Below are 57,671 nucleotides of genomic sequence, written 5' to 3'. Positions count from 1 at the left end.
CCGTATTCTGGGCGGATGACCGAGACTCTCGACGCGACCGACTGGGCGATCCTGACGGAGGTCCGGAAGGACGGCCGGATCGCGTACACGGAGTTGGCGCGCCGGGTGAACCTGAGCGCGTCCGCGACCAAGGAGCGGATCCGGCGCCTGGAGGCCGCCGAGGTGATCACGGGGTTCCGGGCGGAGGTCGACCTGGAGCGGACCGGCTACCCGGTGCTCGCGGTGGTCCGGCTGAAGTACCCGGGGACCCGGCACGAGCCGCTGCGCCGGCTGCTCGGTGAGCGCTCGGAGTACCTGGAGTGCCTGCGGACCACCGGGGACGACTGCTACGTGCTGAAGGTGGCGGCCACGTCGATGTCCCATCTGGAGGAGCTCGTCGACGCGCTGGCGCAGTTCGGGAGCACGACCACGAGCCTCGTCCTCAGCGAGACGCTGCCGCTCCGCGGCCCGGGCGAGCCGCGCACGCCCGCGCGCCCGGCTCGCTGAGGGATCCTCCACCCACTCGCCGAGACTCCCGCCCATCCACAGGGGGGCGCGCGACCCGCCCATGTGCGCCCTCCGATTCCGACCGCGCGCTCCGCCGAACAGGGCGATCGGCGCTGGGGCCCCGCTCACCAAGATCAATAGCCTGACGTCCGGCGCGTGACCTCGCGTCTGTCGGACACGACGAGAACCTCGGCGGCTTCGTACGGACCGAGTCCTCCTGCGGCACCTGAGCACGGCCGTCGAGGTCCGCGCGCCCCACCCGAGCGGAGCGGAGGGGCGCGCGGATCGGGCGAATCGCAGGGGTACGCAGATCACGGAGATCACGGGGATCACGGGGATCACGGAGAGACCGTGGCGGCCGGGGGCGTCCACCGCCGTGTGCGGGACGGTCCGGTGGACAGGCCGTAGTCCTTCCTGAGGTGTTCGGGGACGGCGTAGTGCATGACGCGTCCGCGCGTGAGGGACGACAGTTCGAGGACCGTGGTGAGGTGGCCGAGGCGGTCCAGGGCCCACGCGCCGAGCGGGGAGCGGTCCTCGATGGTCTCCAGGACGCCGAGGAGGTGGGGGACGGCCTTCACGAGGGTGTCCCAGCGCGTGCGGGGGACGTCCAGCCAGTCGGCGCTGGTGTCGCCCACGAGGTAGCGGATGAGGGCGGAGACGACCGGATCGAAGAGGGTGCCGGGCACCACCTCCTCGTAGAGGTCGATGAGTTGGCGGGTCAGATGGACACCCTCCGGGGAGGGGCCCATGTGGCGGATCATGTACCGGTCGAGGAAGTCGCGAGCCTCGTCGAGGGACGTGGGCACGGCGTCCTGGTCGACGCCCAGCATGGCGCCGACCACGCGCCAGGCGTAGTAGTAGGCGTCCGCCCCTTCGGAGGTCATGTGGATGCCGAGGCGGTGCAGGCTGTCGAGGACGAGCAGCGAGAAGAACATCTGCCCGCCGATCATGTCCTCCTGGCAGATCGGCACCCCCGCCGTCTTACTGTCCCAGCGGTCCTCGCGCCCGAGGTGATGGCGGATCGAGGCATGCAGAAGGCGGACCTTCTGCGCGGCCGGGATGAAGCGGCTGCCCGCCTCGAAGGCGTCCGGCCGCATCAGGTAGACGGTGAACTGGCCGGTCTCCGCCATGCGTTTCGAGGGGTAGTGCAGCCCGTGGGTCGTCGACAGGAGCTTCGCGACGTGCGGGACGAGATAGCAGGCGGGCATGGAGGCGAAGGACAGCGCGGTGGAGATGTGCACGCTGTTGCCGATGAAGAACAACCGGGCCTTCTCCATCTCGCCCCAGTCGACCCGCGACGGCGGGGCGCTGGTGGCCCGGAGGTACTCCCGGGCGACGTCGGGCAGCCCGTCGTCAGCGACCGCCGCCTCCAGCTGCTCGGCGACCGGACCCAGCGCGGGGTCGACCGCCGTCAGCAGGTCGGCCTCCTGGGCGACGTACCCCCGGAGCACCGCGTCGACGCGCGACTTGAACGCGGCCGGCTCCCACCGCTCAGACGTCATCGTCGGCCGCCCGCCGTGCCAGGACGTGCCGGGCGAGTACCTCCAGGTGGGCCGGGGGCGGGGCCGTGTACCTGTCGAGCACGAGGCGTCCGCGCGCCTCCAGGTCCCGTTCGGCCTCCGCCGCCATCTCGGCGGCGTCCGATCGCCGCAACAGGCCCCGTACGGCCCCGAGTCCCGCACTCAGCGTGCTCACCGCCAGGTCCGCGACACCTGCCGCCAGCAACACCGCCCGCTGGTCGAGACCCCCGTGGGATCCCGTTTCCCGCGTCATGCCGTTCCCCCGCCCGCGGCACGTCCCGGCCGCACTCTCCCCGTCACTCCTCCCCCACCCTTACTCCGCCCGGGGGACCGGGACGGGCAAACTCACCAACGAGTGATCACCTCGCTGGGACGTACGAGAGCCCCGACCCCGCCCCCGACGAGCACGGACCCATGAACCGACGAACCGACAGCCGGTTATCACTCGATCGGCCCCAAAGCCGATCGGAGGTCGTCTCGGATCCCCCCGACGCGACCTCCGGCCTCCGGCCGCCCGCCCCTACTGTTGCCGTGATCACCATCAGGACGACGACACACGGAGGCAAGGATGACCATTCACCGTCCGGGACTGCCTGAGGACCTCCCCTCCGGCGAGGCGCTGTGGGCCCGCTGGGCACTGCTGGCCTCGATCGCCGCGACCGCCGAGGAAGAGGGGCGCCCGAGCGGCTGCCGCACCGGCCGCTGGATCGACGAGGAGGGCCTGCATCACGACGACGCCGGCTGCACCTGGTGGACCATGTCCCGGATGGGCGAGGGCCGGTTCGTGCTCTACGGCGAGGACGAGTCGAGCGGGGTCAAGTGGCACAAGCCGCCGATCGACATGCTGGCGGGCGGCCCGGACTGGCTCCCGTACGAGGAGCTGCGCGACCGGCTCGAGGGCTACGAGCTGGGCTGCGTCTACTGGTACGAGAACGGGGCCTGGGCCCGCGCGCCGTACCCCGACGACCTCGGCGACGACGGCCTGGACTGCGGCATGAGTGACGTCGCCGACCGGGACCGAGCGCTGCGCGCGCTGGCGGACCACGTCGACGTCGCCTCCGGCGGGCCGAGCGCGGACACTCTGCTGGCCGCGGCCGAGGCGCACCGGCTGGAGCCGGGTCAGCTCCTGGAGCGGCTGCGCCCCCTCACCACGGACCACGAGCCGCGGGACCTCCCGGCCGTCCTCAGGGCTCTCGCCCTGGCGGGCCTCACCGGCCAGGCTGCACCGGTCAGGGGAATCCTCGGGGGACACCGGCCGGCGACGGGCCTATCGTCGGAATCATCGCCGTACTGACGATCCGAACGATCCGAACCCAGGGCGTCAGCCCTGCAGAGACCCCTCGGAGCCACTCAGCATGTCCAAGATCCTTTTTGTGATGACCGGCGCCGACCACTGGACGCTCGCCGACGGAACCGAGCACCCCACCGGCTTCTGGGCCGAGGAGGCCGTGGCACCGTACGAGGCGTTCCGGGCGGCCGGCCACGAGGTCGTGGTCGCCACCCCGGGCGGCGTCGTCCCGACGGTCGACCGGGGCAGCCTCGCACCCGAGGTCAACGGCGGTCAGGAGGGCGCCGACAAGGTCGCCGCGGCCCTCGACTCCCTCACCGAGTTGCGGCACCCGATCGCGCTGGAGGACGTGGCCCTCGACGACTACGCGGCCGTCTTCTACCCCGGCGGCCACGGCCCGATGGAGGACCTCGCCGTCGACGCGACCTCGGGCCGGCTCCTCGTCGACGCCCTCGACTCGGGCAAGCCCCTCGCCGTCGTCTGCCACGGCCCCGCCGCCCTGCTCGCCGCCACGAGGACCGACGGCACCAACGCCTTCGCCGGCTACAAGGTCGCGGCCTTCACCAATGACGAGGAGACCCAGGGCGGCCTCGCCGACAAGGCGAAGTGGCTCCTGGAGACCCGACTGGTCGAGGCCGGCGTCGACGTCCAGGTCGGCGAACCCTGGGTCCCGAACATCGTCGTCGACCGCAACCTCGTCACCGGCCAGAACCCGTCCTCCTCCGCCCCGCTCGCCACCGAGGTCCTCAAGAAGATGCCCTGACGCTCCCGGCCTTGAGCCCGCCGAGCGGTCGAGGCGAGTGGACCCCTCATCGCTCCCGATCCCAGCCTCGGTCCCGCTCCCGGTGGCCAGTCCCCGGAAACGAATCAGGGGCCGCTTCAGATTCCTCTGAAGCGGCCCCTGATCTGCGACTCTTTCGAGTCGGGACGACAGGATTTCAACCTGCGACCCCTTGCAGCCTGCGGAGACGGGTCGACCAGCGGGAGTCGAGGACCCTGCCGACACGTCCCCTGCCCGCCGCGCGGCAGGCGGTCCGACCGCTCCCGGAGCCGTCGGACCGCCCGCGCCCCCCGCACGCCTACGAGGTACGCTCCTCCGCCCGGTCGAAGACCAGGCCCGAGGACGTCTCACCGCGCCCCGGGCGGGCGCGCCGCGCGGTCCACAGCACGCCCCGCCCGTCGCGGGTTCGCGCGTACTGGTGGGAGCGGGTGAGCCGCACGCCCTCACGCGGCACCTCCTCCGCGTACAGGTCGTATGCGTTGGGCAGGCCCGGCGCGAGCAGCCGCCCGAGCGGGAGCCGCGGCGTGCCGTCGGGTCCGTCGAGGTGGCCGAGCCTCAGGAGGTACGTGCCGGGGCGCGGTTCCCGCGGAAGCAGCGGGAACCAGTGGTCCGGCACATCGGTCATCAGCCGGTAGACGGCGGTGCTGCCCGCCACGGCCGGCGCCGGATGCTGTACCGGAGCCGTACGGGAGCGGTCGAGGGAGCCGCCCACCGGTGTCGGCACTCGGCGCTCCACCGCCCAGGCCTGATTGGCGCCCTCGTCACGAGCGAGCAGCACCTCCTCGACGGGCTCGCCCTCCAGGCCGCCGACGGTCACCGGCGGCACGAAGAGCCCCGCGCGCCGACCGCCGTCCTCGGTGCTCAGCCGGTGCACCGACCAGTGGGCGTCCCCGTTGCCGGTGCCGGGGGCGGGCAGCAGTGTCGGGCCGCCGAGCTCCGAGCTGAACGTGTCCCCGACGACCACCGAGGTGAGGGTCGTGAGGGAGCCGACCGGCACCTCCAGCGGCACCAGGTACCAGTCGTTGCCGTACACCGTGGCGAACTCGGCGACCAGCATCCGCGCCAGGTCCGACGGTGCCGCCTCGACCCCCCCGAGGTCCACCCGGGCGTCCTCGAACTCCCAGTACCGGCGCGCCGGCATGCCCGGGAAACGCACCGGCGCGGGGAACGTGGTGCTCAGCAGTGTCTCCCGCGCGGCGGGAGACTCCAGCCCGGTGTCCCCGCCCGCCGTGAAGTCGATCCAGTCGAGGCTGCCGCCCTGGTAGGCGGAGCCGGTGAGCGTCGTCTCCCGGCCGGCCTCGGACAGGCCGACCGAGAAGCGGTGTTCGAGCCGCTGGGCGTCCCACGCGGGCTCTCCCTCGGCGGCGGTGAGGTGCCGCTCGTCGTACCAGGCGAGCCAGGCGCGGAACACGTCGTACGCGGCCGGGGGCAGCCCCCAGCCCGGCTCCTCCGGCGTGGGCGCGGAGGCGTGGAGGCTGAACGCGAGGGCGTGTCCGTCCGGGACCCGGCCGCGTAGCACCGACAGGAAGCGGTCCGTGGCCGCGTCGACCGCGCCTTCCTCCCCGGTGAGACCGAGCGGGAAGTCGTCCAGGATCATCGCGACGGCCTCGGCGAGGGGTTCGGCCGGCAGCCCGGCCGAACGCAGCAGCCGCAGCAGGTGCTGACCGGCCTCCGCGCCCGACCGCAGGTCGGCGGAGGTGGCTCGGCGCCCCGGGGGCTCCGCCTCCACCAGCGCCTCCAGGGGCGTGGCGCCGTCGTAGTCGGTGCCGGCGCCTGCCGCGGGGCCGGGCCGGAAGCGGGTGATCCGGTCGGCGTGGCCACGGACCCGCACCCATACGGGGGTTCCGGCGTCGTCGCCGAGGAATTCGCCCAACTGCCATTGCCGGGCCAGCATCCAGGCGGGGTCGTGCACCTGGCCCTCCAGTGAGGGCCGCAGGTCGCCGGTGCGGGCACGGGGTTCGAGCCGGGTCCAGCTGGTGATCGAAGACATGGTGCCTACCTCGGGAGGCCGCGGGTGAAGTCGGTGGCGACCGCGTCCTCGACGCGGGTGTTCATGGCGAGGAGCGTGGCCGGGGCGAGCTGGCCGATGTCGGCGACGGCCGTCGGACTGTCCGGGTGCAGGGCCTCGTGGTCGACGGCCCGCAGGCGCGCCAGGTCCAGGGCCGCCTCGACGGTCGCGCCGAGCAGTTCGGGCGACCAGGTCGGGGACGCGTCCGGCGGGACGGCGAGCAGCACCGTCTGCGGCGGCGCTGCATCCGGCGCGTCGATGTGCAGGGCGACGCCCGTCGTCTGGCGGTCGCGCGGGACGACCTCCGTCCACTCGTCGACGACGAGCCCCCGGAGGCGCCCCGACAGGACTGCCTCCGGGTCGGCGGGGACGCTGTCCGGGGCGCCCGGCGCGTGCAGGACCAGGGACAGGCGCGGGCCCTGGCCAAGACCGGTCGGGGAGGGCAGGGCCGCCCAGCGCTCGGCGCGTTCCGGGTCGTCCGACACGGTGTACGGGGCCTGGGCGACGACCGCGGTGAGCGCGTCGCCGCTCTCCAGCGCCTCCGCGTAGCCCAGCGACGTGACGAGCCGCTCCACCCCCCGCCGCACCCGGCCGAGCCGGGTCAGCCAGCCCGCCGGGGCGTGCGGATCACCGGCGAGCAGTGTGTCGGCGTGTGCCAGGGATTCGGTGAGCGGCCCCGGCGGCGGCGCCGCGAAGCCGGGCAGCAGCACGAGCTCGGTGCCCAGCAGCGCCGTCAGGGCTTCACGCGCCCATGCGCCCGGCGGCATCGCGCCCTCGGCACGAGCCGCGTCGAGTGCGGACAACAGGCCGAGCCGGCGGCTCAGTTCGGGCGTCACCGCCGCCGCGAGAGCGTCGAGGAGCGCCGCGTGCTCGGCGAGCCGCTCCGGCGTGGCGCCCGGCCGCGGCCGCAGCGGCGGGGCGGCCGCCGGGATGCCCACCAGGTTGGCCGTGACCAGGCCCCGGTGCAGCAGCTCGACCCTGGTCGCGACCGGCGTGTCGGCCGGCGCCGCGAGATCGGCCACGGCGCGCCGCACGACCTCGCGCACCGCGACGGCACGCGGTTCCAGAGCCGGATCGTCCGGCACCGCCTCGGGCCCCTCCGGGGCCCCTTCGGGCAGCACCAGATCGCCCGGACGCAAGGGCCGGGCGCTACGGATCAGTTCGCGCGCCGCGCGGGCCGTCTCCAGGAGCGGCCCGATCCCCTCTTCGCCGGCGGGCACGGCGACGGGCCGCGGCGCGTCCGGCTCGATCGCGGCCAGCACGTCGTCGGCGTGCTGCAGCAGGTGCCGCTCCAGATCGGACCCTGGGAGCGCCTCGGGGTCCAGGCCGAGTGCCGGCCAGTCCAGCGGGGACAACCGGATCCCGGCGAGCGGTACGGGCCGGGTCGTTCCGTCCGCGAGCCGGACGGTATACGTGACGGTGGCGGGCGCCGGCAGCAGCGCGGTCAGCCAGGCGGCGAGCGCGGGTTCGGCGAGGGCCCGCGTCTGCGTGAACGCGTCGTTCGCCCAACCGCCGCTCCCCGCCCCCCACTCGGAGCCGTCGTCCGTCCCCGTACCGGAACCGTCGCCGGCGCCGTCGTCCGGGAGGTCCCCGCTGTCGGGGGGCCCACCCGGCCCGTCGCCCGAGTTGTCGCCGGAGCCGTCGTCCGCCGGTGGCAGGACGACGATCGGCGGTGTGTCCCCGGCGCCGCCGTCACCGGGGTCGACGGCCGCGAGCGTCAGGGCCGTGGTGGGGGCCGTGGCCGTCGCTTCGGGGAGCAGGACGATCACGCGGTGGGTGATCGCGTCGCCCGCGCGCGGGGTGCGGAGGGATTCGAGCTCCGGCGGCGGGGCCTCGCCGTTGCCCATGGCATCCAGGGTGGCTCCGGCGCGCAGGGGGTTGCCCTGGGCGGCCTGGTGGACGCCCTCCACGAGGAGTGCGTCGGCGACCGCGTCGACCGCGTCGTCGAGGCCGTCGAGAACGGCCTTCAGCGCGGCAAGCTCCGCCGTGGCGTCCGCCGGGACGCCGACGTCGCGGACCAGGTCGAGGCGGCCCGCGGCGCGACGCCGGTGCAGCCGCAGGCCGTCGACCACGTCGTGCGCGGCAATCGTCTCGCTGACGGTGCCGTCGTGGTGGACGTGGGTCGCCGTCGTCGGGGCAAGCTCACGGAACCGGTCCGTCCAGGACGGCAGGGTCCCGATCGGATCGTCCTGGAGGGCCCGCTCGAAGCGGTAGCCGAGGAGCGCGCCGAGCGGTTGGCCCTGTCGGACACCGTCGAGGATCCACGCGGCCGTGCGGGCACGCTCCGACGGCAGGTCGATCGCGGTGGGCGCGTCGGGCACGTCGCCGTGGGCCCGCTGAGCGGCACGCAGCACCGCGGCCGTGGTGGCCTGGGCGAGCGACGGCGCGTGGATCGGGCCGGCCATGTCCGCCGCCTCGTACAGGGTCCACGGCTTCGAGGTGCCGGGGACGGCCAACGGGTCGGTCCGCTCGCCCTCGGGGCGACGCTCCGGCGGCACCGTGGCCGGCTGCGCGGTGCGCGGTCTCACGTCGAGCAGCCAGCCGTATCCGCCGAGGTGGCAGCCGTACGGGTACGGGGAGCCGGGCCTGCGCAGCCAGGCGAGCCGCCGGGTGGCGAGCGAGGTGATCCACGCGTCGAGGCGGTGCGAGGTGGCGTCCAGGTTCTGCGCGAGCAGCCGTTCCAGGTCTTCGACGGGCAGCGGCGCCAACGCCTTGAGGGCGTCCATCGTCTGGTAAAGGGGCTGGAGTTCGGGCCGGTTCCTCGCCTCCGGGGCCCACAGGTACGCGTCGACGGTGCCGCCGCCGCCCGGCCGGATCCGCTTGGCACGCCGCCACACGGTCGCCGTACGGTCCTCCGCGTCGGTGTCGATCAGCTCGGGCTCACGGCGCTCCGTCGGGCCGGTGCCGAGCACGAGGTCCACGGCGCGCCCGTACTCGGCGAGCAGCGAGTGGCGGGCGAGCCGGTAGAGCAGCGGCGTCGCGAGCGCCTGGGCTGCCGCGTCACCGCCCGCCGCGCCGAGGTCGTGCCACCAACGGGACCAGGGCAGGTTCTCCCGCTCGGCGGTCCCCGGCACCCGTGCCCACGCGGGCGGGGTGAGCGGGTCGGCCAGCGCCGCCAGGTACTGGGCGGGGGTGCCGCCGGGCGTTCCCACGGGGGCGTCCGTCCACGGATGGTCCAGGGGCCAGGCCTTGTTGGCGTACACGACCCGCCCGGGGCCGAACTCCCAGGCGGGCAGCCTGAGCCGGGCCGTGAGGTCCCGGACGTGACCGGTGAGCCCGGTCCGCCACTCGTCGTTGAGGCTGAGCGGGCCGAACCGCCACAGCGCGGCCACGTAGTCGGTCCCGACGGCGCTGCGGGCGTGCAGCCGGCGGGCGGTCGGGGCCATGCCCAGGATCTCGGCGACCGTGCGTTGCCCGGCGGCGCCGCGGGTGATCCTCGGCACGGCGTTCGGGTCGGCGGCCGACGGCGCCCAGATCCGGTCGCGCAGCGTCCGCAGGAAGCCGGGGACGGCCGGGTCGAGGCGCAGCGTTCCCAGGCCGGTGCCTTCCAGGTCGGCCCAGCGGTCCAGCGGCAGCACCGGCAGGATGCCGTACGGCTGGCTGCCGACGCGCAGGGCGGGCAGCGGCCCGCCCGGCCGCAGGTGGCGGCGGGCGTGTTCGCGGGCACCGCGCACCGTGTCCTCGGGGAAGCGGTCCTCGCCGAACTGGCTCAGGTAGTAGCCCCATGTCGCCCCCCACAGAGCGGTGGCCATGTCCCGTGCGGCGGCCTGGTCGCGGCGGCGCGCGTCCCGGGCGCGGGCCAGCGGCGCCGGGCCGCCGGTCGCCCCGGTCAGCGGCAGACCGAAGGCCTTGGAGAGGACCACCGCGTTGGCGTCCGCGTCGGTCGGCGCGCTGTCGGCGTGCCGCACCTGGTACGCCTCGCGGTGGGCGGGGTCGCGGCGGCTGTACCGGGACGTGGCCGTGGCCGTGTTGTTGGAGGGTGCGCCCGGCGGCACGTAGCCGAGGCCGCGCGTGTAGTAGTGCGCCTCGATGAGGGCGCTCAGCTCGGCGGTGGCGGCGGTCGGCTCGTCCTCCAGGACTCCGTACGCGAACAGCGCGGCGTAGCCGGTGCCACGGGGCAGTCGCACGGCCATGCCGACCGCCTCGGCGGCGGCGAAGTCGACGAGCCAGCGGGTGGCCTCGTCGGTGGGCGGGGCCGCCGGGTCGAGTTCCTCAAGGTCGGCCGTGGGCGCCGGGCCGACCGGCAGCGGACCGCCCGCGACGCCGCCCACCCTGGCGGTGACGCGCGTGACGGCCGGCGCCGCCGCGTCCTGGGGGTGACCGACCACGTACCAGCGGCTGGGCAGGGCACGGGCGACCGGTCGGCGCGTCCAGCTCGCCTCGCGGTGCTCGCCGGGCGCCGGGAACTCGGGTTGCGCGTCCGCGTCGCCCATCCCCGGCTGGTCCATCGGGTTGAGGGGTTCCATGGTGCGGGCGATCCACGCGGCCCGCTCGTCGCCGAACCGGTCGGCGACCTCGCCCCATGCGGCCTTCTCACCCGGCGCGTCGCCGCGCGCGGCCCAGATGCCGCGCCAGTAGCGGCGCCCGTACTCCTCCTCGTCGGCGGTGAGCAGCGCCTCGTGCGTGTCGATGTGGATCTCGTCCGGGTAGATGCGGACGAGCAGTTCGGTGGCGGTGAACCGGGTCTCCAGCCGGACGGGCAGCAGAACCACGGGCAACGCGGTGGGCAGGGTCCAGGCGGGAGGTGGAGGCGTGGTCATCTGGGTCCGTCCAGGTGGCGTGCGAAGGTGGGCGGCTGAGCCGCGCGGTACGAGTGGGGGCACGGGACATGACGGGTGGGGCCGGTCTCCGCGCGGAGGCATCCGGCCGCCCCCGCCCCCGCGACCGGGACGCCCCGCCCGGCCACGGCCGGGGCCAGGACGGGGCCCCGCCCCCCGGTGACCGGGGCGACCCGGAGCGTGGAGGGCGCCGGCGGGTGAAGCGCCGGCGGCGTCACGAGGACCCGCCCGAGGTCGGGGCCAGGGGCTGGGACGGGTACGCGACCGGGGGCTGATACGCCTCCGCCGGGATCGTCGGGAGGGCCGACAGGTTGTCCCCCGGATCGTCGTTGGACACGGTCCGCAGGTAGCGGTCGCCGCTGCCGTCGGGCGTGGCGACGACCGCGGCCCGTACGCCGGGCGTGTGCTCCACGTACAGCGCCTGCCGGGCGTCCAGCGCCGCCAGGGCCTCCGCGAGGGACATGCGCCACCAGCGGCCGTCCGGGTGCCGGCCCGCGATCTCGCGTACGAAGACGCGGTCGCTGCCCGGCACCCGCATACGGACGTGGGTGACCCGCAGACCTGGACCGTGCAGCGGGAGCAGCGCTGCGGCGTGGTGGGCCACCCGCACCGGCCGCTGGAGGGTGATGTGGGCCAGGGTCGCCGCGTTGCGGCCCCACGACAGCATCGGCGCCCCGGGGCCGGGGTGCAGCGGGCGCGGGTCGGCGCCGAACGCCGGGCGGGTGCCCACGTGCGTCAGGGCGGCCAGCTCCTCCGCGCTGCGGACGGTCGCCGCCCAGTCCACGTCCCGCCACGTGAAGGGCCTCGGGCCGTACACAGCGTCCCTCGGTGGTTCGTCCAGACCGAAGGACGGCGCGGTCGGGTGCTCCTCGAACACGAAGAACCAGCCCGGTTCCGTCTCGGAGCCGAGCGCGTCCGCGACGGTCAGCGGGAAGCCGACGAAGAGCACGTCCGCGCCGATCTCCCCGGAGAACACCGGCTCGATCCGCTCGTCGGCGAGCCGGCGCGGCCCGCCCGGGACCAGCGGCGGCAGCGCGCGGCGCGCGTGCAGACCGAGCGACGGGAACCGCCGGACGACCTCGCCGCGCACGAGCAGCACCACCGCGTCCCCGCCGCCCGCCGGCCCGCGCACGTGCCCGCCGAGTCCGGTAGTCCTCCCCCAGTCCCGCATCGGCGGGACATCGGGCTGTTCCTGCCCCGGCTCCACGGTGCCCCGCGCGTCCCAGAAGTGCCGGAAGGCGGTGGCCCGCCGGTCCGTCGGGAACTCGCGCCACAGCAGCTCGCGGCCCAGCTCGTGGTTGGCGCCCGCGAGGAACGACTCCACGAACTTCCCGTTGGCGCAGAGCAGTGTCACCGAGTCCGGCGGCACGTTCTGCACCCCCGGAAGCAGGTGGTCGCTGCCCAGCTCCGTGAGCAGCTCCGCCATGGGCTGCGCGAAGGACGGCGGGGCCAGCAGGGGCCCGAGCGGGTCCGGCAGGCCCGAGCCCGCCAGGTCCGCGCCGTCGACGCGGGCCGCCACGCGGGCGGTCACCGCCGCCTCCGGCTCCGTGGCACCCCGTACCGCCTGCGCCAGCTGCCGGAGCGGCACCTCCGGTTCGACCTCCTGGAGAGCGCGGTCCTGCGCCGCGAGCAGGGCGTTCTGGTGGGCCCTGGCCGCGTCCCGGAAGTCGGAGGTGATCTTGCGGCGCCGTGTCGCGACCGTGCCGGGCAGATCGGCGAGGGCCACGCCCGCGCCCTGGTTGACCCAGCCGTACCAGGCGCCCGCGTCGGCCGCGATCGGCGCGGACCAGGAGCGCGGCGCGCCGCTGCCGCCGTCGACGTCCCACCCGATGTGGTACGAGGCCGAGTTGGCGGTCGGGCCGTCCTCCAGGACCAGGACGACGAGGTCCGGTTTCTCGCTTCCGCTGAAGTCGGCGACGGTGATCGCGGCACCGGCCGCCTTCGGAACGGTGCCGGGCACCTGCACGACCGGGCCCCATGTGGTGATCCGCCCGCGGGCGTTGATGTTCCAGCCGACCCGGTACGAGGTCGTGGCCCCCGCGGCCGTCTGTTCGGTGAGCATCACGATCAGCTCGGGCCGCAGGTCGTGGTTGAGGTCGGCGACCGCCACGCCCAGGCCGGCGACGGCGGGCGCGTAGTCGTCCGGCCGCCCCGGCCAGGGCAGTTCGACGGAGTCCGACCAGCCGCCGCGCGCCACACCGTTCTCCGGCGAGATGTTCCAGCCGATCCGCATGAAGAGCCTCTTGTTGCCCTTCAGGCCGCCCAGGTAGACGACGATCATCTCCTGGTTGCCGTCCCCGTCGAGGTCGGCGAGGGTGGCGCTGCCCGCCTGCACGTACGCGGCCTCGGTCAGCCCGCCGGAGGAGGTGGTGGGCGTCGACATGGGGGTCGGCAGGGCCACCGGCCCCACCCAGGACGACGCGTTGGCCTCGCCGTCGAGGTCCCGGGCGATCATGTAGCGGCCGAAGTTCCCGACGTGGCCGTTGTTGTTGAACTCCTCGATCCAGAACACCAGCGCGTCCGGGCGGCCCGAGTTGTCCAGGTCGGCGGTGGCGATGCCGAAGCCCTGCGTGAGTTCGGCGCTCAGCCGCTCGGTGATCCCGGGCTTGAGCTGCCAGCCGCCGCGCACCGAACCGTCGAAGTCCGTGGCCCGGCCCACCCGGAGATAAGGGACGTTGATCCCCGGCGGCGCGTCGACGTGGCCGACGAGCAGGTGGGAGAGGAAGCCGAGCCGCGGCCGCCAGCGGATGTGGGCGGGCGGGGCGGCCGCCGGGTTGCCCTTGCCGCCGAACTCGGGCCGGCCCAGCTGGTGCCAGACGTTGTCGTTCGCGCGGTCGACGACGACGAGCTGCCCGTCCACGACGACATGGACGAGGGAGCCGTACGTGGCCCCCTGGACGCCCTGATCGGGGCCGGAGGGAACGCGTCCGCCGCCCGGCACGGCGCCGGAGGACTGGTACACGAACACCGTGGAGGTGGTGGACGAGAACACGGCGTTGCCGTCGTGGCCGAGCCCGATCATCCGGGAGAGCGACGGCAGGCCGCTGACCGGCAACCACAGGGTCATCGTGCCGAAGAACCAGCTCAGATAGAGCACACCGTCGTTGCCGACACCGTAGTAGCGCCCGTCCTGGGCCCGCACGGGCACACCGCGGTCGGCGCCGAAGCCCTGCGGCGTCGACTGTGGGCCGGCCAGGTCCTGATGGACCCAGTCCGTGCCGTTGTGGGTGAGACGGATGAGGCTGCCGACCCGGTTGACCAGCAGCAGCTCCCATGTGTCCTGCGAGCGCACGCCCGTGATCCAGAAACCGCCGGGCATGCCGAGCCGCTTCCAGCCCCAGGACGCCTCGCGGCCGTGCAGCTCCCACAGGACGCCCCAGTCGTCCACGACGTACGCCGCCTGATGGAGGTAGTTCGAGGTGGTGGTCCCGTCCGGACGCCGGTAGCGGACGGCGGTGGTGAGCCGTCCCTCGCCGGTCACCAGCGGGCGGGTGTAGGCGGAGGAGCTGTCGTACGGCATGCCGTGGTGCTGCCACACCCACTGCTCGCCGTCCCAGCGCAGCTGGTACAGGTTCCCGTTGGCACCGATCACGAAGACGTGCAGGTCGCGGACGGCCGAGGGCGGCGAGGCGCAGGTGGTGCCGGGCGGGTAGCCGTGGTCCACCCATCCGGGCACGTTCTGCTGGGTGACCCGGGACATCAGGCGGCCGTCGTCGGTCACGACGAACACCCGGTTCGGCATGGCCGCGCCGACCCAGCGGACGGCCGGCACGGCCGGCGCCACGTCCTCCCTCGGCTCGGTCGGGTCCTGCTCCCACCAGCGGGTGGTGAGCCGGTCTGCGGACAGGTCGTCGAAGGTCTCGCTGCCGGACAGGTCGTTCACCCCGGTCAGACCGGCGGGCGTCGGCAGCGGCGGCACCGCGGCCTCGGTACGGCGCGCCAGCGAGGCGGCGAGACCGGCCGCGGCCGTGTCGCCGGCCGACGGGGACGTCCCGGCCGCAGCAGCCCGGCGCGCGACCGGGCCGCCCGGCCGCAGCAGCCGCCGGAACGCCGGGTCCATCGCGGCGGTGGCCTCCTTGTTGCGGCCCAGCTCGCCGGCCGCCGTGCCGCCGCCGTAGTCGACGGCGTCCCGTACGGCCGAGGTCATCTGGAGCATGCGGGCGGCGAGCCGGTCGTCCCCGGTCCCGGACCCGGTGCCGCCGGCGGGCAGCCTTCGGTGCAGGCTGTCGGCGACAGTGCGGGCCAACTGGCCCTGCCGTAGGACCTCGTTGACGCGGCGTAGCTCCGCCGCCTGGTCCCAGGCCGCGGCCACCAGCTCCTCCTGGTTGCGCCGCACCACCTCGGCGCCCAGCGCGGCCGCCACCCGGTGGCGGGGGTCCAGGTTCAGCTCGCGCAGCCAGAGCGGCCCCGCCTGCGGAGAGGGCAGGCCGACGGTGCCGGCCTGCGCCGAGCCGTACACGGGCGGGGTCAGGGCGGTGTTGAGCGGCCCGGGGTCGAGTGCGGCCTTGTAAGCGGTACGGAACGCGGTGGCCGTCTCGCCGTGCCACGCGCGCGGCTCCGTGCCCGCAGAGCGCAACGCCCCCTCCAGGTCGAGAAGCCGCCCCGGGTGGCCGACGGCGAGCTCGGGCAGCCCGGTGCCGGCCGTGCCGACGTCCATCGGCCGGGTGCCGACGTCACCGGGCAGCGCCCGCGGGGTGAGGGCGCGTACGAGGGACTCGAAGTCGCCGTCGAGCCCGGTCGCGAACCGCCAGTGGTGGTAGACGGGAAGGACCCACTCCGTCTCCTCCGGCTGCTCGTCGGCCGCCGGCCACGCCGGGTGCAACGCACCGTCAGGCACCGGCAGTCCGAGGCCCGCGAGGCGCCCGGCGTCGAAGGCGGGCACGACGGCGGCGAGGTAGCGGGTACTCGGGCGCAGGCGGCGCGGGCACAACAGCCGGGACAGGGTGCGGTCCGGCTCCTCGGCCAGGATCCGGTCCACCTCCGCCTCGCCCGCCTCCTCGTCGGCCGCCACCTGGGCGTGGGCCCACGCCCAGGACTCGGCGAGGTCCGGCAGCTCCGACCTGCGGCAGCGCAGACGCGGCAGCCCGCCGTCCGAGGGCAGCACCTCGGCGTGGTCCTGCTCCACCACGACCAGGACCAGCCAGGGCCGCAGCCTGCCCAGTTCGGTGGCGGCGGCCGGGGTGAACAGCCAAGGCAGGTCCGGCCGGTCGAACTCGACGGCCGGGAACAGGCGCGGCTCGGCGTCCGGCGTACCGGCGGCCGGGAACACGCGCAGCACCTGCCCCGCGTCGATCCCGGTGACGTCTCCGGGTCCGAGCAGCCGGGCCGGCACGGTGACGGAGTCCCGCCCGGTCAACCGGGGCCGCAGCGTCACGTGCGTACGCGCGGCCATGGGCCCGGACGTGGTGTCGACGGCACCCCCGGCGGCGGCGAGTCCCTCACGGACCCAGGACAGGAAGGTCAGGCCGCTCAACGGGTCCCTCCGCGGGTGAAGTGATCGGTCGAAGACAGGGAAGCGGGCGCGCAGCGCGACCCGGGCGCGGTCGCACCTCGGCCGCGGCGGGCCGCGGGTCCGGGCCCGGACGGGAGGTGCTCCGCGGGCAGCCCGGGCGGACCCGGGAGCCGCCCGGGCGCGGGGGTTCGGGGGATCAACGGACGCCTCCCGCGGCGGTCTCCGGGGTGACGCGCAGACCGGCCGTGGCCAGGTCGCGGCGGTGCTCCGCGGCCTCCGTCCAGGTGGTGCCGGTCGCGACCGGGCCCTCCGGCGCCGCGCTGTCGCCTGCGAAGGTGCGCCGCAGGGCGGCCGTCTGCGACCCCGTGACGCGCCAGCGGGTGTCCCGGACGCCGAGGCCGCGGGGAGCCGTGGCGAAGCGCCGGCGGCCCGTGCGGCGGGCGGTCGCGCGGGCGGCGGGTCCAGCTGCGGTGCGCAGACCCGCCGGACCGAGGCCGAGGGGCTGCGGCTCCCCGGCACTGCCGGGCTCGGTGACACGGTGGGGGCCGTCCTGGAGGATCTCCTCGTAGTCGGTGACGGACGCGAACACCCCGTCCCGCTCCCTCCGGCGCGCCACCGCGCCCTCCGCCGTGGCGCCCGCCGTCAGCAGGTCGAAGGAGGGGGCGGCGAGCTTCTGCTCGTCCGTGAGGTCGAGGAACTGCGCGGGTGCGAAGTGCTCGCGTGTGGGCGTGAGGCGCACGGTCAGCGTCTCCGTCGCCGGGTCGGTGTCGTCCACCGTCAGCTCGGGTTCCAGGTCGAGCCGGTGGTCGCCCGCGATCGGCGAGGAGCCGAAGCGGGTCAGGGTGACGCCGAGCGGGGCGACGCGCTGCGTGAACGACAGCCCGCCCAGCGGGTGGACGACCAGCTGTCCTTCCGCGTCCGGGAGTTCGCGCAGGGTGACGACGGTCCGGCCCGCTCCGGTGAGCTGCGCGGTCCAGTTGCGGGGGTCGGCGAGGGCCTGCTCCACCCGGGCCGCGACGTCCACGGCCGCCGGCAGGGCGGCCGGGGCTGCGCGCCCGCCGAAGGTGCGGTCGAAGCTGATCTCGCCGCTGAAGAAGAGGAGTTCGAAGCGCGCCCGGCCGCGTACGTGCCAGGGGGCCGGTCCGGACAGGGCGACCTCTACCGCGACGCCCATGAGAGTGCGGCTGCCCCGCTTGAGGGACACGTGTCCGGCCATGTCCACCTCGAACCCGAAGGGTTCGAACCGGACCAGGGCGTCGAAGGCGAGCAGCCCCTCCACGCTGAAGCCGAGCGCCGCCGCGTACAGCTCCAGACGGGCACCGAACTGCACCGTGTTGGAGGTGAGCGCGAAGTACGCCTCAAGACGGACGCGCGGGTTGTCCCCCTGGAGCAGCGACAGGTTGAGCCGCCGTAGTTCGGGGAATCCCTCGGGCCGCTGGAAGCGGGGGTGGAAGCCGCCCGCCGACAGCGCGAACTGTGGGGTGCCCTTCCAGCGGGCCCGCATCGCCATGTCGCCGGTCAGGGCGAAGGCCGCGATCCTGGAGTCGTACAGGGTCGCGTCCACCGACGCCTCGCCGCGCTCGAAGTCGATGACTCCCAGCACGTCCATGTTGACCACGACGAGCGCGGCCTCCTCGCGCGGCAGGGCCATCCGCAGTCGTCCGAGGAGCACCAGCCGTACGGGGGTGGGCAGTTCGAGCAGCAGGCCGAGGTCGAGGGTGAGCAGGGTGGGGGTGCCCCAGCCGATCCGGGCCATCGGGCCGACGACGTGGCGCCCGGGTGTCGGGGGGAAGACGGCGCCGAGGGTGGCGACGATCTCGGGGGCGCGGGCCAGCGGGTCGCGCGGGAACAGCACCGAGTCCAGGGCCTTGCTGCGGATTCCCGCACGCAGGGTGTCGACGGAGACGGACCGGTTGACGCCGATGAGCCCGCCGACTCCGGACAGGGTGAATCCGAAGCCGAGCTGGACGGGGGTGAACTCCGCCGAGACGAGGACGAGGAGGGAGAAGCCCTCCGACCCGTCGGGCATCGTGGTCGTGAGCAGGCCGACGGCCTTGAGGGCGATGCTCTCCAACTGGAGTGCGAGCACGCCCGCGTACTCGCCCTTGTCCCGGTCGAAGAAGAGGTAGCCCCCGCCGGTCACGGGCCCGGCCGACACCTCCAGGGCCGCGCCCTTGGGCGGAGCGAAGCCGGCGCCGAGGCCGACCGGCCCGAGGTTGCCGTCGGACGTGGCGAGCCGGGCCTCCAGGCCGATGCGCTCCACCGTGGCCCGTACGGGTCCCAGGTCGATCCGGGCCGTGGCGGACACCGAGGCCCGCAGCTCGCCCTCGACCGCGTCGGCGGCCAGCCCCAGGTGGACGGCCTGGAGTTCGATCGGGCCGAGACGGGCGTTGACCGGCAGGGTGGCGTCGAGGCCGGCGGAGCCGGTGAAGCTCAGGCCCTTGCGGCGTGACCACTGGAGCCCGAGCGCGAACTCGGTGCGCAGCCCCTCCGGGGGCAGCACCTGCGCGAGGAACCCGTCGCCGTCACCGCCCGCGACGACGACGGCGGCCTGGTCGGCGGCGATGCCGATCTCCAGGTCGTCGTGGCTCTCGGCGCCGTCCGGGACCTCTTCGAGGAGGGCTTTGACCCAGGCGCGGAACCGGCCGATCTCCAGGCGGGTGCCGCCGGCGCTGCCGAGGAGCAGGGCGGGTGCCCCGTCCTCGGCGCCGGACTTGGCCAGTTCCAGGCCGAGTTCGACGCGTCCGGCGGTGTCGGTGGTGAAGGACACCCCTCTCGGTCCGATCGCGACGGCGGGTCCGGCGCCGGAGAGGTCGGCGCCGAGCGCCCAGCCTCCGTCGAGGAGCTGGTGCACGGAGGCCTGGCCGCGCGGGACGACGACGACGCCGAGGTCGCCGGAGGCGGGGGGACGAGATCGCCAGGGTCGCGCCGATCTCGCCGCTGATCCCGGGCGTGACGGCGATCGGTATGCCGAGGGTGAGCATCCGCCGCCCGAGGGCCAGCGAGGCCTCGTCCAGGCCGGTGCCCTCGGTCTCGCCGAGTCCGACGAGGACCCGGACGCCCAGCTCGTGCAGGAGTCCGCCGAGCCGGGGCAGCAGCTTCGCGGCGAGCGCGTCGGCGGCGGCCTCGTCGACGAGGCCGCCCGGCAGGTAGTCGGCGCTCAGCGCGGCGACGGGGTCGGTGACAAGGTCGACCAGGCGCTGGGGGCGCAGGCGGGCGCGGGCGACCGAGGTCCGCACCTCCTCGCCGTCCTGGTTGACGACGGGCGTCCGTGCCCCAGCCTCCTCGGGCAGGACGAGCACACCCAGGAGCACCAGGACGTGGTAGAGCACGGCGTGGTGGCGCAGCAGCCAGTCGGTGACCAGGAAGTGGACGACGTCTTCGGCGAACGCGGCGGCGTCGACGTCGGCGAGGGCCGGCGGCACGTCCCGTACGAGGTCCACGGCGTCTCCGACGACGTCGAGGAGCAGGCCGAGCCCTTCGAGGTCCTGCGGCGGGTTCTCGACGAGCTGCTGGAGTCCGCCGACCGCGCCGGCGGCGGTGGTCAGCCAGTCGGCGACGTCGGCGGCGCCCTGCTCGCCCGCGGCGGCCGGGTTCCACCCGATGCGGGCGAGCAGCCGGGCGAGGTGCAGCGGATTGGCGACGGCCACGGTGAGCGGCTCGACGATCCGCAGGATCTCGGTGACGAGGGCGCTCTGACCGTCGGCGGGGCCCTGGGGCGCGTCGGGGCCGGCCGGCTCGCCCTCGGTGGGCAGTTCGGTCATGACGGCAGTCCTTGGGTGTCGAGCGTGAAGTCACGTGCGGTGCGCAGGGTGCGCTGGTCGGCGGGGAGGTCGGCGAGCGGCAGGGTGTAGTGCCGCGGGTTGGTTCCGCCGAACCAGTCGGGCCAGTCGTTCACGACGCGCAGGGTGTGACCGGGGTCCTTGTAGCCCGCGTGGTACCCGTGGTTCGCCGGATGCGGTTCGACGACGTCCGTCGACGAGGTCGGCGTCCGGGGGCAGGGGTTCTTGGCGAGGATGGCGGCTGCCAGGGCGGCTTCGTGGGCAGCCGTCCAGGCGGCGGGGTCGGGCCCGAAGGTGAGTCCGGAGTCGGCCGCGGCCCGCTGGGCCACTTCCTGGAGCCTGACCGACGCGTGGGCGGGAGTGCCCCGCAGAAGGACGGCGGGGGAGAAGACGTGCCAGCGGTGCAGCAGGGCGGCGGTCTTCTCGGAACGGAAGACGTCCCCGATGGTGGTGCCCGCCTGGAGCGGGAAGGGATTGGTCGCGGTGGGGTGGTTCCAGGGCACGGACCGCAGGTCGCGCAGCCGCATGCGGGCCATGTCCCACATCGCACGGCGGAAGCCGTCGTCGGTGCGGCCGGCCATGACGAAGCGGTAGTACCAGTGCCAGGTCTTGAAGTACTCGTGCTCGGCGTACTGGCCGTAGACCTGGGTGACGCCGGGTCCGGGCGCGGGGAAACCGTGCAGCGGCGCGGTGCTGCCGTCCTGGCGGGTGAGGACGCCGCGGGCCGCGTACTTCCGCTGGCCGGGCACCCATGGGGCCGGGGTGCCCGCCTGGCCGTCGCCGACCCAGGCCCGGTCGGGTCGCACGCCGAAGAGTCCGGCGACCTTCTGGAACGAGGCCTCGCTGCGGGTGCGCAGGTAGGCGAGGAAGGCCCACAGTTCGCCGTCGTCGACCCTCCACAGGGCTCGCGCGGGCCGTCCGGGCTGGTTCGCGGGGACGTAGACGCGGGCCCCGAAGGTCCAGTGGCACAGGCCGAGCGAGGCGAAGGCGTGGTCGTAGCAGTTGACGGCGTCGAAGTACCCGAGCGCCTCGACCTCGGCGACCGCCCGGATCACCTTGTACGTGGCGAGGGTGTCGGCGTCCAGGTCGCGCAGCGGTGTGCCGATGAGGGCCTCGGGAGTCATCTCGGCCTCGGGCGCCCAGGTGTGCCCGCGCTCGGGGTAGCCGACCGGGCCGGACATGGGGCGGTACGGGTCGCCGGCGGCCAGCGACGGGTCGTCGTACGGCACCCGCTGGCCGATCGGCGTCCTGCGGTCCGGCTCCCAGCTGTCGGCGGGCCGGGTGGCGGGGCGCGTCCAGTGGTCGGAGAAGTCGCGCGCGAACATCTTCGGGGAGGTCACCGAGTTGTTGGCGGTCTCGTCCCAGCGCCAGACGTTGTCGGCCAGCCGGGCCGGGCGGGTGCCGGTCGTGGCGATGACGGACACGGCGGACGGGGTGGAGCCGCTGGCGTTGCGCCATGCCTCGATGACGACGGGGCAGCGCAGGCCGTCCGCCTTCCAGCGGGCGATGACCTGGCGGGTGGCGGTGTCGACGACGCCGGAGACCTCGCCGGTGAAGCGGCGGGCGGCCGGCACCTCGACGCTCTCCAGGGCCGACGCCCAGCGGTGGTCACGCAGGACGGTGATGGCGTCGCCCGCGGGGTGGGCGGCGGCGCCGGTGCCGTCGGAGCCACGGGTGACCGTCCACGTGGTGCCGGAGACGGCGGTGACGGTGAGGTTCTCGTCGCCGACGCGGGCCTTGAACGGCAGCTCCGGAAGGCTGCCGCCGGCCGGGACGGTGAGCGTTGCCGTGGTCGCGGCGTCGGTGAGCGGCTGGGCGAGGCGCACGACGGCGGTGGCGACCCGGGCGACCCGGGCCATTTTCGCGTACGCCTGCAACTCCCGGACGGCCCAGCGCACCTCGCGTCCGAAGGAGCCGTCCCGGGCGCCGACCACGCCGAAGCCGAGCTCCTGGAGGTCGCGCTGGAGGTCGGTGACATGGGTGGCGGTGGCGAGTCCTGCGGTGCCGCCACCGGTGGTGGCGTTGGTGTCGCCCTCGCGCAGGGTCGTGCCGCCGTACAGGTCGGGCAGTGCCGACGGCGGGGCGCCGGTGGTCTGGCCGACGTCCAGCGGGACGGCGAGCCGGGTCAGCGGGGCGCCGCCCTGGTTGCCGGGCAGGTGCCACCAGAGGGTCTGGACCACCGACTTGGCGTCCTGGCCGTCCCAGGCGAACTGGATCTCGCCGATGTTGTTGCGGCCCACGATCTCACGGCCGCTGCCGGTGACCCGCAGGTAGTCCAGGTGGTTGTCGGCCGCCTGCACGTACTGGGCGAGGGCGGCCCTGCGGTCGCCGGTCGCCGGGAAGGAGACGGGCGCGGGTCCACCGGGGCGCGGCGCGGTGCCGTCCGGGTCGTCGTGCCGGAAGTAGCTGAGCTCGTACTCCCATTCGGGCTCGGGGTGGTACACGGTGACGCCCTCGCCGAGTTCGAGGATCGCCGGGCTCTCGTGGACGTAGGCGAGCCCGAAGGGCTCCCCGGCCCGGTCGTAGGTGCGTACGCGGAGTGCGCCCCCCGACGGGTTGGCCCAGCCCGCCCGGCGGGCGGACGGCAGGTCGATCCTGCCGAGGTTGAACCCCATGTGGTGCAGCAGCATCGTGCCGGTCGCCTCGTTCTTCAGCGAACTGGACGTCAACTGGGCGAGGACCGCCCGGACCTGGCCGGGTGTCGAGCCGTAGGGGGCGGTCGCCCGGTACGCCATGCGCGCGGCGAAGCCGTAGTGGACGTCGCCGCCGAGCGAGACCACGCGCCGGCGCCGGACCCCGTCCGCGCCGGGTGCGGTGTGGCCGAGCACCCGGGCGATGAACTTCTCGAAGGCGCGCGGGTCGTGGCCCCACGCCTCGTAGTCCTGGTCGAGCTGGCCCGCGTAGCCCTGGATGCGCCGCACCGCGGGCTGCGCGAACTCCTCGATCACCGGGTCCCCGAGGACCGGGCACGGCGAAAGGAGCACGGTCACCTTCTCCAGGCCCTGGTCCGCGGGCGCCTCGATCATCGAGGCGAAGGCCGCGTCGGAGTAGACGAGGGACGGCGGATCGGTGAAGCCGCCGCGGAAGACCCGCTGCGTGCGGGTGTCCAGGCAGACGAGCTGATGGGCGGGCCAGGTGATCGCGTAGTGCCAGGCGAGGGAGCCGTCCTGGCGGACGATCCGGCCGGCGGAGTCGACGCCGGAAGGCACCCCGGTCCGCCGGGCGATCACCGCTGCCGGGCCGGCCGCAGTGTGGTCGGGAGCCGCGAGGGCGGCCAGGAGCTCCCGGCCCGCCTCGCCGCGCGGCCCGTCCGCGAACTCCTCGGGCGTGTTCCCCCACCCCTGGCAGACCGCGTACGCGGCCATTCCGTTGCCGAGGAACTGGCGCCCGTGCACGGTGCCGCAGACCTCGTGGACCCACTTCCTGGAGATGAACCAGTCGTCGGTGATCTCGTGGTCGTCGAACATCATGTACGTGGCGGTGTTCGCGAGCGCCCTGCGGACCATGCCCAGGGTGCCTCGGAAGCCGTCCACGCGGTCGCACTCGGCGACGTACTCCATGAGGCGCTCGTGCGCCTTCTTGTACTGCGGCTTGTCGCGCAGCCCGAAGAACTCGGTGTGGTCGGGGTCGCCGAGGGCGGCGGACTCCTTCGGGAACAGCTCGGCGAAGAACCTGACCGGGGAGACCGCCGGCCACAGCGCGGGGGACCAGACGAAGAGGTACATGGCGAGGAACTCGGAGAAGCGCAGCAGATGACTGCGTGCCATGGTGCTCGTCATATGGAAGTCGGTGAGGATCATCTCCTGTCGCCAGCCGGGCCGGAACGACCACTTCTGGTAGGCGGGGTGGACCGTGGGGAAGGTCTCGTCGCGGCCGAGCAGCGCCTTGCCGTACTCCGTGCACATGTGCAGGAGGCCGTCGGCCACGTCGTCCGCGTAGATCTGATCACCCGTCAGGATCAGTTGCTGAGGTCTCCGCTCCGCCGAGCCGACGTCCGCCCTCAGTACCTCGTCGAGGATCGAGAGGGCATCCGTACCCTCGGCGTGCGGCTTTCGGCACGACGCGTGGAAGAGCCGGAGCGCGCCGGGGCGGTCCGGCGGCGTGACGAAGCTCGGCAGCGCGGGAGCACCCGAGGTTTCCCGGTACAGAAGGGCCGCGCGGGCCGCGTCCTCGGTCGCCGCGATCACCTGGGGGGTGAAGAGCCCCGGAGCCCCGGCGGCCACCGGAGCGTTGGGCGCGGACAGGTCCTCGCCGAACCGGAGCGCGTACCGGTGGATCGCGCCCGGTCTGAGAGTCCCCCCGGAGGGGACCGTGGCGGTGACCGCGACGATGTGCAGGTGCTCGCCGATCCGCGCGCTGACCCGGGTGCCCGTGAGCGTGGGCGTCGTGGGCAGCGGTCCCGAGGCCCCTTCGTACACGTCGAGCGTCACCTTGCGCGGCGCCTTCAGAGCCAGCCACACGGTGGCGCTGCTCTGGTCCACCCGTCGCACGATCGGCCCGGCCAGCACCAGCGGCAGCCCCGCGACGTCCAACGACGGCAGTTCGGACACAGCCCCTCCCCGCTCCCCCACCCACGTCCCCGAACGGGCGACATGCCTCGTCACCGACGCCACCGACCGCACCGCGCCGGCGCCACCGGCGTGGTGCGCGGGGCATGGAGCGGGCGCGACGGAAGGGCGGGCGATTCGGCGCCCGCACACATGCCCCCGGCACGTCACCACTGTGCCGGACCGTTCGCCGGGGTTCTACACGCGTTCCGCTGGGTGGAACAGCGCCACGGAGGTCGTCGGAGGGACTCCCGCCGCCAAGGCGCGTGTGACGGCTGCGGCGGCCTCGGCGACCGATTCCGCGAGAGGTTCGAGGCGCCGCCCCGACGGCACCACGGCGGCGAGTGACGCCACCGTCCTGCCGTCCGGCGTGCGTATGGGCAGCGCCGCGCAGGACACCCCGGCGACCACGCCCTCCCGGTCGAGGACGGCCCCCGGGCGCACCGGGCCGCGCAGGGCCTTGCCGGCCGCCGTGTCCAGGTCGAACGCGATCCCGTCGCGTACCGGGAGGACCGGTTCCACCTGGCCGGGCACCGAGCCGATGATCAGGGCCCGCTCCTCCCGCATGACGGTCAGGACCGTTGTGGCTCCCGTCATGGCACGCAGGCGGTGCAGGGGCAGCCGGGCCGCGGCCCGCAGGCCGGGGTACGGTTCCCAGGCCTGGCCCAGCCAGTAGAGCTGCGCGCCGACCCGGTAACGCCTCTCGTGCCGCTCGACGGCTCCGGCGGCCACGAGTTGGTCCAGCAAGCGGTGCGCGGTGCCCTTGGGAACCCCGGCTGACCGCGCCAGTTCGGTGACCCCGGCACCGTCCGCGTACGACCGCAGGCACTCCAGCAGGGCGAAGGCCCCCTCCAGCACCCCCCGGCCCCGTCCACCCGCGCCGCCGGCTCTGTGTACGTCCACATCCCCCCTGCGATCCCACCCGCGCCAGAACGGCCCCGAATGCAGGGTAACGATGCGTCAGACCTGATGTCTCGACAAATCGCTCCACGGGAGGATGTACCGGTCGCGCCTCGGGGCAGTCCGTGTCTGGCCTCCTTGCGGCCGTGGGCGACGAGGTCGTGTGCGAGCGCGGAGCGATCCGGCCGCAGTCGTCCATCACGCGGCCGCGGACATCGTGCCCAGGGGCGGTCCGCGGCGTCCTGCGCTGCACACCCGCCGACGAATTCGAGGACACCAATCCCGCGAAAGGCGGCGCATTCCCGCATGCATCCCGCCATGCGGCGTCGCATCACCGGAGGGGCTGTACCGCCGCCGTCAGTCCCGGCCGGCTGCGGAGCGCGCGTTGACCGGGTCAAGGTGCGCTCCGGCCGGTCAAGTGCGCTGGTCCCCAACTGGTCCCCAAAAACGAGTCAGAGGCCGTTTCAGATCTCTCTGAAACGGCCCCTGATCTGCGACTCTTTCGAGTCGGGACGACAGGATTTGAACCTGCGACCCCTTGACCCCCAGTCAAGTGCGCTACCAAGCTGCGCCACGTCCCGATGCCCGTCTGACCTGGGGTTTCCCCTGGCTGGACGCGCACCAGAACAATACCGCACTTTGCGCGGTGGTCACGAACCCTTTCCGGCGCCCGGGCGAGGGCGCACGCCGGGGGCGTGACGCTCACTCTCCGTAACGCCTCCGTACGCCCTCCCGTGCGCCCGTACGCCTGTGGCGGGGCCCCCTGGAGTAGGGAGGGCGGGGGCGAGGCCCGTGTTCTCGGGGCGGGGGCGGTGTCGGTCAGGTTCCGGAATGCCGCTCCTATGGTGACGAAGGGGCTCATGTGGTGACCTCGGGAGGCTCATCGCCATATGCCCCCGGATCCGATGCCTTTGGCATGTGGCAGAAACATGACCACGGGGAATGGACTCCGGATCGGCGTAAGGGGGCCAACACCACACGAAACACAGTCACATCCAATCGTCAACAGCTCCTGTTTCGGACAAAAGTCGTGGCGATATTGCTCCGTCCCGGAAAGATCAACACCATGAAGAGGTCGGCCTGTTCGGGACGGGACCACTGCCGATGCACCACCTGCCCGGTCGACCAGGCCGGCAGGCGTTTCGCAGGGGAGGACTCGAATGGACGGCTACTTCAGCAGTCGACTGCATCATCAGCTCAGGGAGACGGTCCGGGACTTCGCAGAGCGTGAGGTTCGGCCACGGATAGCCGAGATGGAAGCATCCCGGACGGTGCACCACGAGCTCTCCCGGCTCATCGCCGAGCAGGGCTGGCTGGGCGCGACAATCAGCCAGGAGTACGGCGGCATGGGCGCCGGCCACCTGGCCAAAACCATCATCATCGAGGAGCTCTCCCGGGTCAGCGGGGCCATGGGCGCCATGGTCCAGGCGTCGCAGCTGGGCACCGCCAAGATCGTGCACTTCGGCAGCGACGAGCAGCGCAAGACCTGGCTTCCGGCCGTCGCAGCGGGTGAGTGCCTGCCGACCATCGCGGTCACCGAACCGGAGTCCGGCGGTCACGTCCTCGGCATGAGCGCCAGCGCGGTCCGGGACGGCGACGACTACATCCTCAACGGCAGCAAGGTCTACGTCGGCAACAGCCACGTCGGCGACCTGCACGGCGTCGTGGTCAGGACCGGTCCCGGCTCGAAGGGACTCACCGCCTTCCTGGTCGAATCCGATCGCCCAGGGTTCAGGACCGGTCCGCAACAGCCTGCGATGGGACTCCACGGCTTCAGTTTCGGCGAGCTGATCTTCGAGAACTGCCGCGTCCCGGCCGCCAACCGCCTCGGCGACGAGGGCGACGGCCTCTCCGTCGCGTACTCCTCCAGCGTCCTGTACGGGCGGGCCAACCTCACCGCCGTGTCGCTCGGCATCCACCAGGCGATCCTGGAGGAGACGACCCGGTTCGCCTCCGAGCGCATCCGCTACGGCAAGCCGCTCCACGACCTGCCCACGGTGAAGCTGAAGCTGGGGCAGATGCAGTCCCGGCTGATGACGGCCCGGCTCTCCGCTTACCACGCCGTGCACCTGCTCGACCAAGGCATGTCCTGCGACGCCGAGCTGATGAACGCGAAGCTCGTCAACGTCGAGTCGGCGATCGACTCCGGCCGCAACGCCATGGAGATCCACGCCGCCGCCGGTCTGTTCACGGACCGGGCCATCGAGCGGTACCTCCGGGACGCGCACCACATCTTCGCCCCGGCCGGCACGTCCGACGTCCAGCTCCTGCGGCTGGCCGAGGTCGCCCTCGGCCAGGACAAGGGAAGTTGGTCGGAGCGGCTCTCCGATCTGGTCCGCACCCCGGAGCTCGAACCGGCGCACGCCTGACCGCACAACCCCGACCGCACCCGCCCGACCCAACACGCCTGACCGAACACGCCTGACCCAGCACGGATACGGCCGGGGCCCCGGTACGGCGACACACGCCGTACCGGGGCCCCGGCCGTCCTCCCGGCGGTGCCGGTCAGAACATGCCGCCCTCGCGGCGGTGGATCTGCTCCATCAGCTCCGCCGCCATGGCCTTGATGGTCTCCAGGCCGGCGCGCCCCCACGGCCGGACGTCGGTGTCGACCACGCAGATGGTGCCCAGCGCGACACCGGTACGGTCGATCAGCGGCGCTCCCATGTAGGAGCGGATCCCGATCTCGTCCACGACGGGGTTCCCCGCGAAGCGCGGGTAGTCGCAGACGTCCTCCAGGACGAGCGCCTTGCGCCGCACGACGACGTGCGGGCAGTAGCCGTGGTCCCGGTCCATGTAACGGCCGACGCCACCGGAGCCCGCGGCGGCCGCGCCCAGGTCGCTGCCCGAGTGGGTGCCCTCCGGGGTGTGCAGCCCCGCGAAGAACTGCCGGTTCTCGTCGATGAAGTTGACCATGGAGAACGGAGCCCCGGTCACGTCCGCGAGCCGGTGGGCGAACTCGTCGAACGCCGGGTCCGGACGCTCCCCGAGCCCGAGTTCGCGGAGCCGCTGCACGCGCGCGGGCGCGTCCTTGTCGATGGGTGTCAGCAGGAGATGACCGGTCGGGTCGTAGGTCATGGCGTGGCTCCGAAGCTCGGCACGGCGGCCGGGATGGTGGTGAGCAGATGCTGGACGAGGGTCAGCAGGGTACGGATGCCGGAGCTGGAGATCCGGGCGTCGCACACGACGACCGGCACCTCCGGCTTGAGGTCGAGCGCGGCCCGTACCTCGTCCGGCTCGTAGCGGTAGGCGCCGTCGAACTCGTTGACCGCCACGACGAACTGGATGCCCCGCCGCTCGAAGAAGTCCACGGCGGAGAAACACTCCTGGAGCCTGCGGGTGTCGGCGAGGACGACCGCACCGAGCGCTCCCTCGGAGAGCTCGTCCCACATGAACCAGAAGCGCTCCTGCCCGGGGGTGCCGAACAGATAGAGCACATGGCGGTCGTCGAGCGTCATGCGTCCGAAGTCCATGGCCACGGTGGTCGTGGTCTTGGACTCCACGCCCTCCAGGCTGTCGGTGGCCGCGCTGACCGAGGTCAGCAGCTCCTCGGTGCTGAGCGGTTCGATCTCGCTGACCGCGCCCACGAAGGTCGTCTTGCCCACGCCGAACCCACCCGCCACGAGGATCTTGAGCGCGGTGGGGAAGGGGTCGGTCGCGGAACTCTCGTGGCGCTCAGAGCCGTTGTCGTAGGCCATCGAGCACTGCCTCCAGCAAGGAACGGTCGGTTGGGGTGGCGTGGAACCGGGGGGCCCTGGCGGTGAGCGCCCCACAGTCCACGAGGTCGGAGAGCAGGACCTTGGTGACGACGGCCGGCAGCCGTAAGTGCGCCGCGATCTCGGCCACCGAGGTGGGCCCGTCGCACAGCCCGAGGGCCAGGCTGTGCTCGGGGCCCATGTGGGCCTGCGGGATCGAACCGGTCGCCATCACCATCGAAAGCAGGTCCAGCGTGGTGCTGGGCTTGGTCCGGCCGCCGCTCACGGTGTACGGCCGGATCAGCCGGCCTGCCGCGTCGTCGAGCCAGGGCCCTTCCTGATGGGACGTCATGTTCACTGCCCGATGCCACCGGCCGCGCCGGCCGTCTGACGGGCCGGCGTGATCAGGTACGGCCGGACGCTCTTGACGAGCATCGCCATCTCGTAGCCGAGGACGGCGGCGTCGGCCTCGCGCCCGGCGAGGACGGCCAGGCAGGTGCCCGAGCCCGCGGTGGAGACGAACAGGAGGGTGGAGTCGAGCTCCACGACCACCTGGCGGACCTCGCCGCCGTCCCCGAAGCGCGCGCCCGCGCTCCGGCCGAGCGAGTACAGACCTGAGGCCAGGGCCGCCATGTGGTCGGCGGCGTCGGGGTCGAGGCCGTGGACGGATTTCACGAGGCCGTCGGAGGAGAGCAGAACGGCGTTGCGGGTGTACGGGACCCGCTGGACCAGTCCGCTCAGCAGCCAGTCGAGATCCGAGGAATGGCCGTTCGGCACATTGCTCGCCATGGTGCATCTACTCCTTGTGCGCGTCGCCTGGACGCAGCGGTTCGTGGGGGGCGGGCTGGGATTCGGCGAGGCCGATTCCGCGCTGGAACGCGGCCATCAGACCGGGGTCGTGCAGGGCGTGCTCCTCGGGCTTGCGGGCCGCCGGCTCGTCGCGCAGCTGCGGGACGAGGTGCTCCTGGGCGCGCCGCTTCGGGAGGAGGGGCCGGCCGGTGGGCTCGGCCCTGGAGGACGTGGGCGCGGGGGGCAGCAGGGGGGCCTGGTGCCCGGCGCCGGCCGACTGTGCCGGTATCGCGGGGGTGGGACCGGCGTCCGGGTGGCCGTTGAGGTGGCCGCCCGGATGCGTGCTCGTACGGGAGTACGCGAGCGGGTCGGACAGCGAGGTCTCCTCGTGGCGGGCGGCGGCCCGCTCCGGGGAAGGCGCGGACACGGCCGTCGGCGCGGAGGCCTGGGCGTGCGCCGGCATCCGGTCGGTGGCCGGGACCGAGTGGCGGCCCTCGTAGTGGCCTTCGTGCCGGTCGGAGTGGTGGACGGCGGCGTGGGCCGGGACCTCGGTGTGGGCCGGGACCTGGACCGGCGCCGGAGCGTGCACCGGCTCGGGGGCGTGGACCGGCTCCTGCGTCGGGGGCTGGGGCTGGATCTGCACCTGGTTGGGCGGGACCGCCGGGGAGCCGACGGCCGCGGCGGCCTGGCGCTCGTGCTGTGCCAGGCCCTCGGGGTCGGCGCCGAGGAGGCCCTGCGGCAGCACGAGGACGGCCTGGACGCCGCCGTAGATGTTCGACTGGAGCCGTACGGCGATGCCGTGCCGGCGCGCGAGCGCCGAGACGACGAAGAGGCCGATGCGGCCGTCCTGGAGCAGATGCGCGACGTTGACCTGATCGGGATCGGAGAGCAGGGCGTTCATCTTGTTCTGCTCGGTGACGGGCATGCCCAGTCCGCGGTCCTCGACCTCGATCGCCAGGCCGGCCGTGACGTACTGGGCGCGCAGCAGCACCGTGGTGTGCGGGGCGGAGAACAGCGTCGCGTTCTCGACGAGTTCGGCGAGGAGGTGGATGACGTCGGCCACGGCATGGCCCCGGAGCGTACCGTCGATCGGCGGGACGAGCTTCACCCGCGGGTACTGCTCGACCTCGGCGATCGAGGAGCGGAGCACCTCGGTCATGGTGACCGGGTTCGACCACTGGCGGCGGGAGATAGCGCCACCGAGCACGGCGAGGTTCTCGGCGTGCCGGCGGATGCGGGTCGCCAGGTGGTCGACGTGGAACAGGCCCTTGAGCAGCTCCGGGTCCTCGACCTCGTTCTCCAGCTCGTCGAGGAGCTGGATCTCGCGGTGGACGAGGGACTGCAGGCGCCGGGCGAGGTTGACGAAGACCTCGACCTTCTGTTCGTTGCCGACGCTGCTGGAGAGTCGGGACGCCTGTACGACGGCTGCCACGGCGGCCTCGTGCGAGCGGTTCAACTCCTGGGACAGCAGGTCGAACTCGTCACCGGTCGCGGGGCCGGACGGCATCGCGGGGCGGGGCGGGAGCCCCTCTCCCCTGCGCAGCTGCTCGACGACCGTACGCAGTTCGCTCTGACCGCGGGCGCTGGAGCGGCGCAGGGCGTTGCAGCGGTCCAGGACCGCCTTGGCGGCCCGGTCGGCACCGAGCGCCGCGGCGGTCACGGAGGCGACGGTGAGGGCGGCCGCGCCGGTCAGCGCGGCCCAGAGGCCGGGCGTGGGGCTGGCTCCCGTGGAGCGGATGGTGAAGAGGACGGCCGCCGCGCCGCCCAGTGCCACCGCGACGGCGGGGAGCACGGAGGTGCGCAGGAGTTGGGGGCGTATGCGGGCTTCCGTCGGGAGCGGCGCGGACGGCTGCGCCGGGGGGGTACTGGGGGTGCCGGGGGTGCCGGGGGCTGAGCGGGCGCCCGACCGGCCGTGCCGCCCGCCCTCGCGTCGATCGGACCGCGAGGCGGGTGCGCGAAGTTGAGACATGAGTGTCCTTGGTACGTGCCCAGGAATCGGCGTACTGCGGGGAACAGGGGGACTGGAAGGGTGGGCTGAGGGGGTGCTTCAGACGGTCGTACAGGGGTGGTGCGGAGGTGTCGGGCAGGGGTGTCGTGCCGGGGGTGTCGAACAGGGGGTACTGCGAGGTGCGATGAGCCTACCGATGATCACCAACCACACACTGTAGTCGTCAACCGTTCATGTGCGGTGCGCAGTTGGCAAACTTACCCGTAGAGCGGCCCGGTCTGGTATCGCCCTTCGCACGACAGGCCGAGAACCACATGGCCGAAAGTCGACGCCTCACCGCCGTCGGGCCGTGGCGCGGCGGGAACGGAAGAGGGCGGAGGCGCTCGCACGCCCCCCGCCCTCTGCGAAAATCGTTCCCCACCGGAATCCCCCGGAGGAGGCGGGGACCGGCCGGTCCGCTCACGCACCACGTCACGGACGCGCCCTCCGGCGCCCCTCGGCCGGCGCCCGCGCCGGAGTCCCCAGGCGCCCGACCGGTACCCGGATTCACGTTCGCACCGCATACCGGGAAGCTCCACCCGTGACCGTCGGTAAGACCGGAACCTTCCCAGCCACCCACCAGGGGCGGGCGACAGGCTGCGCGGCCGGGGGGCGTCAGCTCGGCTCGTCGTAGACCACGGACCAGGGCCGGGGTGGCCCGTCCGGTGGGCGGGGGCCGTCGTCGCGGCGCAGGATCGCCGTGCGGTCGCGGGCGAACACGGCGGCCGCGAGCTCCGCGAAGTGAGGAGCCGCGGGGTGGGCGGACCGGCCGGCGGGCCAGGCCCCCGTCGTCCGCTGGACCAGGGGCCGGCCCGCCAGCGGCCGCCAGACGACACGGGGCTCCTTGCGGGCGACCGGCCCCTGGTCGAAGGCGACGCCGTGACCCGCGTGGACGAGGGCCAGCAGGAACTCGGGGTTGGAGGCATGCCGGAGCCGGCCGGGCACGAAGCCCTCGGCGCGGCAGGTGTCGAGGACCCGGTCGTACCAGCCGGGGGCCTGGGCGCGGGGGAAGAGCACGAGGTCGTGGCCGGACAGATCGGCGAGCGCGACCTCGGGGAGCCGGGCCAGCGGTGAGGTACGGGGCAGGACGACGCCGAGTTCCGCGCACACCTCCGGGCCGAGGTGGAGTCCGGTGTCGTCCACGGGCTGGTGGACGAGGCCGACGTCGAGTCCACCCGAGGCGAGCAGTCGCAGCTGTTCCTCGGTGGTGATCTCCTGGAGATCGACGGTCAGGCCCGGGGAGTGCTCCGCGCAGGCCGAGAGCAGCGTGGACAGCATGGCGACCGTCGTGTCGGGCGGAACGCCCGCGCGCAGGGCGCCCAGGCCGCCGTCCCCGGCCCGGCGGGCCAGCGTTCGTAACCGCTCCTCACGGGCCAGGAGTTCGCGGGCCTCGTCCAGCAGCACCATGCCTGCGGCGGTCAGCCTGACCTGGCGGTGCGATCGGTCGAACAGTTCGGCGCCGAGCTCCTTCTCCAGTCTGCGTACCGCCTGACTGAGGGGTGGCTGGGCCATGCCAAGCTGGTCGGCGGCCCGGCTGAAGTGCAGCTCGTCGGCGACGACGACGAAGATGCGCAGGTGGCGGAGGAGATCCACAGCCAGGGACCTTACGTGAGGGGTGAACCGATGGTCGAGGAGCGGATCCGCGAGGTCTTCGCGGGGGCGGGTGCGGAGGGGTTGCTGCACGCCGTCCCGGTGGACGGAGGGCCGGAGGCCGAGGAGACGGCCGTCGGCGCGGGGGCGGGCAAGGCGGACGTGGCCGGCGCCGCTTGGGCAGACAACGCGGACGTGGCCGTCGGCCCCGGAACGGGCAACGCCGAGGTGGCCGTCGGTGCGGACGAGCCCGTCGTGATCGCCTCGGTCTTCAAGGTGCTGCTGGTCCTGGAGTTCGCCCGGCAGGTGGCCGCCGGTCAGCTCGATCCCCGTGAGCGGGTGCGGGTCACGGCGGCCGACCGGCTCGGCGGCTGGGGCACCGCCGGCTGCGCGGACGACGTCGATCTGTCGCTGCGCGATCTGGCGTTCTTCGCGATGTCGGTGAGTGACAACTCGGCCGCGGATCTGCTCCTCGCCCGGGTCGGCCTGGACACGGTGCGTCTCCTCGCCGGGGAGCTCGGGCTGGCCCGTACCCGGATCATGGGTGGTCCCCGCGATGTACTGGACTCGATGCTCGCCGAGGTCGGCGCACGGGACGAGGCGGAGTTCGCGCGCCGGTACCCGGCTCTGCCGGACGATCGCAAGAGACGGCTGAGCGTGCTGGATCCGCGACGGACCAACGCCTCCACGCCCCGTGAGATCACCCGGCTGCTGCGCATGGTCTGGCGTGACGAGGCGGGTCCGCCGGAAGCCTGTGCTCAGGTGCGGGAACTGATGGGCCGCCAGATCTTCCGCCACCGGCTGGTGTCGGGGTTCCCCGACGAGGTGACGGTCGCGGCGAAGACCGGAACCCTGCCCGGGCTGCACATGGAGGCGGGTGTCGTCCGGTATCCCGACGGCGGTCGCTACGCGGTGTCCGTCTTCGCCACTACGCGGGAGCTGACCGCCTCGCGTACGGCGGTGGACTCGGCGATCGGCGCAGCGGCCAGGATCGCCGTGGACTTTCTCCGCGGTAGAGGCCTCTGACGTGCACTCATACGCATCCGCATATGAGGATTCCCTGATTTTGATCTTGGACGGCGGAGGTCGCGTCCTGATCTCCTGACGCCATGAACGACGACACAGACGCACAGCGCCCGAAGCGGCGCGTCCAGGGATTCGGCCGGCGTACGGTGCTGCGCGGCGCCGTGCTCGGCGCGGCCACCCCCTTGCTCCCCGCCACCGCCTCCGCGGCCACCGCATCCGACACGGTCACCACCGGGTCCTCGACGGCCGCTTCGGCCTCCTTCCGCTGGCTGGGCACCTCCGGCTGGCGCATCGACGTCGACGGCCGGACGGTGCTCTTCGACCCGTACGTCACCCGGTTCAAGACCGGTCTGTTCGACGGGGGCTTCAGGCCGGACACACAGCTGGAGTCCGACCCCGATCTCGTACGGGAGCACATAGGGAACCCCGAGATCGTTCTGGTCAGCCACTCCCACTGGGATCACATCGCGGATGTGCCCCACATCGCCAGGTCCACCGGCGCCCGGGTCGTCGGCACGGAGACCACGTTCCATCTCCTGGTCGGGTTCGGCGTCGACCCGGGACAGATCTCGGTGGTGAAGGGCGGCGAGGTACTGGACTTCGGCGGGATCACCGTCGAGGTCGTGTCGAGCCTGCACAGCCGGAACAAGCGGCACTCCTACTTCGCCCCGGGCACGCTGAACGCGCCGCCCGCGGCGGCCCCGAGCACCATCTCCGACCTGCCGGAGGGCGACACCCTCGCCTTCCAGGTGACGGCGGGGAGCGGCGGCCCTTCGGCGTTCCTGATGGGCGCCAGCGACTTCTCCGAGCGGGCCGTGCGGGGGCTGAGCCCCGACCTCGCGATGGTCGCGGTGCCGTCCAGCGCCGCCACCTCCCGCTACGTGCCCCGGCTGCTGCGGGCACTGGACCATCCCGGCGTCGTCGTGCCCGTCCACTGGGACAACTTCGAGGAGCCGCTGAGCGAGCCCCCGCGCCGCGACCCGGCGATGGACCTGGACGGATTCGTCACCCAGGTCCACCAGGAGTCCCCGACGAGCCGGATCGTCGTCCCGGACTACCGCACCACGTACGGCGGCGACATGCGGCCGAGACTCTGACCGAGGGGTCCGGGGACGTCCCGACGCCGCGCGCGGTGGTGGCGTAGTGCGGACCCGTCGCCGTCCGGGCCGCTCCGGACGGCGCGGGGACCGCGTAGGCGCATGCGGAGCTTCGCCGTGTCCGAGGCGATGCGGAAATCCGCGGTCAGGGCGCTCTCCAGGCCCAGGCCGATCGCGTATCCGTCGATCGCGGCGACCAGCGGTTTGTTCACACCGAGACAGGAGACGAAGAGGTCAGCCGGAGAATTCCCGTGTCAGAGCTGAACCCCATCGGATTCCGCACTTTCGTCGCGAATCTCGGCGTCAAGGACGATTCCAGGGACTTCTCGGTGGTGGCGTCCGAGCACCCGTGTACCGCTGCGGCGGTGTTCACCCAGTCCCGGTTCGCCGGGCCGAGCGTGCTGCTCAGCCGCGAGCACGTGGCCGAGGGCGCGGCCCGCGCCGTCGTCACCGTCTCGGAGAACGCCAACGTGGCCAACGGCGAGCGCGGGCGGCGGGACGCCGAGGAGGTGGTCGCGGAGGACTTGACCAGGCAGGTGGCCCGGGACGGTGAGGGTGCCACCAAGCTGATCGAGGTGGTGGTCGACGAGGCACGGGACGAGGCCCAGGCCCGCCGGGTCGCCAAGGCGATCGTCAACTCGCCGCTGGTGAAGACCGCCGTGCACGGCTCCGACCCGAGCTGGGGCCGGATCGCGATGGCCGTCGGCAAGTGCAAGGACGGCACCGGCATCGACCCGGACCAGGTGGTGATCCACTTCGGTGATCTGGAGGTCTACCCCGAGGCCGCGCCGGACCTGGAGCGGCTGACCGGGATCATGGCCGCCGACGAGGTGCTCATCCACGTCTCGCTGGTCACCGGCACCGCACGGGCCAGGGTCTGGGGCTGCGACCTGAGCGACGGCTACGTCCGGATCAACGCCGACTACACCACCTGACGGCCCGTTCAACGCCGACCACCCCCCTCACGGCCCGTCGACGCCTGACCGCCCCGGCTCCGGCACGCCGGAGCCGGGGCGGTGCGCGGTAGCCGCCCGCAGCACACGATCACGCCCTTCAGCGGGAAGACGCTCCGGCATCCGGACGGCCTCGGCGAGTCACCCCCCGGCCGACGTCACCGCTCGCCCGCGAGGTCGAGGTCGTCGCTCCGCGTCTCGGCCGCGATCTCGGTACGCGGGGGGCGGCGCCACGGACGTGCGATCGGTCCGGACACGGACCGCCACCACGGCTCCCCGGGCACCTTCCCCGCAGGCTCGAACGGCTCACCGGGCCTGGGGAACGCCACCGCCTGGCCGGCCTCCGCGGCCGCGTCGCCCGTCCACTCCCCCGGCTCGGCCCACGCGTGCGGGGCGAGGTTGAACGTGCCCCAGTGGATCGGCAGCATCACACCGGCCGCCGCGCCCCCCTGGAGGTCCAGATGGGCCCGCATGCCCTCCTCCGGAGTCATGTGGATGTCGGTCCAGAACTCCGAGTAGGCGCCGATCTGGATCATGGTGGCGTCGAAGGGGCCGTGCGCGGCGCCGATCTCCTTGAATCCGGAGAAGTAGCCGGTGTCCCCGCTGTGGAAGATCCGGTGTTCGGGGCCCTGGACGGCCCAGGACGCCCAGAGCGTGTGCTGGCGGTTGCGGATGCCCCGGCCGCAGAAGTGGCGGGCCGGGGTGGCCGTGAGCCGCAGCCCGCCGATCTCGGCGGACTCGGTCCAGTCCAGCTCGCGGAGGCGGGACGGGGCCACACCCCAGCGCTCCAGGTGCGCGCCGACGCCGAGCGGCACCGCGAAGACGGTCTCGGTGGCGGCGAGCGCCTTGATCGTCGGCAGGTCGAGGTGGTCGTAGTGGTCGTGCGAGATCACGACGACGTCGACCGGCCCGAGCGCGGCGAGGGGCGCGGGCACGGGGTGGAGCCGCTTGGGACCGGCGAAGGGGAACGGCGAGCAGCGGTCTCCCCAGACCGGGTCGAAGAGGACCCGGCACCCGTCGATCTCGGCGAGGACGCCGGAGTGCCCCATCCAGGTGAGGCGCAGGCCGGTGACCGGCGCCTTGGCCAGGTCCGCGACGGTGGTGGGATGGACGGGGATCGTGCCGGTGGGGGCTCGGCGCGCGCGCCCTTCCTTCTCGAAGTAGATCTTGGCGAACTCCAGCGTGGAGCCCGAGGGCCCGCGGCGGGCCGGTTCGGGGTTCTGGAAGATCCCGTCCGCGAAGTTCGGCGAACGGCGGATACGGGCGAGGCGCTCGCCCGCGGGGTCCGCGCCGAAGGACTCGGGGCGCAGCGCGCGCAGCCGGGTGCGTGGCGAACGGTCGGAGCCGGTACCGGTCACAGGACCTCCTGATCTCTGGGGGTCGTTCCATTATGGGCGGCCCGCGCCGCGGACGGTCGGGGAGACCGGTCATACTGAACCGTTGTTCAGTAAAAAACCCTCCTGAGGAGACCCCCGCGATGAGCCCCACCCCCTTGCTGTCCGTCGACTGGACCGATCACGTGACCGGCCGCCGCGGCCATCTGGTCGTCGACAGGCTGGTGCGCGGGGTGGCCAGCGGCGGGCTGCGGATGCGCGAGGGGTGCACGGTCGCCGAGGTCACCGGGCTCGCCCGCGGCATGACCATGAAGGAGGCCCTGCACTACGACCCCGAGGCCCGGTACGTCCCGCTGGGCGGCGCCAAGGGCGGCATCGACTGCGACCCCCGCTCCCCCGAGGCGTACGGCGTCCTCGTGCGCTACCTGCGGGCCATGCGGCCGTACATCGAGCGGTTCTGGACCACCGGGGAGGACCTCGGGCTCACCCAGGACCTGGTGGACCGGGCCGCGGCCGAGGCCGGTCTCGTCTCCTCCGTGCAGGCCGTGTACCCGCTCCTGGAGGACGAGGCGACGGCCCGGAAGCGGCTCTCCGACGCGTTCGCGATCGAGGTGGACGGCATCGGGCTCGACGAACTGGTGGGCGGCCTGGGAGTGGCCGAATCCGTACTCGTCGCCCTCGACCGGGCCGGGCGGGAGCACGCCGGGACCCGGGTGTCGGTGCAGGGGCTCGGCACGATGGGCGGGGCCACCGCCCGCTTCCTGGCCCGGGCCGGGCTGCGCGTGGTGGCGGTCGCCGACGTCCGGGGCACGATCGTGAACCCCGACGGCCTCGACGTCGAGTCCCTGCTCGCCGCCCGCGACGCCCATGGCGCGGTCGACCGCGCGGCCCTGCGGCCCGGCGACCGGGAGGAGCCCCGGGACGCCTGGCTCGCGGTCGACGCGGAGGTCCTGGTCCCGGCGGCCGTCTCGTACGCGATCGACGCCGGGAACCAGGGACGGATCACGGCCCGCTGGATCGCGGAGGCGGCCAACATGCCGGTGCTCCCGGAGGCCGAGGAGGCCCTCGCGGCGCGCGGGGTGACCGTGCTGCCCGATGTCGTCGTGAACTCGTGCACGAACGCCTGGTGGTGGTGGACGCTCTTCGGTGACATCGAGGCCGACGCCGATCAGGCCTTCGCCCGGGTACGCCGGTCCATGCGGGAGCTGGTGGGCGGCATGCTCGACCGGGCGGCGGCGGACGGCACCGGCCCGCGCGCCGCGGCGCACGCGCTGGTCGAGGAGCGGCTGCCGGTGATCGCCGAGCGCTACGGCTGGTACTGACCAGGCCAGGCCGCCCGTCCCTCGCCCCCAGGCGCGCGGTCGGCCCGTCGGCCCGTCGGCGATCATGCCCTTGTCATGTGCTGTGTAGGCTGCCCGTCGTGGCGAGAGTGCGGTTGAGCGTGGCGGAGCGGCGTGAGGAGCTGCTGCGGGCCGCCGTCGAACAGATCGAGGCCCGGGGCGTCCCGGCCGTCCGGATCTCCGACGTGGCCTCGGCGCTCGGGGTGAGCAACGCCCTGGTGCTCTATCACTTCTCGACCAAGGAACAGCTGGTCGCGGCCGCCTTCTCGCACGCGGCCGAGGGTGATCTCGCCCGTCTGCGCCAGTTGCTCGGACGCCGCTCCACGGCGGTGCGTCGGCTGCGCGCGGCCGTGCGCTGGTACGCCCCGACCGGGCGGGCCAAGGGCTGGCGACTATGGATCGAGGGATGGGCCGCCTCGCTGCGCGATCCCGAGCTGCGCGGGGTCGCCGCCTCGCTGGACCGGGAGTGGAAGGCGGAGCTGGCCCGGGTGATGGCGGAGGGGGCCGCGGCCGGCGAGTTCCGCTGCGCGGATCCGACCGCGGCGGCCTGGCGGCTCACCGCGTTCCTCGACGGGCTCGCGGTACAGACGACGGCGTACGCCGGCTCCCTGTCGCGCGCCACGCTGCTGCGGTGGGCGAACGCCGCCCTGGACCGGGAGCTGGGCCTGCCCGAGGAGCCCCGTGACGGCGAGCGGGACGGAGCGCCGGCGCCGACCGGCCTCTAGCGCGTGTCCTGTCGGCCCGCGCGCGGCGGAGGGACCGGTCCCGGCGGCGCCGTCGGTCGCCGTGACCGCAGTGGCTGGGCTCTCCTCGTCAGATCAGTTCGAAGACCGCAGAGACGGTGACCTGCTCCTCGATCTCGCCGGGTGCCAGCGGGACGCCCGGCTCGTCCGCGGGCATCGCGGGGACGGCGCCGGGGCCCGGACGCATCGAGTCGCCCTCGCTGAGCGAGACCAGCCGGCCGAGCCGGTGTCCGCTGAGCCGCGCGTGCTGCGAGGCCTTCTCGTACGCGTCCTGGAAGGCGGCCTCACGCGCCTTCACCCGCAGCGCCGACGGGTCGGCGACGTCGAAGACGACGCCGTTGATCCGGCCGGCGTCGCCGGTGGCGTCGTTGACGGCGCCGATGACCTGGCCGGTCCTGTCGAGGTCGCGGACCTTCACGGAGAACGACTGCCCGGCCTGGTAGCCGGTCACCTTGCTCTCCCCGTCGGTGTTCTGCGAGTACACCGGGGAGAGCGAGAGGCTGTCCGTCCGGATGTCGCGGTCCGCGATCCCCTCCGTGTGCAGCACGTCAAGGAGAGCCTGGGCGGCGGTGTTCTGCGCCGCCATCGCCTCCTTCGCCGTCTTGCGGGTGGCCTCGACCCCGACGGACAGGATCGCCAGATCCGGTGCGGCGGCCGCCCGGCCGCTCCCGGTGACCGAGACCGTGGCCGGCGCGGCCGACCGGGCGGCGGTGCGCAGGGAGGCCCGCTCGGGGGCCGCGGCCAGGGCGGGGGCGGCCGTGGCGACGAGCAGCCCGCCGAGCACGGCGGTGGCGGCGAGCAGACGGGCGGCGCGGGCCGTCGTCACAGCACGGGCCGTCGTCACAGCACGGGCCGTCGTCACAGCACGGGCCGTCGTCACAGCACGGGCCGTCGTCACAGCACGGGCGGTCGTCGTGGTGCGGGCATCCGTCGCGGTGCGGGCGATCCCGGCGGCACGAGCGGTACGAGCGGTGGTCGCGGTGCGGGCGGTCCGGGGCTGGCGGGTCGTCACAGGCGGTCCCTTCAGGGGTGGCTGCCGGGGCTCCGGCGCGCACATCCCAGCACCCTGCGCCGCCGCCTCCCGCACGCCACTCCTGACCGGCGGCCGCCTTCACCTCTCCGTACCAGCCGGGGCCCCGCCGCCGAGCCGCGCTCAGGTCTGGACGAGCGGCGCGTACGCGTCGGACTCCAGCCCGAAGGTCCAGGCCACGCCCTCCCGGGCAGTCCGGGTCGAGGGAGGCACGCGCAGCCAGTACGTGCGGTGGCTGCCGTCCGGTTCGGGGGTGGAGTTGACCACCTCGACCATCACCACGTCCTCGTCGTCGGCCAGTTCGACACGCCACAGGACACCCGTCTCGTCACGGTGCACGTGCCGGGCGTCCGAGTCGGCGAGGTAGCGGTCGTAGCCGTAGTACTCCAGCATCACGCGCCGCAGTTCGGCGTTCCGCTCCGCGCGTATCAGTTCGGGGGTGAGGTCGACGAGATCCGCCAGGAAGTCGGCGTCCACCGGCATGCCGCGCCAGGCGTGCAGGGCGAAGCCGTCGGGGTACGCGAGTGCCGGGCCGTCGCCCCGGTCGAGGCGCCCTGCCTCGTCCCGGTGGAGCTCCACCGGGCGCTCGCAGACCACGGCGACCTTCTCGTAGGGCCACCACCAGCCGGCGTGCTCCGCTACGGCGGCGAGCCCCGCGAGCCGCCCGCCCCGCCCGTCGAAGGCAGCCAGCCAGGCGGCGTCGTGCTGCCCGAGCACCGCGTCGAGCAGCACGAGCCGCACCGCGGTCGCCTCCCGCGCGGTCCCGTCGGTGACTCTTTCCGCGGCGGCCTCGGTCACCCCGGCCCGGATGCGGTCGGCGAGCGCCCGCGTGAGGTCCCAGAGCCCCGCGCCGGTCGCCTGCCAGTGCGCCGCCCAGCCCGCGGGACCGAGCGCGTCGTGGAGGCTTCGCCGCTCCTCGGCCCAGGGCCGGGTGCGGACCTCGTCCCGTACCGAACGGCCCGGGTCGGTGAGGCCCCGGACGAGCGCGACGGCCGCGAGCGGCGAGTCGGCCCAGAGCACGCGCGCGGGCTCGGCGAGCCCGGCCGTGCGGTAGGCGAGCCGTATCCCGGCCTCGGCGGCGGCGCGATCGGCCGGTCCGGTGGCCGCGGCGACGGCCCGCCACTTGTCCTGTGCGGTGGTGCGGTTCATGCCGGTGTCCCCCAAGTCCTCGTCCTTGCACATCTCGAGCCCCTCACGTCCGTCGGGCCGTCAGTCCGCGACGATCCGGAAGGCGCCGGGGACGTACTCGCGCTGCCGCACGACCCGGTACCAGCCCTTGGGCAGGGCTATCGGGGCGTGCTCCTCGTGCACCACCCGGCCGCCCTCGGGCAGTTCGAGCAGCAGCGGGCCGAGCGGGCCCGACTCCCGCACGAGCCGGCCGGGTCCGGGAATCGCGTGGGCGTGCCCGGTCACCTCGCCGAGGGCGAGGACGAGCCGGCCCCTGACGTCCCGCGGCTCCCCCGCCGCGGTCTTCGCGCGGGGCGGTACGGCCGCCTCCTCGACGGGCGCGATCAGCACGTCTCCCTGCCGGTACATGGCTCTCCCCTTCCCGTTCGGCCCGGTGCGACCGAACACGAGAACGACGCTAGGGGCAGGGTCTGACAATCGCCCCGAGCCCGGCCGAGCGGCCCCCGGCGAACGGCGTTGTCGGTGCCGCTTGGTAGAACTCTTCGCATCAGCCGATCAACGTCGTCCGTTGTCTGGAGCACCGTCATGACCATCGGGAATTACCAGAGCGAGTTCCACGGCCTTCCCGTGTTCGACTTCCCGGGCGCCCGCGCGGACGCCGACGGGGAGGCGGACGCGGCCGCGTCCACCCCGCTTCCCGACGCCGCCGCGGTCGCCTGGCGGATCTCCGCCCCGACGTACAGCGACCCCGGGGACGAGCACTGGGAGCCGCTCTTCGAGCGGTTCCTCAAGACGGTCGACCCGGAGCGGGTGCGTGCCCTGGTCGTCGGAGGCTGGGACGAGCCGTACGAGAACTCGTCCGCCCCCGTCGTCGCGGCGCTGATCGCCGCCCGTGACCGGCTCACGGACCTGCGGGCGGTGTTCCTCGGGGACATGACGTTCGAGGACTGCGAGATCTCGTGGATCATCCAGTCCGACGTGACGCCGCTGCTCGCCGCCTACCCGGCCCTGCGGGAGTTCGGGGTCCGCGGGGCCACGGAACTGGCCTTCCCGTCGATCCGTCACGACAGCCTGGAGACCCTGGTGGTCGAGTCCGGCGGCCTGCCGGCCGAGGTCGTGCGCGGGATCGTCGGCAGCGAGCTGCCCGCCCTGGAGAACCTGCGGATCTGGCTCGGCACCGACCAGTACGGCGGTGACAGCAACACCGAGGACCTCGCGCCCCTGCTCACCGGGACGGCCTTCCCCGCCCTGCGCAGCCTGGGCCTGTGCAACAGCGTCATCCAGGACGACGTCGCCGCGGCCGTGGCCGGCGCCCCGGTCGTCGCCAGGATCGAGCGCCTCGACCTCTCCATGGGCGTCCTCACCGACGAGGGTGCGACGGCCCTCCTCGACGGGCAGCCGCTGACCCACCTCACCCACCTCGACCTCTCCCACCACTACCTGTCGGAGGCCATGCGCGACCGGGTCCGCGGCGCGCTCGCCCCGCACGGCGTCACGGTCGTCCTCGACGACCCGCAGGAGGCGGAGGACGACGGCGACGGCGAGGTCTACCGTTACGTCGCGGTCGCCGAATGACCACCGCCCCGCGCCTCGTCGTCGTCGGTGATCCGGCGGGCCGCCGCGTCGCGTTCTTCCAGGACGCGCTGCGGGCCGCCGGGCTGCCCGGGGCGCGGGTGGTGTCCTGGCCGGACGTGCTGTGCGGCCGGGCCCGGTTCGCCGCCGGCGAGACCGTACGACTGGACTCGCCCGGCGAGGACGCGGAGGCCGACCGGCTGCTGCGCGGGGTCGACGACCCGGCGCGGGTCGAGGGCTCCGGCCGCTGGTACGCCCGGTTCACGGCCGCCGTCCCGGCGCTCTCGCAGGCCGTGGCGGAGGCGGGTGCGGCCCTGGTCGACGACCCCGGCGAGCTCGCGGTCCTGTTCGACAAGCGGCTGAGCCACGGCCGGCTTCGGGCGGCCGGCGTGCCGGTGCCCGAGTCGCCGACCTCCGGCCCCGCCGCCCCGGCCGTGGGCGGCTGGGCGGACCTCCGTTCGCTGCTCGACACGGCCGGGCTGCGCCGGGTGTTCGTGAAGCCGGCGCACGGCTCGTCCGCCTCGGGGGTGCTCGCGGTGGAGACGAACGGAGCGGGCAGGATCCAGGCGACCACCTCGGTGGAGCGCGTACCGGACGGCCGTCTCTTCAACTCCCTGCGGGTGCGGCGCTACACGAGCGAGCGGGAGATCGCCGCGATCGTGGACGCCCTCGCCCCCGACGGACTGCACGTCGAGCGCTGGCTGCCGAAGGCCACGCAGGACGGCCGCGCCGCCGATCTGCGGGTGGTGGTGATCGACGGCCGGGCCACCCATGCCGTCGTCCGCACCAGCCGCTCCCCCATGACCAATCTGCATCTGGGCGGCGCCCGGGGCGACCTGGCCGCCGCACGGGCCGCGATCGCCGCGGCCGGCGGGCGGTGGGAGGACGCGCTCGACGTGTGCGAGCGGGCCGCGGCCGCCTTCCCCGGCACCCGGTGCGTGGGCGTCGACCTGCTGCCCGCCACCGGCTGGCGCCGCTTCGCGGTGGGCGAGGTGAACGCCTTCGGCGATCTGCTGCCCGGGCTCACGGGCCTTCCGGGCCGCTGGGCGGAGGGCCTCGACACGTACGCGGCGCAGGTCGCCGCGCAGTTCCCCCGGGCCGGCCGCACCGACACCCGCCCCCCTCACGCGATCCCCCGCACCACAGGAACGAGCACCACGTGAACCAGCCCGACATGAACGCGATCGTCGGCAGCCACGACCTGCTCCTGGTCACCCTCGACACGCTGCGGTACGACGTGGCGGCCGAGCTGGCGGCCGAGGGGCGCCTCCCCCACCTCGCCCGGCACCTGCCCGGCGGGGCCTGGGAGCGCCGGCACGCGCCCGGCAGCTTCACGTACGCCTCCCACCAGGCGATCTTCGCCGGCTTCCTGCCGACGCCGGACGCCCCGGGACCGCACCCCCGGCTCTTCGCGGCCCGTTTCGCGGGCAGCGAGTCGACCGCCGACGGCACCTACGTCCACGACACCCCGGACCTCGTCTCGGCACTCGCGGGCGAGGGCTACCGGACGGTCTGCGTCGGCGGTGTGGGCTTCTTCAACAAGCAGCCGCCCCTCGGCTCGGTGCTCCCGGACCTGTTCCAGGAGAGCCACTGGGAGCCGTCCTTCGGCGTCGCGTCCCCGACCTCCTTCGAGTCCCAGGTGGCCCGTGCCGAGGAGGTCGTGGCCGCGCTCCCCCACGAGCGCCGGCTCTTCCTCTTCGTCAACGTGTCCGCGCTGCACCAGCCCAACTGGTTCCACCTGCCCGGGGCGACCCGCGAGGCCGGCGACTCCCGGGCCACGCACGCGGCGGCCCTCGAGTACGTCGACCGGCACATCGGACGGCTCTTCGCCGCGATGAGCCGCCGGCGGCCCTGCTTCGCGATCGTCTGCTCGGACCACGGCACCGCGTACGGGGAGGACGGCCACACCGGTCACCGGCTCGGCCACGAGGTCGTGTGGACCGTGCCGTACGCGCAGTTCGTCCTGGACGGCCCCGAGCCGGAGGCGGCGGCATGAGCGAGACCACCACCCCGCGCCCGTACCGCAGCTACGTCTACGCCTATCCGCACAAGACGGCGTACCGCGCGCTCCCCGAGCGGCCCTCCCTCGGCGCCCTCTGGGAGGGGGAGCCGAGGGACGCGCTGTCGCTCTACGCGCACATACCGTTCTGCGAGGTCCGCTGCGGTTTCTGCAACCTCTTCACCCGCATCGGCGCGCCCGACGAGCTGACCACCCGCTATCTCGACGCCCTCGACCGCCAGGCCACGGCGGTCCGCGAGGCGCTCGGAGACCGGGCCCCGGTTCGGTTCGCGACGGCCGCGTTCGGCGGCGGCACGCCCACCTTCCTCACCGCCGCCGAGCTGGAGCGGCTCTGCGACATCGCCGAGAAGCGGATGGGCGTCGACCTGCGGGCGGTACCGCTCTCCGTCGAGACCTCCCCCGCGACCGCGACCGCCGACCGGCTCGCGCTCCTCGCCGAGCGCGGCGCGACCCGTCTCAGCATCGGGGTGCAGAGCTTCGTGGAGGCGGAGGCCCGGGCGGCGGTCCGGCCGCAGCGGCGCGCGGACGTCGAGGCCGCGCTCGGCAGGATCCGGGACACCGGCGTGCCCGTCCTGAACATCGACCTCATCTACGGCATCGACGGCCAGACCGAGGAGTCCTGGCGCTCCTCGCTCGACGCGGCGCTCGCCTGGCGCCCCGAGGAGCTGTACCTCTACCCGCTGTACGTCCGTCCGCTCACCGGCCTCGGCCGGCTGACCCCCGCCGCCGACCACGAGTGGGACGAGCACCGGCTGCGCCTCTACCGGTACGGCCGGGACCACCTCCGGGCTCACGGCTACGAGCAGGTGTCGATGCGGATGTTCCGGCGGACGGACGCCGTTCCCCTCGGCCCGGACGACTACGCCTGCCAGACGGACGGGATGATCGGCCTGGGCTGCGGGGCGCGCTCGTACACCTCGGCGCTGCACTACTCCTTCGACTACGCCGTCGACATGCGCGAGATCCGCTCGATCATCGACGCCTACACGGAGACCGAGGACTTCTCGCGCGTCGAGGTGGGCCGGTGGGTCGACGCGGAGGAGGCCCGCCGCCGCCATCTGCTCCAGTCCCTGCTCCAGGCCGAGGGCATGCCGGTCGCCGGCTACGAGGAGCGGTTCGGTTCCTCGCCGTTCGCGGACTTCCCGGCCGAGCTGGCCCGGTTCGAGGCCCTCGGCTGGCTCGACGCGGACGCCCCCGCGGGGCTGCTCCGGCTCTCGCCCGAGGGGCTCGCGTACTCGGACGGGCTCGGCCCGGAGCTGTTCTCGCCCGACGTGCGGGCCGCCATGGCCGCGTACGAGCCGAAGTAGGGGCGGGCATGGATCTGACGCTGCTGTACCGCGGCCCGCTCGCCTCCTGCGACTTCGACTGCCCTTACTGTCCCTTCGCCAAGCGCCGGGACAGCCGCGAGCAGCTGCGCGCGGACCGGGCCGCGCTCGACCGGTTCACGGGGTGGGCCGCCGGGCAGACCGGCGACCGGCTGCGGATCCTCTTCACCCCGTGGGGCGAGGGCCTGGTGCGCTCCTGGTACCGGCGGGCGCTCGTCGACCTGTCACGGCTGCCGCACGTCGAGCGGGTCGCGATCCAGACGAATCTGAGCTGCCGGACCGACTGGCTGGCGGACGCGGACCCGGAGACCGTCGCCCTCTGGTGCACCTTCCACCCGGGCCAGACGCCGTACGGGCGGTTCCTCGGCAAGTGCCGCGAGCTGACGGACCGGGGCATCCGGTTCAGCGTCGGTGTGGTGGGCCTGCCCGAGCACCGGGAGGACGCCCGCAGGCTCCGCGCCGCCCTGCCGCCGCACGTCTACCTCTGGGTGAACGCGGCCGAGGGGCACACGTACACGGACGCGGAGGCAGAGGAGTGGACGGGGATCGATCCCCTCTTCCCGTACAGCAGACGGCCGCACCGCTCGGCGGGGCTGCCGTGCCGTACGGGCGAGTCGGTGATCTCGGTGGACGGCGAGGGGACGGTGCGGCGCTGCCACTTCGTCAAGGCCGAGCTGGGCAACCTGTACGACGGGTCGTACCGTGCCGCGCTGCGCCCCCGGGCCTGCCCCCTCGCCGTCTGCGACTGCCACATCGGCTACGTCCATCTGGAGACGCTGCCGCTGTACGACGTGTTCGCCGGCGGGGTCCTGGAGCGGATCCCGGCCGGCGGTCCGTCGCCCCTCGGAAGGGCTCTCAGAGAGGCATGAGGTCGGGGCGCTTGGCCTCGACGTGGTCGCCCGAGCTCTCGCCGCGCAGCCTGCGCCCGATCCACGGCACGAGGTACTCCTTGGCCCAGTGGATGTCGTCGCGGCGCACCTCCAGCGTGCCGCGCGGGGGGCGCGGCGGCCACGGCTGGTCCGGGTCGGCCGGCACCGGCAGGCCGAGGACCTGGGCGGCGCGCAGGGCGACACGGGTGTGGCCGTCGGGCGAGAGGTGCAGCCGGTCGTCGTCCCAGGCCCGCAGGTCCTGCACGGACCTGAGCGACCACAGGTCGAGGACCGGACAGTCGTAGCGGTCCGCGATGGACCGGACGTGGGCCGTGTAGGTGGCGATCTTCCCGCGCAGGTGCCGGAGCACGGGGATGTCCCGGGTGTCGAAGCCGGTGGTCACCATGACGGTGCCGACGGCGGAGGTCAGGTCCGCGACGGCGCGCTCGAAGCGCTCGGCCACGTCGTCGGGGTCCGTACCGGGCCGGATGATGTCGTTGCCGCCGGCACAGAAGGTCACCAGGTCGGGGGCGAGTTCCTTCGCGCGGGGGACCTGTTCGGCGACGATCTGGTCGAGCAGGCGTCCGCGTACGGCCAGGTTGGCGTAGCGGAACTCGTCCTGCTCCGGCAGCTGGTCGGCGAGCAGGACCGCGAACCGGTCCGCCCAGCCGACGTAGGTCCCGTCGGGCCCGGGGTCTCCGACGCCCTCGGTGAAGCTGTCACCGATCGCCGCGTACGACCCGAATGCGTTCTTGTCTCTTGATCTCGAATCGTCTGCCACGGGAGCACATCCTTCCCTTTCGGATGTGACCTACGCGACCGTAAGGAGGGGTTGACGGAGGGTGACATATGCCACCGATAAAGATTCCCCCAAGCCGGAATACGCCGACGGCCCGGCACCTGGGTGCCGGGCCGTCGTGGTGCGTCCGTGTCAGACGGAGACGCCGTGCTGGCGGAGGTAGGCCAGCGGGTCGACGTCGGAGCCGTAGTTCGGAGAGGTACGGATCTCGAAGTGCAGGTGCGGGCCGGTGGAGTTGCCGGTCGAGCCGGAGAGGCCGATCTGCTGGCCGCCGCTGACGGACTGGCCGGACGAGACGGAGAGGGAGGAGAGGTGCGCGTACTGCGAGTAGTTGCCGTCGGCGTGCTGGATGACGACCTCGTTGCCGTACGAACCGCTCCAGCCGGCGGAGACGACGGTGCCGGCGCCGACGGCGCGGACGGTCGTGCCGGAGGAGGCGATGAAGTCGACACCGGTGTGGTAGCCGGAGGACCACATGGAGCCGGAGGCACGGTACGGGGTGGAGAAGCCACCGCTGACGGGGGCGACCCAGCCGGACGCGGAGGTCGAGGACCCCGCCGACTGCGAGGTCCGCGCCGACTGCGAGGAGGAGGACTCCGAGGCGGCGGCCGGGGCGGAGGAGCGCTCGCTGCTCCGGGAGGCGCGCGAGGTGTCGCCGTTCTTCTCGGAGCTCTGCGTGCTCTTCGGGGCGGCCTTGGGCGCGGCGCTCTTGGGGGCGGCGGTCTTGGGCGCGGCGCTCTGCGCGGCGGCGGTGTTCTTGGCGCCGAGGGTGAGCTTCATGCCGGGCAGGATCAGCGAGGGGTTCTCGCCGACGACCTGGCGGTTGTCCTCGTACAGCTTCTGCCAGCCGCCCGCGAGGTGGTGCTCGGTGGCGATCTTCGACAGGTAGTCACCGCTGACGACGGAGTACGTCTTCGACGCGGCCTTCGTCACGGCGGGCGCGGCCTGGAGGGCGGCGGGCGCCTTCACCTGGGCGGCGGCGACGGCCTGGGCGGGGACGGCGGCCGGGGCGGCCTGCTCGGCGGCGTGGGCTCCGGTGGCGCCGAGGAGCGGGAGCGCGACGACGGCGCCTCCCGTACTGGCGACGACGAGACCCCGGGTGAGGGAATTGATCTTCGGACGGCGGTGCTTACCCTTCGCGGGCATGGCGAATTCCTCTCCGGCGCCTACGAGGTGAGCTGTCGGGTTCGGACTGGAGATGCCCGGCCGCGTTCTCACGCGGCTTCACCCCAAGCCGTCCTGTGTCGCGGGACCGGCGTACTTCCTGGGTCCCCCGCTCCTGCCACGCATGGGATGAGTGCGGATTCCGGACGGTGGCAGGATTCGGCGGTCCGACCGGATTGACGGTGACGCTAGACGAGCGAGGTCGGAGCAAACAAGCCGCGAATTCCACCCGGTATTGACCGGGGCGAATTTCGGGCGGAAATCCGGTCACCCTCCGTTGATGACGGTCCTTCGATTTCCTTTTTCCGTACGGCAATTGCTCGGGGCCGTCGGCCACGATCCGTCACTTCTATGACCCTGCTCACGCGGCACCGCCCATCTCGCCTGCAAACAGGGCGCGTTCCCCTTAACGCCCCATTTCGGACAGATCACCCATTCCCGTCCGAGGGGGTGCGCGGACCCCCTCCCACCTGGATGATTGTCCTAGGCACCGATCTCGCATCGGGCCCCCGAACGTCGACCCCCAGGAGCATCCGTGACGCAGCAGCTGCCGCAGGTCCCGCCCACCGAAGCGAACGAGCCCGAGCTGGCCGAGGTCCGCAACTTCCGGGACGTGGGCGGCCTGCCGACGACGGACGGGCGCGCCGTGCGGCCCGGACGCCTCTTCCGCAGCGGCCACCTCGCCCACGCCACCGAGGCGGACGCCGCCTTCCTCACCACGCTGGGCCTGCACACCGTCTTCGACTTCCGCAACGAGGCCGACCGCAAGGTCGAGGGGGCGGACGTCGAGCTCCCCGGCGTGCGGAACGTGAACATACCCCTCAACGACCCGGCCGACGGCAAGGAGTTCTGGAAGCTGGTGCGCGACGGCGACATCGCGCAGCTGCGGGAGATCCTGGGCGACGGCAAGGCGGCCGCCCGGATGTCCGATTCGTACCGCAAGATGATCGTCGAGCGGACGTCGGAGCACAGCCGGATCCTGCACTCCATGGCGGAGGAGAGCGTCCCGGCGCTGATGCACTGCGCGGCGGGCAAGGACCGCGCCGGCCTCTCCATCGCGATCACGCTGCTCGCCCTCGGCGTCGAGCGCGAGGCGATCGAGGCCGACTACGTGAAGTCGAACGACCCGCACCGCCGCTACAAGGTGCGCCGCAGCTCCACCGCCGCGGACGCGATGTCGCCCGAGGTGATGGAGCTGCTGAGCCCGCTCTTCGACGCGCGGGTGGAGTATCTGCGGGCCGCGTTCGAGACGATCGACGTGACCTGGGGTTCGGTGGAGACCTACCTCACGGAGGGACTCAAGCTGGCCCCGGAGACCCGCGAGCGCCTGCGGGAGCGCTTCCTCGCCGAGGCGTAGGCGGCACCCCGCCTACTGGTTCTGCCCGCCCAGCATGAAGAGCAGATAGAGGAAGCCGGCGAAGAGGTGCCCGGCGACCAGGTACGCGAAGAGGCGGAGGACCAGGCCCTTGGGGAACTTGCCTTCCCCGCGCTCCTCGCCGGTGACAGCTCGTGACTTCTCGGACATCTCGGTCCTTTTCTGACGAAGGGGCGCGTTCCCGCGAAGGGGTACGCGGGGGGTCAGCGACGGTGCGGGGTTCCGTCACCGAGGCACAGCTCGGCGACGGGACTCTGCATCAGGGTGTGAACGAAGAGCAGCTCGGCCCCGCCGGGGGTGGCGGCGCCGATGCGGTGCGGGGTGAGCGAGTCGAAGTGCGCGCTGTCTCCGGCGTCGAGGACGTGCACGGCGTCACCCAGCGCCAGCCGCACCCGCCCCTCCAGGACGTGGATCCACTCCTCGCCGGGGTGGACGCGCACGATGTCGGCCCGGGTGGCGTACGGCACGTGGACGCGAAGGCACTGGAGCGCCCGCCCGGCGCCGCCGGCCTGCCGGTAGATCCAGCCGTCGGCCTCGACGGGCTCGGAGCGGCCGGCCCGGACGACGGGGTCGCGCTCGGGCGGTGTCTCGCCGAGGAGCTCGGAGACCGTCGTACCGTAGATACGGGCGAGGGCCAGCAGCATCGGCAGCGAGGGTTGCCGGTTCCCCGTCTCCAGGCGCGAGAGGTGCGCCGGGGAGAGGCCGGCCCGCTGGGCGGCGGCCTCCAGGGTGAGTCCCCGGCGGCGGCGCAGGGCCCGCAGCTGCGGGGCGACGTCGGGCAGGACGCCGGAGGTGGCGGGGTCCGGGGAGGTCTCCCCGGGGGCGTGGTCCATGCATCCATTGCGCCAGGATCATGCCTCTGAGGCAAGTTTCTTGCCTCAGAGGCAAAACCCTCTGGCCTGGGCGCGGGCGACGGTCTTCAGCGCTGCGCCACGGCCTGCTTCACCAGTGTCCTCCCGAAGTCCCACATCAGTCCGCCACCGCCGTGGGCCTCGTCCATGACCGCCGTGAAGGCGGTGACGAACCGGTCCACGTCCGCCTCGTCGATGACCAGCGGCGGGATCAGCTTGATCACCTCCAGGTGGTCCCCGGAGACCTGGGTCAGGATCCGGTGCCGCTGGAGCAGGGGCACGACGACCATCTGGGCGAAGAGCCCCTTGCGGGCCGCCTGGAGCATGGCCCAGCGGCCGCGCAGCCCCAGTGACGTCGGCCTGCCGAACTCGATCCCGATCATCAGACCACGTCCGCGCACCTCGTGCAGCAGCTCGTACCGGGGCACGAGCTCCTCAAGACGGGACCGGAGCAGCCCGCCGATCCGCCGGACGTGGGCGACGGTGTCCTCGTCCTCCATGACCGAGAGGACGGCGAGCCCGGCCGCCATGGCCTGCGCGTTCGATCCGAAGCTCGCCGAGTGGACCAGGACGCGGTCCATCGACGAGTAGACCTTCTTGAAGATCCAGTCCTTGCCGAGGGTGGCGCCGACCGGGACGTAGCCCCCGGAGAGCGCCTTGGCGACGCAGACCAGGTCCGGTTCGACCCCCGGCTCGTGCTGGTACGCGTAGAAGTCGCCGGTCCTGCCGAGGCCGGTCTGCACCTCGTCCGCGATGAGCAGCGCGCCGTGCCGGTGCAGCAGCTCCTGGGCGGCCCGCAGGAAGCCCGGGGGCGCCTCGTGGACGCCCTTGCCCTGGATCGGCTCCACGACGAAGGCGGCCACGTCGCCCCGCCGCAGCTCCCGCTCCAGGGCTTCGAGGTCGCCGAGGGCGATCGCGGTGTCCGGAAGGAGCGGGTCGAAGCCCTCCCGGAAACCCTGCTCGCCGTTGACGGAGAGGGAGCCGGTGGTGAGCCCGTGGAAGGCGTGGGCGCAGTAGAGGACCCTGGGCCGCCCGGTGGCGTACCGGGCGAACTTCAGGGCGGTCTCCACGGCCTCGGTGCCGCTGTTGCCGAAGAAGACCCGGTCGAGGTGCGGGCTGTGGGTGAGCAGTCGCTCGGCGAGCAGCCCCGGCAGGGGCTGGCAGTCGAAGCGCGTGAGGTCGGCGAGCTGGGCGTCCAGGACGTCGTGGAGGGCCTTGCGGACGACGGGGTGGTGCCGTCCGAGGCCCATCACGCCGAAGCCGGCGAGCATGTCGAGGTGGTCGACACCGTCGGCGTCCCAGAAGTGGGCGCCCTCGGCCCGCTCGTACACCTTGTCGAAGCCGATGGTGCGGAGCATGCGCGGCAGCTGGTGGTTGAGGTACTTGGCGTGCAGCTCGTACCGCTCGTCGCCGCGCTCGGCGAGCAGCGCCCGCAGGTCGAACTCCCCGCTCATCGCCCGGCCACCTCCCCCGTCCTCACGCGCTGTTCCCGGAGACGGTCTCCCTGATCGCGCGCAGGGACTCCTTGAGGGACCCCATCGTGGCGAGGACGGCGGTGGGCTCGTATCCGCAGTGCGCCATGCAATTGGCGCAGCGCGGGTCCTTTCCGCGGCCGTACTTGTCCCAGTCGGTGTCCTCGACGAGTTCGCGGTACGTGGGGACGTAGCCGTCGCTCATCAGATAGCAGGGGCGCTGCCAGCCGAAGAGCGAGTAGTTGGGAATGGCCCAGGCCGTGCAGGGGAAATCGGCCTTTCCTTCGAGGAAGTCCAGGAAGAGCGGCGAGTGGTTGAGGCGCCAGCGGCGCCGGTTTCCGCCCGCGAAGGCCTTCTTGAAGAGTTCGCGGGTCTGCTCGACGCCGAGGAAGTGCTCCTGGTCGGGTGCCTTCTCGTAGGCGTAGGCGGGCGAGATCATCATTTCGTCGACCTGGAGGTCGTCGTTGAGGAAGTTGAGCACCTCGATGATGGTCTGCGGGGTGTCCGTGTTGAAGAAGGTCGAATTGGTGGTGACACGGAAGCCGCGCCGCTTGGCCTCCTTGATGGCCGCCACCGCCTCGTCGAACACACCCTCCTTGGCGACGGATTCGTCGTGCCGCTCGCGCAGGCCGTCGATGTGCACGGCGAAGGCGAAGTACGGCGAGGGCGTGAACTTGTCCAGCTTCTTGCGGAGCAGCATCGCGTTGGTGCAGAGGAAGACGTACTTCCTCCGGGCCACCAACTGGCGCACGATCTCGTGGATCTGAGGGTGCATCAAGGGCTCGCCGCCCGCGATGGACACCATGGGGGCGCCGGACTCCAGGACCGCGCCGACCGCCTGCGCGACCGGCATGCGCTGCTTGAGGACACCCGCCGGGTGCTGGATCTTCCCGCAGCCCTCGCACGCGAGGTTGCAGGCGTAGAGCGGCTCCAGCTCGACGATCAGCGGGAACTTGTCCCGCTTGCGGAGCTTCTGTTCGAAGAGGTAGGTCCCGACCCTGATGGACTGACGGAGCGGCATGGCCATAACTCGCTCACCTCCTGGGGAGCAGCAAAGAACGGTGCCATTCGAAGAACGCGGGAAGGACGGCACGGAGAACACGGAAGGCCGATATTCCCCCGCGTACCGTGCCGATCCGGACCAGTTCATGTTCTGGAGCGTCCACGACCACCCGGACGGCCGCAACCGGGCGGGCGTCCGGTCCGCCCCCGAGCCGGCCGGCCTCCCGCGCGGTACGCAAGGTCGCCGCGGACTCCATGTCGACGGCGATCGCGCCGGTGGCCCGCAGCGCGGCGCGCTCGGGGCCGCGCACCACATGGTCGGAGCCGGTCAGCGGGCCGGTGTGTACGGTCCTCCCGGGTACGGCTCTGACCAGCGCCTTCACCAGGAGATCGGTGCCGACACAGGGGGTCGTGCCGTCGGGGCCGCGGGTCTCCTCGGCGACGATCAGGTCCCCCGGGTGCATGCCGGGGCCGAGCCCCGCGCAGAAGCCGGAGGCGATGACGGCCGCGTCGGCCCACCGCTCCTCGCCGAGCACCCGGGCCACGGTCCGGCGGGCGTGCGCCGGGCCCATGCCCGTACGCACCACGGTCACCGGGCCGGGGGCGCCGCCGCTGCCCCCGCTGCGCAGGGCGAACCGCTCGATGCCGAGCGCGCAGGCGATCAGCAGCGGCGGAGCGGCGGCGGGACGAGGGCCCGGACCCGGCTCGTGTCCCATCAGCGCCCCTTCCCGGGCGAGGGCTCCCCGTGCACGTACCGTCCGAGGGCCGTGAGCGGGAAGACCAGGCGGTAGAGGTGGTAGTTGATGGAGAAGTCCCAGGGGAAGCCGGTGCCGGTGAAGTACGGCTCGTCCCATGAGCCGTCCTCGCGCTGCGTCTCCGTGAGCCAGGCGACGCCCCGCCGGACGGGCTCGGAGTCCCGCTCCCCGGCCGCGAGGAGGGCGATGAGCGCCCACGCCGTCTGGGAGGCGGTGGAGACGCCGCGTCCGATCCACCGCTCGTCCTCGTACGAGCGGAGGTCCTCGCCCCAGCCCCCGTCCTCGTTCTGGACGGAGCCCAGCCAGCCGACGGCCCGGCGGATCGCCGGATGCGAGGCGGGCAGTCCGGCGGCGGTCAGGGCCGGCAGCACCGAGCCCGTCCCGTACACGTGGTTGACGCCCCAGCGGCCGAACCAGGCGCCGTTCGGCTCCTGTTCGGCGAGAAGCCACTCGATTCCCCTGCGCGTACGGGGGTTTCGGGCCTGTCCCTCGTAGGCGAGCATCTCCACCACATGGGCGGTGACGTCGGCGGACGGCGGGTCGATCACCTCGCCGAAGTCGCAGAACGGCAGCTTGTTGGGGAACGCGCTGGTGTTGTCGGCGTCGAAGGCTCCCCAGGCGCCGTTGCGCGACTGCATCCCGAGCGTCCAGCGCGCGCCCCGGGCGATGGCCGCCTCCACCCGGGCGGGGTCGGGGTGGTCGACCCGGCGCAGGGCGAGGAGGACCTCGGCGGTGTCGTCGATGTCGGGGTAGTTGTCGTTGTGGAACTCGAACGCCCAGCCGCCCGGCGGGAGTCCGGGGCGGCGCACGGCCCAGTCGCCCGTCCTGGTGATCTCCTCGTCCAGCATCCAGTCCACGGCCTTCACGAGCGCCGGGTGGTCGGGGCGGAGCCCGGCGTCGGCGAGTGCGATGGTCGCGAGACAGGTGTCCCAGACGGGTGACTGACAGGCCTCGACCATGCGGGTGGGGGTACCTCCCTGGCCGTCAGGCCCAGGGGGACCGTCCTCGCGCCAGACCGCGAACCGGTCGAGGGACTCCAGGCCCGCGCGCATGACCGGGTGTTCGAGGTCGTAGCCGAGGAGGTGGAGGGCGATGACCGAGTAGACGGCGGGCGGCTGGATGCCGCCCCAGCAGCCGTCGTTCTCCTGGCGCTCGATGATCCACCGCGCGGCCATGTTCATGGCGGTCCCGCGCAGCGCGCGCGGAGCGATCCGGTGGTAGGCGTGGAGCGCCTTGTCGAGCCGCTGGAAGATCCCGTCCCAGCCGGTGGCCGGAGCGAGGGGCCGGGGCGGGTTGGGCCGGGCGGGGTCGGTGTGCAGCTCGTCGAGCGGGAAGGGCGCGGGGCGGACCGGGCGCTTCGCGGAGACCACGGTGAGCGGCACGATCGTCTGCCGGGCCCAGCAGCCGAAGTCGTAGATGTTGAGCGGGAACCACTTCGGCAGGAAGAGCAGCTCGGGGGGCAGTTCGGGCAGGTCCTCCCAGCGCCACCAGCCGAAGAGGGCCAGCCAGATCCGGGTGAAGACCCGGGCGGCGGCGATCCCGCCCCGGGCGCGCACCCATGCGGAGGCGCGGGCCATGTGCGGGGCCTCCGGCGGGTCACCCGCGAGTCGCAGGGCCACATAGGCCTCGACCGTCGTGGAGAGGTCGCCGGCGCCGCCGTAGAAGGTGGCCCAGGCGCCGTCCTCGCGCTGCTCGCGGCGGATGTGGAGGGCCGCGGCCCGGAGGGTGTCGGCGTCGAGGATGCCCAGGAACTGGCGGAGGAGCAGGTCCTCGGCGTCCATGGTGACGTTGGTCTCCAGGTCGCCCTTCCACCAGCCCGCCGGGTCCTGGCGGGCGAGCAGGTGCTCGACGGCGCGCTCCGCGGCCCGTGCGGCGCTCTCGTCGAGTCTCTCCCACGCGTCGGAGGATCCCTCCGGCACCGTGGTGTCGTGCGTGGTGCTGGCCGCGGCCGCCCGGGGGCCCACGGCCCCGGAGCTTCCGTCGGTCGTCGCTGTCATGGCTTCCCCTTTGCGGCAGTCGGTTACTTCTGCTTCTACGGGTCTGCCGTCGGGCGGCGCCGGGAGGCCCCCGCCGGCGACCGCGAACACAAATAAGGGTGTTGGTGTTAATAAAATACCTAACACCACCAAAAAGGCCCGCGCGGTGGCAGTATCATATAAACAAAAGAAGCAGCCCACGACAAAAGCAGTGTATATATAGGTGGTCGCCGTATC

The 57,671-nt window shown here is 73.3% G+C and carries 43 protein-coding genes, 1 tRNA gene and 1 riboswitch; of the genes, 15 read left to right on the top strand and 29 right to left on the bottom strand.

Annotation, left to right across the window (positions count from 1 at the left end):
- Positions 1-15: 15 nt before the first annotated feature.
- The gene (locus ACWFR1_RS10640; protein ID WP_453548871.1) at positions 16-486 is read left to right on the top strand and encodes an Lrp/AsnC family transcriptional regulator; all 471 of its coding nucleotides are present in this window, start codon (positions 16-18) and stop codon (positions 484-486) included.
- Positions 487-824: 338 nt separating this feature from the next.
- Here the strand turns inward: ACWFR1_RS10640 and ACWFR1_RS10635 are convergent, their stop codons facing one another.
- Together ACWFR1_RS10635 and ACWFR1_RS10630 are read right to left on the bottom strand one after the other, a co-directional pair.
- Positions 825-1,988: an oxygenase MpaB family protein gene (locus ACWFR1_RS10635; protein WP_453548869.1), complete on the bottom strand. Its 1,164-nt coding sequence runs from the start codon at positions 1,986-1,988 to the stop codon at positions 825-827.
- Positions 1,978-2,259 carry a polyprenyl synthetase gene (locus tag ACWFR1_RS10630; protein WP_453548867.1) on the bottom strand — a complete coding sequence of 94 codons (282 nt, stop codon included), beginning with the start codon at positions 2,257-2,259 and terminating at the stop codon, positions 1,978-1,980. The genes ACWFR1_RS10635 and ACWFR1_RS10630 overlap by 11 nt, the downstream gene beginning before the upstream one ends.
- Before the next feature lie 315 nt (positions 2,260-2,574).
- Here ACWFR1_RS10630 and ACWFR1_RS10625 point away from each other — a divergent pair, with 315 nt between their 5' ends.
- A complete protein-coding gene (locus tag ACWFR1_RS10625) occupies positions 2,575-3,300 on the top strand; it encodes a hypothetical protein (RefSeq protein ID WP_453548864.1) in 726 nt (241 codons plus the stop codon).
- 61 nt (positions 3,301-3,361) lie between these two features.
- Positions 3,362-4,057 carry a type 1 glutamine amidotransferase domain-containing protein gene (locus tag ACWFR1_RS10620; protein ID WP_453548862.1) on the top strand — a complete coding sequence of 232 codons (696 nt, stop codon included), beginning with the start codon at positions 3,362-3,364 and terminating at the stop codon, positions 4,055-4,057.
- 316 nt (positions 4,058-4,373) lie between these two features.
- Here ACWFR1_RS10620 and ACWFR1_RS10615 read toward each other — a convergent pair whose 3' ends face one another.
- The 8 genes from ACWFR1_RS10615 to ACWFR1_RS10580 all read right to left on the bottom strand — a co-directional run bounded on the left by ACWFR1_RS10615 (position 4,374) and on the right by ACWFR1_RS10580 (position 26,123).
- Positions 4,374-6,065 carry a hypothetical protein gene (locus ACWFR1_RS10615; RefSeq protein WP_453548860.1) on the bottom strand — a complete coding sequence of 564 codons (1,692 nt, stop codon included), beginning with the start codon at positions 6,063-6,065 and terminating at the stop codon, positions 4,374-4,376.
- A gap of 5 nt (positions 6,066-6,070) precedes the next feature.
- Positions 6,071-10,843: a hypothetical protein gene (locus tag ACWFR1_RS10610; RefSeq protein WP_453548857.1), complete on the bottom strand. Its 4,773-nt coding sequence runs from the start codon at positions 10,841-10,843 to the stop codon at positions 6,071-6,073.
- Positions 10,844-11,075: 232 nt separating this feature from the next.
- The gene (locus tag ACWFR1_RS10605; protein WP_453548855.1) at positions 11,076-16,334 is read right to left on the bottom strand and encodes an FG-GAP repeat domain-containing protein; all 5,259 of its coding nucleotides are present in this window, start codon (positions 16,332-16,334) and stop codon (positions 11,076-11,078) included.
- Between the two features lie 175 nt (positions 16,335-16,509).
- Complete coding sequence (locus ACWFR1_RS10600; RefSeq protein WP_453549003.1) at positions 16,510-18,816, bottom strand: DUF6603 domain-containing protein; 2,307 nt, start codon at positions 18,814-18,816, stop codon at positions 16,510-16,512.
- A gap of 22 nt (positions 18,817-18,838) precedes the next feature.
- A complete protein-coding gene (locus tag ACWFR1_RS10595; protein ID WP_453548853.1) occupies positions 18,839-20,077 on the bottom strand; it encodes a hypothetical protein in 1,239 nt (412 codons plus the stop codon).
- Positions 20,074-24,645: a peptidoglycan-binding protein gene (locus tag ACWFR1_RS10590; RefSeq protein WP_453548851.1), complete on the bottom strand. Its 4,572-nt coding sequence runs from the start codon at positions 24,643-24,645 to the stop codon at positions 20,074-20,076. The genes ACWFR1_RS10595 and ACWFR1_RS10590 overlap by 4 nt, the downstream gene beginning before the upstream one ends.
- Positions 24,646-24,840: 195 nt before the next feature.
- Positions 24,841-25,545, bottom strand: coding sequence for an IclR family transcriptional regulator (locus ACWFR1_RS10585; protein ID WP_453548849.1), 705 nt, complete (start codon positions 25,543-25,545; stop codon positions 24,841-24,843).
- A 504-nt stretch (positions 25,546-26,049) separates the two neighbouring features.
- Positions 26,050-26,123: transfer RNA gene (locus tag ACWFR1_RS10580), tRNA-Pro, on the bottom strand.
- 579 nt (positions 26,124-26,702) lie between these two features.
- On the opposite strand from ACWFR1_RS10580, the gene ACWFR1_RS10575 reads away from it, so the two are divergent.
- A complete protein-coding gene (locus tag ACWFR1_RS10575) occupies positions 26,703-27,911 on the top strand; it encodes an acyl-CoA dehydrogenase family protein (protein WP_453548847.1) in 1,209 nt (402 codons plus the stop codon).
- Positions 27,912-28,047: 136 nt separating this feature from the next.
- On the opposite strand, the gene ACWFR1_RS10570 is transcribed toward ACWFR1_RS10575, so the two are convergent.
- The 6 genes from ACWFR1_RS10570 to ACWFR1_RS10545 form a co-directional block, all read right to left on the bottom strand.
- A complete protein-coding gene (locus ACWFR1_RS10570; protein WP_453548845.1) occupies positions 28,048-28,620 on the bottom strand; it encodes a GAF domain-containing protein in 573 nt (190 codons plus the stop codon).
- Positions 28,617-29,240 carry a GTP-binding protein gene (locus tag ACWFR1_RS10565; protein ID WP_453548843.1) on the bottom strand — a complete coding sequence of 208 codons (624 nt, stop codon included), beginning with the start codon at positions 29,238-29,240 and terminating at the stop codon, positions 28,617-28,619. The genes ACWFR1_RS10570 and ACWFR1_RS10565 overlap by 4 nt, the downstream gene beginning before the upstream one ends.
- Entirely contained in the window at positions 29,218-29,589 is a 372-nt protein-coding gene (locus tag ACWFR1_RS10560; RefSeq protein WP_453548841.1) for a DUF742 domain-containing protein, read from the bottom strand. The genes ACWFR1_RS10565 and ACWFR1_RS10560 overlap by 23 nt, the downstream gene beginning before the upstream one ends.
- A gap of 2 nt (positions 29,590-29,591) precedes the next feature.
- The gene (locus tag ACWFR1_RS10555) at positions 29,592-30,026 is read right to left on the bottom strand and encodes a roadblock/LC7 domain-containing protein (RefSeq protein ID WP_453548839.1); all 435 of its coding nucleotides are present in this window, start codon (positions 30,024-30,026) and stop codon (positions 29,592-29,594) included.
- A gap of 7 nt (positions 30,027-30,033) precedes the next feature.
- Positions 30,034-31,995 carry an ATP-binding protein gene (locus ACWFR1_RS10550; RefSeq protein ID WP_453548837.1) on the bottom strand — a complete coding sequence of 654 codons (1,962 nt, stop codon included), beginning with the start codon at positions 31,993-31,995 and terminating at the stop codon, positions 30,034-30,036.
- Positions 31,996-32,628: 633 nt separating this feature from the next.
- Positions 32,629-33,606: a LysR family transcriptional regulator gene (locus tag ACWFR1_RS10545; RefSeq protein WP_453548834.1), complete on the bottom strand. Its 978-nt coding sequence runs from the start codon at positions 33,604-33,606 to the stop codon at positions 32,629-32,631.
- Positions 33,607-33,636: 30 nt separating this feature from the next.
- On the opposite strand from ACWFR1_RS10545, the gene ACWFR1_RS10540 reads away from it, so the two are divergent.
- Positions 33,637-34,629 (top strand): serine hydrolase, encoded by a 993-nt coding sequence (locus ACWFR1_RS10540; RefSeq protein WP_453549001.1) that lies wholly within the window; start codon positions 33,637-33,639, stop codon positions 34,627-34,629.
- Between the two features lie 83 nt (positions 34,630-34,712).
- Entirely contained in the window at positions 34,713-35,726 is a 1,014-nt protein-coding gene (locus tag ACWFR1_RS10535; protein WP_453548832.1) for an MBL fold metallo-hydrolase, read from the top strand.
- Here the strand turns inward: ACWFR1_RS10535 and ACWFR1_RS10530 are convergent.
- A complete protein-coding gene (locus ACWFR1_RS10530) occupies positions 35,684-35,938 on the bottom strand; it encodes an enoyl-CoA hydratase-related protein (protein WP_453548829.1) in 255 nt (84 codons plus the stop codon). The two genes, ACWFR1_RS10535 and ACWFR1_RS10530, sit on opposite strands and share 43 nt — an antisense overlap.
- A 39-nt stretch (positions 35,939-35,977) precedes the next feature.
- Between ACWFR1_RS10530 and ACWFR1_RS10525 the strand changes: the two genes are divergently transcribed.
- Positions 35,978-36,661 carry a bifunctional ornithine acetyltransferase/N-acetylglutamate synthase gene (locus ACWFR1_RS10525; RefSeq protein ID WP_453548827.1) on the top strand — a complete coding sequence of 228 codons (684 nt, stop codon included), beginning with the start codon at positions 35,978-35,980 and terminating at the stop codon, positions 36,659-36,661.
- 176 nt (positions 36,662-36,837) lie between these two features.
- Here ACWFR1_RS10525 and ACWFR1_RS10520 read toward each other — a convergent pair whose 3' ends face one another.
- A complete protein-coding gene (locus ACWFR1_RS10520; protein ID WP_453548825.1) occupies positions 36,838-38,037 on the bottom strand; it encodes an MBL fold metallo-hydrolase in 1,200 nt (399 codons plus the stop codon).
- Positions 38,038-38,156: 119 nt separating this feature from the next.
- Between ACWFR1_RS10520 and ACWFR1_RS10515 the strand changes: the two genes are divergently transcribed.
- Positions 38,157-39,335, top strand: a complete 1,179-nt coding sequence (locus ACWFR1_RS10515) for a Glu/Leu/Phe/Val dehydrogenase dimerization domain-containing protein (protein WP_453548823.1) — start codon at positions 38,157-38,159, stop codon at positions 39,333-39,335.
- A 98-nt stretch (positions 39,336-39,433) separates the two neighbouring features.
- On the top strand, positions 39,434-40,078 hold the full coding sequence (locus ACWFR1_RS10510; protein WP_453548820.1) for a TetR/AcrR family transcriptional regulator: 645 nt from the start codon (positions 39,434-39,436) through the stop codon (positions 40,076-40,078).
- A gap of 88 nt (positions 40,079-40,166) precedes the next feature.
- Here ACWFR1_RS10510 and ACWFR1_RS10505 read toward each other — a convergent pair whose 3' ends face one another.
- From ACWFR1_RS10505 to ACWFR1_RS10495, 3 genes are all read right to left on the bottom strand, one after another.
- Positions 40,167-41,108, bottom strand: a complete 942-nt coding sequence (locus tag ACWFR1_RS10505) for an SIMPL domain-containing protein (RefSeq protein WP_453548818.1) — start codon at positions 41,106-41,108, stop codon at positions 40,167-40,169.
- 141 nt (positions 41,109-41,249) lie between these two features.
- Positions 41,250-42,308: a DUF6745 domain-containing protein gene (locus tag ACWFR1_RS10500; protein WP_453548816.1), complete on the bottom strand. Its 1,059-nt coding sequence runs from the start codon at positions 42,306-42,308 to the stop codon at positions 41,250-41,252.
- Positions 42,309-42,335: 27 nt separating this feature from the next.
- The gene (locus tag ACWFR1_RS10495; RefSeq protein ID WP_453548814.1) at positions 42,336-42,662 is read right to left on the bottom strand and encodes a hypothetical protein; all 327 of its coding nucleotides are present in this window, start codon (positions 42,660-42,662) and stop codon (positions 42,336-42,338) included.
- 177 nt (positions 42,663-42,839) lie between these two features.
- Between ACWFR1_RS10495 and ACWFR1_RS10490 the strand changes: the two genes are divergently transcribed.
- Genes ACWFR1_RS10490 through ACWFR1_RS10470 form a run of 5 tightly spaced genes read left to right on the top strand, consistent with a single transcriptional unit; the run spans position 42,840 to position 48,040 of the window.
- Complete coding sequence (locus tag ACWFR1_RS10490) at positions 42,840-43,829, top strand: STM4015 family protein (RefSeq protein WP_453548812.1); 990 nt, start codon at positions 42,840-42,842, stop codon at positions 43,827-43,829.
- Entirely contained in the window at positions 43,826-44,989 is a 1,164-nt protein-coding gene (locus tag ACWFR1_RS10485; protein ID WP_453548810.1) for an STM4014 family protein, read from the top strand. The genes ACWFR1_RS10490 and ACWFR1_RS10485 overlap by 4 nt, the downstream gene beginning before the upstream one ends.
- An 11-nt stretch (positions 44,990-45,000) precedes the next feature.
- On the top strand, positions 45,001-45,822 hold the full coding sequence (locus tag ACWFR1_RS10480; protein ID WP_453548999.1) for an STM4013/SEN3800 family hydrolase: 822 nt from the start codon (positions 45,001-45,003) through the stop codon (positions 45,820-45,822).
- Entirely contained in the window at positions 45,819-47,153 is a 1,335-nt protein-coding gene (locus tag ACWFR1_RS10475; RefSeq protein WP_453548808.1) for an STM4012 family radical SAM protein, read from the top strand. The genes ACWFR1_RS10480 and ACWFR1_RS10475 overlap by 4 nt, the downstream gene beginning before the upstream one ends.
- An 8-nt stretch (positions 47,154-47,161) precedes the next feature.
- Positions 47,162-48,040 carry an STM4011 family radical SAM protein gene (locus ACWFR1_RS10470; protein WP_453548806.1) on the top strand — a complete coding sequence of 293 codons (879 nt, stop codon included), beginning with the start codon at positions 47,162-47,164 and terminating at the stop codon, positions 48,038-48,040.
- On the opposite strand, the gene ACWFR1_RS10465 is transcribed toward ACWFR1_RS10470, so the two are convergent.
- Together ACWFR1_RS10465 and ACWFR1_RS10460 are read right to left on the bottom strand one after the other, a co-directional pair.
- Entirely contained in the window at positions 48,027-48,821 is a 795-nt protein-coding gene (locus tag ACWFR1_RS10465; RefSeq protein WP_453548804.1) for an SGNH/GDSL hydrolase family protein, read from the bottom strand. The two genes, ACWFR1_RS10470 and ACWFR1_RS10465, sit on opposite strands and share 14 nt — an antisense overlap.
- Before the next feature lie 150 nt (positions 48,822-48,971).
- Positions 48,972-49,985: a M23 family metallopeptidase gene (locus ACWFR1_RS10460; RefSeq protein WP_453548802.1), complete on the bottom strand. Its 1,014-nt coding sequence runs from the start codon at positions 49,983-49,985 to the stop codon at positions 48,972-48,974.
- 4 nt (positions 49,986-49,989) lie between these two features.
- A riboswitch (cyclic di-AMP (ydaO/yuaA leader) is annotated at positions 49,990-50,151 on the bottom strand.
- Positions 50,152-50,538: 387 nt separating this feature from the next.
- Between ACWFR1_RS10460 and ACWFR1_RS10455 the strand changes: the two genes are divergently transcribed.
- Positions 50,539-51,360 carry a tyrosine-protein phosphatase gene (locus tag ACWFR1_RS10455; RefSeq protein WP_453548800.1) on the top strand — a complete coding sequence of 274 codons (822 nt, stop codon included), beginning with the start codon at positions 50,539-50,541 and terminating at the stop codon, positions 51,358-51,360.
- A gap of 12 nt (positions 51,361-51,372) precedes the next feature.
- On the opposite strand, the gene ACWFR1_RS10450 is transcribed toward ACWFR1_RS10455, so the two are convergent.
- From ACWFR1_RS10450 to shc, 6 genes are all read right to left on the bottom strand, one after another.
- The gene (locus ACWFR1_RS10450) at positions 51,373-51,528 is read right to left on the bottom strand and encodes a DUF6126 family protein (RefSeq protein WP_209497757.1); all 156 of its coding nucleotides are present in this window, start codon (positions 51,526-51,528) and stop codon (positions 51,373-51,375) included.
- 53 nt (positions 51,529-51,581) lie between these two features.
- On the bottom strand, positions 51,582-52,211 hold the full coding sequence (locus tag ACWFR1_RS10445) for a helix-turn-helix domain-containing protein (protein ID WP_453548797.1): 630 nt from the start codon (positions 52,209-52,211) through the stop codon (positions 51,582-51,584).
- Positions 52,212-52,297: 86 nt separating this feature from the next.
- A complete protein-coding gene (locus tag ACWFR1_RS10440) occupies positions 52,298-53,683 on the bottom strand; it encodes an aspartate aminotransferase family protein (RefSeq protein ID WP_453548794.1) in 1,386 nt (461 codons plus the stop codon).
- 22 nt (positions 53,684-53,705) lie between these two features.
- A complete protein-coding gene (gene hpnH / locus ACWFR1_RS10435; RefSeq protein ID WP_055640437.1) occupies positions 53,706-54,728 on the bottom strand; it encodes an adenosyl-hopene transferase HpnH in 1,023 nt (340 codons plus the stop codon).
- A gap of 7 nt (positions 54,729-54,735) precedes the next feature.
- The gene (locus ACWFR1_RS10430) at positions 54,736-55,419 is read right to left on the bottom strand and encodes a phosphorylase family protein (protein WP_453548792.1); all 684 of its coding nucleotides are present in this window, start codon (positions 55,417-55,419) and stop codon (positions 54,736-54,738) included.
- A complete protein-coding gene (gene shc, locus ACWFR1_RS10425) occupies positions 55,419-57,455 on the bottom strand; it encodes a squalene--hopene cyclase (RefSeq protein WP_453548790.1) in 2,037 nt (678 codons plus the stop codon). Before shc ends, ACWFR1_RS10430 begins: the two co-directional genes overlap by 1 nt.
- Positions 57,456-57,671: the final 216 nt, after the last annotated feature.

Source organism: Streptomyces sp. NPDC055103, assembly GCF_053607625.1.
This window is presented reverse-complemented; position numbering and strand designations above follow the sequence as displayed.

Bases quoted from the DNA above. Each gene is read 5' to 3' on its own strand.
- ACWFR1_RS10640 (WP_453548871.1), top strand. From the start codon at position 16: ATGACCGAGACTCTCGACGCGACCGACTGGGCGATCCTGACGGAGGTC.
- ACWFR1_RS10635 (WP_453548869.1), bottom strand. From the start codon at position 1,988: ATGACGTCTGAGCGGTGGGAGCCGGCCGCGTTCAAGTCGCGCGTCGAC.
- ACWFR1_RS10630 (WP_453548867.1), bottom strand. From the start codon at position 2,259: ATGACGCGGGAAACGGGATCCCACGGGGGTCTCGACCAGCGGGCGGTG.
- ACWFR1_RS10625 (WP_453548864.1), top strand. From the start codon at position 2,575: ATGACCATTCACCGTCCGGGACTGCCTGAGGACCTCCCCTCCGGCGAG.
- ACWFR1_RS10620 (WP_453548862.1), top strand. From the start codon at position 3,362: ATGTCCAAGATCCTTTTTGTGATGACCGGCGCCGACCACTGGACGCTC.
- ACWFR1_RS10615 (WP_453548860.1), bottom strand. From the start codon at position 6,065: ATGTCTTCGATCACCAGCTGGACCCGGCTCGAACCCCGTGCCCGCACC.
- ACWFR1_RS10610 (WP_453548857.1), bottom strand. From the start codon at position 10,843: ATGACCACGCCTCCACCTCCCGCCTGGACCCTGCCCACCGCGTTGCCC.
- ACWFR1_RS10595 (WP_453548853.1), bottom strand. From the start codon at position 20,077: ATGACCGAACTGCCCACCGAGGGCGAGCCGGCCGGCCCCGACGCGCCC.
- ACWFR1_RS10575 (WP_453548847.1), top strand. From the start codon at position 26,703: ATGGACGGCTACTTCAGCAGTCGACTGCATCATCAGCTCAGGGAGACG.
- ACWFR1_RS10570 (WP_453548845.1), bottom strand. From the start codon at position 28,620: ATGACCTACGACCCGACCGGTCATCTCCTGCTGACACCCATCGACAAG.
- ACWFR1_RS10565 (WP_453548843.1), bottom strand. From the start codon at position 29,240: ATGGCCTACGACAACGGCTCTGAGCGCCACGAGAGTTCCGCGACCGAC.
- ACWFR1_RS10560 (WP_453548841.1), bottom strand. From the start codon at position 29,589: ATGACGTCCCATCAGGAAGGGCCCTGGCTCGACGACGCGGCAGGCCGG.
- ACWFR1_RS10555 (WP_453548839.1), bottom strand. From the start codon at position 30,026: ATGGCGAGCAATGTGCCGAACGGCCATTCCTCGGATCTCGACTGGCTG.
- ACWFR1_RS10550 (WP_453548837.1), bottom strand. From the start codon at position 31,995: ATGTCTCAACTTCGCGCACCCGCCTCGCGGTCCGATCGACGCGAGGGC.
- ACWFR1_RS10540 (WP_453549001.1), top strand. From the start codon at position 33,637: ATGGTCGAGGAGCGGATCCGCGAGGTCTTCGCGGGGGCGGGTGCGGAG.
- ACWFR1_RS10535 (WP_453548832.1), top strand. From the start codon at position 34,713: ATGAACGACGACACAGACGCACAGCGCCCGAAGCGGCGCGTCCAGGGA.
- ACWFR1_RS10515 (WP_453548823.1), top strand. From the start codon at position 38,157: ATGAGCCCCACCCCCTTGCTGTCCGTCGACTGGACCGATCACGTGACC.
- ACWFR1_RS10500 (WP_453548816.1), bottom strand. From the start codon at position 42,308: ATGTGCAAGGACGAGGACTTGGGGGACACCGGCATGAACCGCACCACC.
- ACWFR1_RS10495 (WP_453548814.1), bottom strand. From the start codon at position 42,662: ATGTACCGGCAGGGAGACGTGCTGATCGCGCCCGTCGAGGAGGCGGCC.
- ACWFR1_RS10490 (WP_453548812.1), top strand. From the start codon at position 42,840: ATGACCATCGGGAATTACCAGAGCGAGTTCCACGGCCTTCCCGTGTTC.
- ACWFR1_RS10485 (WP_453548810.1), top strand. From the start codon at position 43,826: ATGACCACCGCCCCGCGCCTCGTCGTCGTCGGTGATCCGGCGGGCCGC.
- ACWFR1_RS10480 (WP_453548999.1), top strand. From the start codon at position 45,001: ATGAACGCGATCGTCGGCAGCCACGACCTGCTCCTGGTCACCCTCGAC.
- ACWFR1_RS10475 (WP_453548808.1), top strand. From the start codon at position 45,819: ATGAGCGAGACCACCACCCCGCGCCCGTACCGCAGCTACGTCTACGCC.
- ACWFR1_RS10470 (WP_453548806.1), top strand. From the start codon at position 47,162: ATGGATCTGACGCTGCTGTACCGCGGCCCGCTCGCCTCCTGCGACTTC.
- ACWFR1_RS10460 (WP_453548802.1), bottom strand. From the start codon at position 49,985: ATGCCCGCGAAGGGTAAGCACCGCCGTCCGAAGATCAATTCCCTCACC.
- ACWFR1_RS10450 (WP_209497757.1), bottom strand. From the start codon at position 51,528: ATGTCCGAGAAGTCACGAGCTGTCACCGGCGAGGAGCGCGGGGAAGGC.
- ACWFR1_RS10445 (WP_453548797.1), bottom strand. From the start codon at position 52,211: ATGGACCACGCCCCCGGGGAGACCTCCCCGGACCCCGCCACCTCCGGC.
- ACWFR1_RS10440 (WP_453548794.1), bottom strand. From the start codon at position 53,683: ATGAGCGGGGAGTTCGACCTGCGGGCGCTGCTCGCCGAGCGCGGCGAC.
- hpnH (WP_055640437.1), bottom strand. From the start codon at position 54,728: ATGGCCATGCCGCTCCGTCAGTCCATCAGGGTCGGGACCTACCTCTTC.
- ACWFR1_RS10430 (WP_453548792.1), bottom strand. From the start codon at position 55,419: ATGGGACACGAGCCGGGTCCGGGCCCTCGTCCCGCCGCCGCTCCGCCG.
- shc (WP_453548790.1), bottom strand. From the start codon at position 57,455: ATGACAGCGACGACCGACGGAAGCTCCGGGGCCGTGGGCCCCCGGGCG.